51 protein-coding genes and 1 riboswitch (2 of these 52 running past the window's edge) are annotated in these 56,460 nt (G+C 68.8%); of the genes, 32 read left to right on the top strand and 19 right to left on the bottom strand.

Features of this window, described 5'->3' with window-relative positions; genetic code table 11:
• On the bottom strand, window positions 1-1,451 hold the 5' portion of the coding sequence (gene cofG, locus ABD206_RS09545; RefSeq protein WP_344071895.1) for a 7,8-didemethyl-8-hydroxy-5-deazariboflavin synthase CofG. It extends 871 nt beyond the left edge of the window; only the first 1,451 of its 2,322 coding nucleotides appear in the window; the start codon lies at window positions 1,449-1,451; its stop codon lies off the left edge, out of view.
• A gap of 116 nt (window positions 1,452-1,567) precedes the next feature.
• Here cofG and ABD206_RS09540 point away from each other — a divergent pair, with 116 nt between their 5' ends.
• Window positions 1,568-1,957: a hypothetical protein gene (locus ABD206_RS09540; protein WP_344071893.1), complete on the top strand. Its 390-nt coding sequence runs from the start codon at window positions 1,568-1,570 to the stop codon at window positions 1,955-1,957.
• On the opposite strand, the gene ABD206_RS09535 is transcribed toward ABD206_RS09540, so the two are convergent.
• Together ABD206_RS09535 and ABD206_RS09530 are read right to left on the bottom strand one after the other, a co-directional pair.
• Window positions 1,950-2,765: an ABC-2 transporter permease gene (locus ABD206_RS09535; RefSeq protein ID WP_344071891.1), complete on the bottom strand. Its 816-nt coding sequence runs from the start codon at window positions 2,763-2,765 to the stop codon at window positions 1,950-1,952. The genes ABD206_RS09540 and ABD206_RS09535 overlap by 8 nt on opposite strands.
• Window positions 2,762-3,739 (bottom strand): ABC transporter ATP-binding protein, encoded by a 978-nt coding sequence (locus ABD206_RS09530; RefSeq protein WP_344071889.1) that lies wholly within the window; start codon window positions 3,737-3,739, stop codon window positions 2,762-2,764. The genes ABD206_RS09535 and ABD206_RS09530 overlap by 4 nt, the downstream gene beginning before the upstream one ends.
• 103 nt (window positions 3,740-3,842) lie before the next feature.
• On the opposite strand from ABD206_RS09530, the gene ABD206_RS09525 reads away from it, so the two are divergent.
• Window positions 3,843-4,892 (top strand): enoyl-CoA hydratase/isomerase family protein, encoded by a 1,050-nt coding sequence (locus tag ABD206_RS09525; protein ID WP_344071887.1) that lies wholly within the window; start codon window positions 3,843-3,845, stop codon window positions 4,890-4,892.
• A 132-nt stretch (window positions 4,893-5,024) separates the two neighbouring features.
• Here ABD206_RS09525 and ABD206_RS09520 read toward each other — a convergent pair whose 3' ends face one another.
• Window positions 5,025-6,443: a D-alanyl-D-alanine carboxypeptidase family protein gene (locus tag ABD206_RS09520; protein ID WP_344071884.1), complete on the bottom strand. Its 1,419-nt coding sequence runs from the start codon at window positions 6,441-6,443 to the stop codon at window positions 5,025-5,027.
• A 38-nt stretch (window positions 6,444-6,481) separates the two neighbouring features.
• Window positions 6,482-6,591: riboswitch (TPP riboswitch) on the top strand.
• Here ABD206_RS09520 and ABD206_RS09515 point away from each other — a divergent pair.
• The 4 genes from ABD206_RS09515 to ABD206_RS09500 all read left to right on the top strand — a co-directional run bounded on the left by ABD206_RS09515 (window position 6,585) and on the right by ABD206_RS09500 (window position 10,286).
• Complete coding sequence (locus ABD206_RS09515; protein ID WP_344071882.1) at window positions 6,585-7,202, top strand: ECF transporter S component; 618 nt, start codon at window positions 6,585-6,587, stop codon at window positions 7,200-7,202. (Overlaps the previous riboswitch by 7 nt.)
• Window positions 7,162-8,676 carry an ABC transporter ATP-binding protein gene (locus ABD206_RS09510; RefSeq protein ID WP_344071880.1) on the top strand — a complete coding sequence of 505 codons (1,515 nt, stop codon included), beginning with the start codon at window positions 7,162-7,164 and terminating at the stop codon, window positions 8,674-8,676. Before ABD206_RS09515 ends, ABD206_RS09510 begins: the two co-directional genes overlap by 41 nt.
• 5 nt (window positions 8,677-8,681) lie before the next feature.
• Window positions 8,682-9,470: an energy-coupling factor transporter transmembrane component T family protein gene (locus ABD206_RS09505; protein WP_344073526.1), complete on the top strand. Its 789-nt coding sequence runs from the start codon at window positions 8,682-8,684 to the stop codon at window positions 9,468-9,470.
• A 51-nt stretch (window positions 9,471-9,521) separates the two neighbouring features.
• Window positions 9,522-10,286, top strand: a complete 765-nt coding sequence (locus tag ABD206_RS09500; RefSeq protein ID WP_344071876.1) for an SDR family NAD(P)-dependent oxidoreductase — start codon at window positions 9,522-9,524, stop codon at window positions 10,284-10,286.
• Between the two features lie 15 nt (window positions 10,287-10,301).
• On the opposite strand, the gene ABD206_RS09495 is transcribed toward ABD206_RS09500, so the two are convergent.
• Both ABD206_RS09495 and ABD206_RS09490 read right to left on the bottom strand, forming a co-directional pair.
• Complete coding sequence (locus tag ABD206_RS09495; protein WP_344071872.1) at window positions 10,302-10,820, bottom strand: hypothetical protein; 519 nt, start codon at window positions 10,818-10,820, stop codon at window positions 10,302-10,304.
• Entirely contained in the window at window positions 10,817-11,662 is an 846-nt protein-coding gene (locus tag ABD206_RS09490) for an LssY C-terminal domain-containing protein (RefSeq protein WP_344071870.1), read from the bottom strand. The genes ABD206_RS09495 and ABD206_RS09490 overlap by 4 nt, the downstream gene beginning before the upstream one ends.
• A 179-nt stretch (window positions 11,663-11,841) precedes the next feature.
• Between ABD206_RS09490 and ABD206_RS09485 the strand changes: the two genes are divergently transcribed.
• A complete protein-coding gene (locus ABD206_RS09485) occupies window positions 11,842-12,630 on the top strand; it encodes an enoyl-CoA hydratase/isomerase family protein (RefSeq protein ID WP_344071867.1) in 789 nt (262 codons plus the stop codon).
• Window positions 12,627-13,466 (top strand): SDR family oxidoreductase, encoded by an 840-nt coding sequence (locus tag ABD206_RS09480; RefSeq protein WP_344071865.1) that lies wholly within the window; start codon window positions 12,627-12,629, stop codon window positions 13,464-13,466. The genes ABD206_RS09485 and ABD206_RS09480 overlap by 4 nt, the downstream gene beginning before the upstream one ends.
• Window position 13,467: 1 nt before the next feature.
• On the opposite strand, the gene ABD206_RS09475 is transcribed toward ABD206_RS09480, so the two are convergent.
• The 4 genes from ABD206_RS09475 to ABD206_RS09460 form a co-directional block, all read right to left on the bottom strand.
• The gene (locus ABD206_RS09475) at window positions 13,468-14,301 is read right to left on the bottom strand and encodes an HAD family hydrolase (RefSeq protein WP_344071863.1); all 834 of its coding nucleotides are present in this window, start codon (window positions 14,299-14,301) and stop codon (window positions 13,468-13,470) included.
• A gap of 90 nt (window positions 14,302-14,391) precedes the next feature.
• Window positions 14,392-15,816, bottom strand: coding sequence for a glycoside hydrolase family 1 protein (locus tag ABD206_RS09470; RefSeq protein WP_344071861.1), 1,425 nt, complete (start codon window positions 15,814-15,816; stop codon window positions 14,392-14,394).
• Window positions 15,817-15,915: 99 nt separating this feature from the next.
• The gene (locus ABD206_RS09465; protein ID WP_344071859.1) at window positions 15,916-17,754 is read right to left on the bottom strand and encodes a beta-glucoside-specific PTS transporter subunit IIABC; all 1,839 of its coding nucleotides are present in this window, start codon (window positions 17,752-17,754) and stop codon (window positions 15,916-15,918) included.
• A gap of 268 nt (window positions 17,755-18,022) precedes the next feature.
• Complete coding sequence (locus tag ABD206_RS09460) at window positions 18,023-18,892, bottom strand: PRD domain-containing protein (RefSeq protein WP_344071857.1); 870 nt, start codon at window positions 18,890-18,892, stop codon at window positions 18,023-18,025.
• A gap of 36 nt (window positions 18,893-18,928) precedes the next feature.
• On the opposite strand from ABD206_RS09460, the gene rlmN reads away from it, so the two are divergent.
• Together rlmN and ABD206_RS09450 are read left to right on the top strand one after the other, a co-directional pair.
• Complete coding sequence (rlmN, locus tag ABD206_RS09455; protein WP_344071856.1) at window positions 18,929-20,245, top strand: dual-specificity RNA methyltransferase RlmN; 1,317 nt, start codon at window positions 18,929-18,931, stop codon at window positions 20,243-20,245.
• 40 nt (window positions 20,246-20,285) lie between these two features.
• The gene (locus ABD206_RS09450; RefSeq protein ID WP_344071855.1) at window positions 20,286-21,302 is read left to right on the top strand and encodes an aldo/keto reductase family protein; all 1,017 of its coding nucleotides are present in this window, start codon (window positions 20,286-20,288) and stop codon (window positions 21,300-21,302) included.
• A gap of 88 nt (window positions 21,303-21,390) precedes the next feature.
• On the opposite strand, the gene ABD206_RS09445 is transcribed toward ABD206_RS09450, so the two are convergent.
• The 3 genes from ABD206_RS09445 to ABD206_RS09435 are packed head-to-tail and all read right to left on the bottom strand — an operon-like array spanning window position 21,391 to window position 26,222.
• Window positions 21,391-22,920, bottom strand: coding sequence for a carboxylesterase/lipase family protein (locus ABD206_RS09445; RefSeq protein WP_344071854.1), 1,530 nt, complete (start codon window positions 22,918-22,920; stop codon window positions 21,391-21,393).
• Window positions 22,921-22,977: 57 nt separating this feature from the next.
• A complete protein-coding gene (gene ppsA, locus ABD206_RS09440) occupies window positions 22,978-25,365 on the bottom strand; it encodes a phosphoenolpyruvate synthase (protein WP_344071852.1) in 2,388 nt (795 codons plus the stop codon).
• Between the two features lie 20 nt (window positions 25,366-25,385).
• Window positions 25,386-26,222, bottom strand: a complete 837-nt coding sequence (locus ABD206_RS09435) for a pyruvate, water dikinase regulatory protein (RefSeq protein WP_344071850.1) — start codon at window positions 26,220-26,222, stop codon at window positions 25,386-25,388.
• A 203-nt stretch (window positions 26,223-26,425) separates the two neighbouring features.
• On the opposite strand from ABD206_RS09435, the gene ABD206_RS09430 reads away from it, so the two are divergent.
• The 13 genes from ABD206_RS09430 to ABD206_RS09370 all read left to right on the top strand — a co-directional run bounded on the left by ABD206_RS09430 (window position 26,426) and on the right by ABD206_RS09370 (window position 39,368).
• Entirely contained in the window at window positions 26,426-27,076 is a 651-nt protein-coding gene (locus ABD206_RS09430; RefSeq protein ID WP_344071848.1) for a GntR family transcriptional regulator, read from the top strand.
• On the top strand, window positions 27,073-28,599 hold the full coding sequence (locus tag ABD206_RS09425) for an MmgE/PrpD family protein (protein WP_344071846.1): 1,527 nt from the start codon (window positions 27,073-27,075) through the stop codon (window positions 28,597-28,599). Before ABD206_RS09430 ends, ABD206_RS09425 begins: the two co-directional genes overlap by 4 nt.
• The gene (gene prpB, locus ABD206_RS09420) at window positions 28,599-29,498 is read left to right on the top strand and encodes a methylisocitrate lyase (RefSeq protein ID WP_344071844.1); all 900 of its coding nucleotides are present in this window, start codon (window positions 28,599-28,601) and stop codon (window positions 29,496-29,498) included. Before ABD206_RS09425 ends, prpB begins: the two co-directional genes overlap by 1 nt.
• Before the next feature lie 37 nt (window positions 29,499-29,535).
• Window positions 29,536-30,723, top strand: a complete 1,188-nt coding sequence (locus ABD206_RS09415; RefSeq protein ID WP_344071842.1) for a bifunctional 2-methylcitrate synthase/citrate synthase — start codon at window positions 29,536-29,538, stop codon at window positions 30,721-30,723.
• 280 nt (window positions 30,724-31,003) lie between these two features.
• The gene (locus tag ABD206_RS09410; RefSeq protein ID WP_344071840.1) at window positions 31,004-32,203 is read left to right on the top strand and encodes a TetR/AcrR family transcriptional regulator; all 1,200 of its coding nucleotides are present in this window, start codon (window positions 31,004-31,006) and stop codon (window positions 32,201-32,203) included.
• Between the two features lie 65 nt (window positions 32,204-32,268).
• On the top strand, window positions 32,269-32,445 hold the full coding sequence (locus tag ABD206_RS09405; RefSeq protein ID WP_344071838.1) for a hypothetical protein: 177 nt from the start codon (window positions 32,269-32,271) through the stop codon (window positions 32,443-32,445).
• Window positions 32,446-32,479: 34 nt separating this feature from the next.
• A complete protein-coding gene (locus tag ABD206_RS09400; protein ID WP_344071836.1) occupies window positions 32,480-33,256 on the top strand; it encodes an enoyl-CoA hydratase-related protein in 777 nt (258 codons plus the stop codon).
• 39 nt (window positions 33,257-33,295) lie between these two features.
• Complete coding sequence (locus ABD206_RS09395) at window positions 33,296-34,072, top strand: electron transfer flavoprotein subunit beta/FixA family protein (protein ID WP_344071834.1); 777 nt, start codon at window positions 33,296-33,298, stop codon at window positions 34,070-34,072.
• An 8-nt stretch (window positions 34,073-34,080) separates the two neighbouring features.
• Window positions 34,081-35,061: an electron transfer flavoprotein subunit alpha/FixB family protein gene (locus ABD206_RS09390; protein ID WP_344071832.1), complete on the top strand. Its 981-nt coding sequence runs from the start codon at window positions 34,081-34,083 to the stop codon at window positions 35,059-35,061.
• Window positions 35,062-35,064: 3 nt separating this feature from the next.
• Window positions 35,065-36,504, top strand: a complete 1,440-nt coding sequence (locus ABD206_RS09385; RefSeq protein WP_344071830.1) for a cytochrome b/b6 domain-containing protein — start codon at window positions 35,065-35,067, stop codon at window positions 36,502-36,504.
• A gap of 85 nt (window positions 36,505-36,589) precedes the next feature.
• Entirely contained in the window at window positions 36,590-37,870 is a 1,281-nt protein-coding gene (locus tag ABD206_RS09380; protein ID WP_344071828.1) for a sensor histidine kinase, read from the top strand.
• Entirely contained in the window at window positions 37,858-38,526 is a 669-nt protein-coding gene (locus ABD206_RS09375) for a response regulator transcription factor (protein WP_344071826.1), read from the top strand. The genes ABD206_RS09380 and ABD206_RS09375 overlap by 13 nt, the downstream gene beginning before the upstream one ends.
• A complete protein-coding gene (locus ABD206_RS09370; protein ID WP_344071824.1) occupies window positions 38,523-39,368 on the top strand; it encodes a hypothetical protein in 846 nt (281 codons plus the stop codon). Before ABD206_RS09375 ends, ABD206_RS09370 begins: the two co-directional genes overlap by 4 nt.
• Here ABD206_RS09370 and cofE read toward each other — a convergent pair.
• Window positions 39,349-40,122: a coenzyme F420-0:L-glutamate ligase gene (gene cofE, locus ABD206_RS09365; RefSeq protein ID WP_344071822.1), complete on the bottom strand. Its 774-nt coding sequence runs from the start codon at window positions 40,120-40,122 to the stop codon at window positions 39,349-39,351. The genes ABD206_RS09370 and cofE overlap by 20 nt on opposite strands.
• Window positions 40,119-40,625, bottom strand: coding sequence for a GNAT family N-acetyltransferase (locus ABD206_RS09360; protein ID WP_344071820.1), 507 nt, complete (start codon window positions 40,623-40,625; stop codon window positions 40,119-40,121). The genes cofE and ABD206_RS09360 overlap by 4 nt, the downstream gene beginning before the upstream one ends.
• Before the next feature lie 108 nt (window positions 40,626-40,733).
• Here ABD206_RS09360 and ABD206_RS09355 point away from each other — a divergent pair, with 108 nt between their 5' ends.
• From ABD206_RS09355 to rocD, 4 genes are all read left to right on the top strand, one after another.
• Window positions 40,734-41,294 carry an acyl-CoA thioesterase gene (locus tag ABD206_RS09355; protein ID WP_344071818.1) on the top strand — a complete coding sequence of 187 codons (561 nt, stop codon included), beginning with the start codon at window positions 40,734-40,736 and terminating at the stop codon, window positions 41,292-41,294.
• Window positions 41,295-41,349: 55 nt separating this feature from the next.
• Window positions 41,350-45,039, top strand: a complete 3,690-nt coding sequence (locus ABD206_RS09350) for a proline dehydrogenase family protein (protein WP_344071816.1) — start codon at window positions 41,350-41,352, stop codon at window positions 45,037-45,039.
• A 175-nt stretch (window positions 45,040-45,214) separates the two neighbouring features.
• Window positions 45,215-46,087: a dimethylargininase gene (gene ddaH / locus ABD206_RS09345; RefSeq protein WP_344071814.1), complete on the top strand. Its 873-nt coding sequence runs from the start codon at window positions 45,215-45,217 to the stop codon at window positions 46,085-46,087.
• Window positions 46,084-47,322, top strand: a complete 1,239-nt coding sequence (gene rocD / locus ABD206_RS09340; protein ID WP_344071812.1) for an ornithine--oxo-acid transaminase — start codon at window positions 46,084-46,086, stop codon at window positions 47,320-47,322. Before ddaH ends, rocD begins: the two co-directional genes overlap by 4 nt.
• An 8-nt stretch (window positions 47,323-47,330) precedes the next feature.
• On the opposite strand, the gene ABD206_RS09335 is transcribed toward rocD, so the two are convergent.
• The gene (locus ABD206_RS09335; RefSeq protein ID WP_425561198.1) at window positions 47,331-48,863 is read right to left on the bottom strand and encodes a molybdopterin-dependent oxidoreductase; all 1,533 of its coding nucleotides are present in this window, start codon (window positions 48,861-48,863) and stop codon (window positions 47,331-47,333) included.
• Between the two features lie 178 nt (window positions 48,864-49,041).
• Between ABD206_RS09335 and ABD206_RS09330 the strand changes: the two genes are divergently transcribed.
• Genes ABD206_RS09330 through ABD206_RS09320 form a run of 3 tightly spaced genes read left to right on the top strand, consistent with a single transcriptional unit; the run spans window position 49,042 to window position 52,492 of the window.
• Window positions 49,042-50,724: a circularly permuted type 2 ATP-grasp protein gene (locus ABD206_RS09330; protein WP_344071808.1), complete on the top strand. Its 1,683-nt coding sequence runs from the start codon at window positions 49,042-49,044 to the stop codon at window positions 50,722-50,724.
• Window positions 50,718-51,650, top strand: a complete 933-nt coding sequence (locus tag ABD206_RS09325) for an alpha-E domain-containing protein (protein ID WP_344071806.1) — start codon at window positions 50,718-50,720, stop codon at window positions 51,648-51,650. Before ABD206_RS09330 ends, ABD206_RS09325 begins: the two co-directional genes overlap by 7 nt.
• A complete protein-coding gene (locus ABD206_RS09320) occupies window positions 51,647-52,492 on the top strand; it encodes a transglutaminase family protein (RefSeq protein WP_344071804.1) in 846 nt (281 codons plus the stop codon). Before ABD206_RS09325 ends, ABD206_RS09320 begins: the two co-directional genes overlap by 4 nt.
• On the opposite strand, the gene budA is transcribed toward ABD206_RS09320, so the two are convergent.
• Together budA and ABD206_RS09310 are read right to left on the bottom strand one after the other, a co-directional pair.
• Window positions 52,476-53,213 (bottom strand): acetolactate decarboxylase, encoded by a 738-nt coding sequence (gene budA, locus ABD206_RS09315; protein ID WP_344071802.1) that lies wholly within the window; start codon window positions 53,211-53,213, stop codon window positions 52,476-52,478. The genes ABD206_RS09320 and budA overlap by 17 nt on opposite strands.
• Window positions 53,214-53,266: 53 nt before the next feature.
• The gene (locus ABD206_RS09310; protein ID WP_344071800.1) at window positions 53,267-54,760 is read right to left on the bottom strand and encodes an MFS transporter; all 1,494 of its coding nucleotides are present in this window, start codon (window positions 54,758-54,760) and stop codon (window positions 53,267-53,269) included.
• Between the two features lie 89 nt (window positions 54,761-54,849).
• Between ABD206_RS09310 and ABD206_RS09305 the strand changes: the two genes are divergently transcribed.
• Both ABD206_RS09305 and ABD206_RS09300 read left to right on the top strand, forming a co-directional pair.
• Window positions 54,850-55,497, top strand: a complete 648-nt coding sequence (locus ABD206_RS09305) for a TetR/AcrR family transcriptional regulator (protein WP_344071798.1) — start codon at window positions 54,850-54,852, stop codon at window positions 55,495-55,497.
• Between the two features lie 126 nt (window positions 55,498-55,623).
• Complete coding sequence (locus ABD206_RS09300) at window positions 55,624-56,250, top strand: OsmC family protein (RefSeq protein ID WP_344071796.1); 627 nt, start codon at window positions 55,624-55,626, stop codon at window positions 56,248-56,250.
• A 41-nt stretch (window positions 56,251-56,291) separates the two neighbouring features.
• Here the strand turns inward: ABD206_RS09300 and ABD206_RS09295 are convergent, their stop codons facing one another.
• Window positions 56,292-56,460 carry the end of an MFS transporter gene (locus tag ABD206_RS09295; protein WP_344071794.1) on the bottom strand. 1,121 nt of this gene lie beyond the right edge of the window, so 169 of the gene's 1,290 nt are visible here — the last part of the coding sequence; its start codon lies off the right edge, out of view — the gene reads right to left on this strand; its stop codon occupies window positions 56,292-56,294.

Genomic DNA, 56,460 nt, shown 5'->3' with positions numbered 1-56,460 from the left:
TTGCGATTGGCCACGACGCTGATCGCCTCGCCGACCGTGTATCGGCGCACATCGTCCGCGGCATCCGTCAGCGCATCGAGGTCGGCGCCGGTCACCGACAGGAGCCGGATCCACTCGTCGTCCGCGATCCCCGCGGGATCACGCATCGCGTCATCCAGAAGTGACGCGAACGCCTCGCGGGTCGTGCGTCGGGGGGGTGCCGGAGCGGTGGGTCCGGCCGCCGCGAGTCCCGTGCGCGCATCGACGAGAGCGGCGACCGGTGCGTGCAGCTGCGGATCGATCCAGAGCGCAGCGTCGGTCACGTACTCCGGGTGTGCCGTGAGTCGCTCGGTGAGGGTGTAGCCGGCGCGTGAGGTGAGGGCTGCGAGATCATCGAGGTGCGGCCAGGGGCGCTCCGGGTTGACGTGGTCGGCGGTGACGGGCGAGACGCCCCCCCAGTCGTCGACGCCGGCGCGCACGAGCAGGGCGAACTCATCGGGGTCGGAGAGGTTCGGCGGCACTTGGATGCGGGCCTCGGCCCCCATCGTCAGGCGTGCGGCGGCCACCGCGGCGACGTATTCCCACAGCTCGGCATCTGGTGCGGTGCGCATCGCAGTGCCGGGCTTGGCGCGGAAGTTCTGGACGATCACCTCTTGGACGTGCCCGTGGCGCTCGTGACTGTCGCGGATGGCCAGGAGGGAGTCAGCGCGGTCCTCCACCGTCTCGCCGATCCCGATCAGCACACCGGTGGTGAACGGGATGCGCGCCTTCCCCGCATCTTCGATCACGCGCAGGCGCACTGCCGGGTCTTTGTCGGGGGAGCCGTAGTGCACCTGGCCCTGCAGCTCGAACAGGCGGCGCGAGGTCGTCTCGAGCATCATCCCCATCGATGGCGATACGGCGCGCATCGCTCGCAACTCGTCCGCGCTCATGACACCGGGATTCGCGTGGGCGAGCATGCCGGTCTCAGCGGTGACCAGCCGCGCGATGTGCGCGACATACTCCAGCGTCGAGGCGAACCCGTTCTCGTCGAGCCACGCGCGGGCCTCGGGCCAGCGATCCTCGGGGCGGTCGCCCAGGGTGAGGAGGACCTCCTTGCAGCCCTGCTCCCGGCCGCGGCGGACGACGGCCAGCACCTGCTCGGGACTCATGAAGACCGGCTTGTGCTTCGCGCGCAGCTGGGCGGGGGTGTCGACGAAGACGCAGTAGTGGCAGCGATCGCGACACAGCGTCGTGAGCGGGACGAAGACCTTGCGCGAGTAGGTGATGATCCCTGGCCGCCCGGCCGTCTCGAGACCCCGATCCCGCAGGTGTGAGGCGAGGTCGAGGGCCGCGTCGAGGTCGTCGCCGCGCGCGTTCAGTACGGCGACGATGTCGCGATGGGACAGGGGCAAGCCGGCCTCCGCACGGCTCAGGGCGGTGGCGAGGCTCGCATCTCCCACGACGAGGAGAGAGGGGTCGAGCGAACGCACCAGTTCAGTGTCTCACCATCGTCACGCACCGGGACCGCCGTGACATATGCCGATTGTTGCGGGCTTGTAAGAAATTCGTGCACGGGGTGCCCCGCGAGCGCTGGCAGACTATGGGCATGGTCACCCTCCTGCTGGATTCCGCGCACCTCCAGGTCGCGCTGTCCGGGTCGGAGAGGCTGATGTCGTTCCGCCGCTCCCACATCGACATCCCGCGGGAGACGATCGCGAAAGTCCAGCTCTCGGACGATGTGTGGACCTGGCTGCGCGGTGTGGCGAGCCCCGGCACCCACGTGCGCCGCGTCCTCGCCATGGGAACCTGGAAAGCCGCCGGCAGCGAGGACTTCGTGATCGTGCGCCGCCGCAAGCCGGGGGTGGTGATCGACCTGGACGGGCACGAGGAGTTCCAGCGAGTCGTCCTCACCACCCGGCACGGTCTCGCGCTTGTCCAGGCGCTTCAGCAGGACGTCGAGGGACCCGCCGAGGACGTCGCCGATATCGTCAGCTGACGTCGCGGCGCCAGCTCGTGGCGTACCCGAGCACCAGGAAGACGACGGCGTAGGCGGTCAGCACCAGCCCGCCCGCCCACCATTCCAGACCGCTCTCCGCGGCGCCTCCCGCCAGGGCGAAGACGCTCGAGCCCACGAGGGCATCGGACGCGGCGCCGGGGAGGTAGGCCGTCACGGCGTCGAGACCGTCGACGAAGGCGCCCGCGGTGCGGGCGATCGGCTCAAGGAACTGCGTGAACACGAGCACGCCGACCACGGCCGCCACCTGATTGCGCACGAGCGCCCCCACACCGATGCCGACCAACACCCAGATCGCGAAGGCGAGCACCACCCGTGCCAGCAGGGCCCAGGTCTCACGCGAGTCCAGGTCTGTGGGGAGGCCGAACGCGGCGAGGATGCCCGCGGAAGGAAGCGCCGCGGCGAGGGTACCGACGATGCCGAAGCCGACGCCGATGATCGCGCCGGCCACGATCTTCGCCCACAGCACCGTGCTGCGCCGCGGCGTCGTGAGGAACGTCGCCGTCAGGGTTTGGTGACGGAACTCGCCGGTGACCATGAGCGTCCCGACGATCAGCGGCACGACGTAGCCGACGGTCGCGGCCAGGCCGTACAGCACGGGCGCAATGCCCTCGGTGGGAACGGGGGCTCCCTGGCCCGGCAGGACTCCGGCATCCACCCCGCCGAACACGAACGCCAGCGCACCGGCGGTGAAGGCGACGTAGGCGACGAGGATGATCGTGAGCAGCCACCACATCGATGTGGAGAATTGCTTGGTGAACTCGGCGCGGGTCGCCGTTGCGACGGTCATGCGCTCGCTCCCTGCGTGGGCACCGCGGCCGCCGGGTCGTCCGCGGTGGGCGGCTCGCCGTCCGGCGCGCGGAAGGGGGGATGCGCACCGCTCGCGTATTCGAGGAAGACCTCTTCGAGAGAGAGACTCTTGTCGTTGAGGGCCGAGAGGGCGACTCCGGCACCCGCCGCGATGCCGCCGATCCGCGCCGCGGGCACGCCGTCGATGCGCAGCCCGGAGCGCATCGTCGTGAACGTCGTGCCGGACGCCTCGAGGGCCCGCGCCAGCGCCGCGCGGTCGGGCGCATCGACGACGGTCGCCGGCTCTTGCTGCAGGGCGAGGTCCTCGAGCGTGCCGGAGAACACCAGCGACCCGTGGGAGAGGATGAGGACGGCATCGACGGTCTGCTGCACTTCGGCGAGAAGGTGTGAGGAGACGAGCACCGTTCGTCCCTCGGCGGCGAGGGTGCGAAGGAAGCTCCGCACCCAGCGGATGCCCTCGGGGTCCAGGCCGTTGGTCGGCTCGTCGAGCACGAGTACACCGGGGTCGCCGAGCAGGGCGAAGGCCAGTCCCAGGCGCTGGCGCATACCGAGCGAATACCCGCCGACCTTCCGTCCCGCCGTGTCGCTCAGTCCCACAAGCCCCAGCACCTCGTCGACCCGAGCGCCGGGGAGGCCGGCCGCCTGCGCGTAGATCGTCAGATGGGCAGCTCCCGAGCGCCCCGGGTGGAAACCGGTCGCTTCGAGCACCGCGCCCACGGTGCGTAGCGGGTCGGAGAGCTCGTGGTAGGCCAGACCGCCGATCGTCGCCGTGCCCGAGGAGGGGCGGACCAGTCCCAACAGCGCGCGCATCGTCGTCGTCTTGCCGGCACCGTTCGCGCCGAGGAACCCGGTCACGAGTCCCGGTTCGATCCGGCACGTCACATCCGAGACCGCGGTGACCGCGCCGAAGCGCTTGGTGAGCCCCGAGAACTCGAGCACCTCTCCTGCGGGCATGCACCCCTCCTCGCCAGTGTTGTGCCCCATCTTGTCGGACCGCTGTGGTTCAGGCGAGGATCCCACGCGGGGTGCGCGCGGCGCCGCGGGGTACCGTGGCGGGGTGAGCACCACGACTTCACGCGTCCTCATCGACCGCCGCGGCGACATCGGCGTCGTCACTCTGAACCGACCCGAAGCCCTCAATGCGCTGGACCTCGAGATGATCGACGCCATCACCGGTGCGCTCGCCGCCTGGGAAGAGGATGCCGACATCCGCGCCGTCGTCCTGCGCGGTGCGGGCGAGCGCGGTCTGTGCGCGGGCGGCGACGTCCGCGGGCTGTACTACCAGCTGCGCGCCGGCGACACCTCCGGGCCCGAGCGGTTCTTCCGCTCGGAGTACGCGTTGAACGCCCGGATCGCGGAGTATCGGCATCCGATCGTCGCCGTCGCCGACGGGATCACGATGGGTGGCGGAATCGGCCTGGCCGGTCACGCGGCCGTACGCGTCGCGACCGAGCGCTCCGCGTTCGCCATGCCCGAGACGCGCATCGGTTTCACGCCCGATGTCGGGGGCACCTGGCTGCTCGGGCGCGCGCCCGGCCGGCTCGGGGAGTATCTCGGCCTCACGGGCGCGACCATGAGCGGGCCCGATGCCGTCATGGCGGGATTCGCCGACGTGATCGTCGCTTCGTCGCAGATCGACGCACTTCTTGGGGCGCTCGTTGCCGGCGGCGATCTCGACGAGGTCATCGCGCGGTTCGCGGAGCCTGTTCCCGCGGCGCCGCTCGCCACGGTGCGCGAGTGGGTAGATGAGGCGTTCGCCGCGGCATCCGTACCGGCGATCATCGCTGCATTGCGCTCCCGGCCCGAGCCCGCAGCACAGGCCGTGGCGGATCAGCTGGCGACGGCCGCACCCACGGCGCTCGCCGTGACCCTCGAGGCCGTTCGCCGCGCACGTTCACTGTCCGGGGTTCGTGAGGCCCTGGCGCAGGAGTTCGGCCTCATCATGTGGTTCGGCGCGACCCAGCCCGACATGATCGAAGGCATTCGCGCACAGCTGGTCGACAAGGACCGCACCCCGACGTGGCAGCCGCCGACGCTCGCCGATCTTGCTCCCTCGACCGTCACCGATGCCTTCGCGTTCGCGCCGTCCCCGCCCCTCTGGGCCTGAGCCTCGCCCCCGGCGTGACCCTCGCGGCAGGCGTGACTCTCGCACCGACGCATCCCGATGTCGTCGAGGCATCCCGCTATGCGGGCCAGCTCGGTGAGAACTGGATGCTTCGATGAATGTGGGCGCGGGCGATCAGCGGACGAGGCCCCAGAGCTCGAGCGGGTGAGTGAGGCGCCACCAGGGTGAGGGGCCCTCGATCGTCGTCGTGACCACGGCGTCCACCGTCATGGTGTCGAGGGGGCCGGAGAGCGTGAACGTGCCGGCGGGCGCGTCGGCATCGGTGCCGGCGTCGAGATCGAGCGATGTCGTGGACGTCGAGGACGCACCGTTCCAGAGGATGACCGAGGCGTCCGCCGTCGTGCGGATGGGGGAGGTCTCGTCCCAGGCCGTCTCGACCGTTCCCACGAGCGTGCCCGCCGGGACGATGTAGGGCGTCGCCAGCTCCGTCTCCAACTGTGCGAGCAGGGCGCGTCCTGCCTCGGCGCGGCGTTCATCGGAGGGCTCGCCCAGCACCGTCGCGTAGCCGCGGATGACCGTGTCACCGACGGTGAAATCCCGCGCGACGACCAGGTCGTTGATCTCGCGGCCGGAGACCGCCAGTGTTCCGGTCTTGACGCCCACGACGCCGGGGTCTGCGATCAGGTCGTTCGTGCTGGTGACGACGCCGACGCCGGGAAGATCGACGGCGGGCTGTGCCACGATCTGGGCGATCACGGGATTTTCCATCGCCTTCTCGGCGAGCGCGATGACCCCTGTCGGTGTCGCCGTGTTGTTCTCGTCGATCCCGGTCGGTTCCACCACCGTCACGCCGGAGATGCCATGCGTCGCCAGCCACGAGCGGGCGGCGCTGGCGAACACCGCGTCTGTCGGCCAGAACTGGTCGGCCATCCGCTGCGCGTAGTTGTTCGCCGAGCCCACCAGAACCGCCTCGAGCATCTGATACTCGCTCAGCGATTGGCCGACAGGAACCGGCAGTGCCGACTCGCCGCGCGCAAGCGCGTTGTAGTACGCGTAGCTGTCCGAGGACGTGAACCAGTAGTCCGGTCCGGACTCGCCGACGGCGAGCGGGAGTCGATCGAGCACCATGAGCGCGGTGACCAGCTTGGTGATGCTCGCGATCGGCGAGGCCTCACCCGTGGAGGAGACGGTGCCGTTCTCTCCCGTCGACTCGAACCCCGTGACGGCGACGGCGGCGCTGCCGTCGGAGGGCCACGCGGGCGCAGCGGCCGCGGCCGTGAGGGGTGCGACCTCGACGGATGCCGTTGTCGGCATGACGGAGGTGAGGGGCCAGAACAGCGTCACTCCGGCGTAGATCGCCACGGCCGCGAGCACCATCAGTGTCGGGAAGATCGCGGCACGTACCCAAGATGCCTTGCGAGGCATGTCATCGAGTAGGCCGACGATGTGGCGCGGCTCGGCGTAGACGACGGCGGTGCGGGCACCGGCCCAGCGGAGAGCGATGTCGGTGCCGGGGGTGGTGTCCGCGGGCTCGGGCACGAGCGCGTCCGAGTCCGTCCCCGTCGGGGCCGCGGGCGCTTCGGTGTCCGTCATCTCGCCCAGGTTAGCTCGAACTGCGTCCTATACTCGTCAGCGTCAACCACGGGAGTCCGGAGAGACCGGGCTGAGAGGAAGCGTTCCCGCTTCGACCGTCGAACCTGATCTGGGTCATGCCAGCGCAGGAAGGAGAGAACAATGTCTGTTGCGTCGTCCCCGAAAACCGGAGCCCGCACGTTCCGCTGGAGGATCGTCGACATCGTCGTCGCCAGCGTCGTCGGCGTGGCATCCGGCCTGATATTCCTGGCGTGGAACGTCGGATATGTCGGCCCGAGCACCGTGCTCGAGCCGCTGCTGCCGGGCCTTCAGGGGCTGCTCGACGGCCCCTGGCTGTTCGCCGGCGTGCTGGGCGCACTCATCATCCGAAAGCCCGGTGCCGCGATCTACACCGAGGTGCTCGCCGCCGTCGTCTCCGCGCTTGTCGGTAATCAGTGGGGTGGGTTCCTCACGCTCGAGGCGGGGTTCGTCCAGGGGCTGGGAGCCGAGATCGTCTTCCTGATCTTCGCTTACCGCGTCTGGTCGCTGCCGGTTGCGATGCTGGCAGGTGCGGGAGCGGCGCTCGCCGGCGGTATCAACAACCTCGTGCTCTGGTACGTGGGCGCCGACGTCACCTTCACGATCGTCTACATGGTCAGCACAGTGGTCTCGGGTGCGGTGATCGCGGGTCTGCTGTCGTGGCTTCTCATGCGGGCGCTCGCGGCAACGGGCGCCTTGGATGCCTTCCCCGCGGGTCGTCAGACCCGTCAGCGCGTCTGACGTGAGCACCGCACCTGCCTCCCCACCCGTTGCGGTCGTCGCGAACGGGTGGGGATGGCGGCACGGCAGCCGACATGCGTGGGCGCTGCGCGGGCTGGATCTGCGCATCGACCCCGGGGAGCGGGTGCTGCTGCTGGGCGCCTCCGGATCGGGCAAGTCCACCCTCGCGAAGGGGCTTGCCGGCGTGCTGGGCGGGGACGAGGGCGAGAGCGAGGGCGCCCTGTTGCTCAATGGTGCCGCGGCCGCGAACGCGCGCGGCCGCGCGGGGCTCGTGTTGCAGGATCCCGACTCCCAGGTCGTCCTCGCTCGGGTCGGCGACGAGGTCGCGTTCGGCTGCGAGAACCTTGGCGTGCCGCGTGAGGAGATCTGGTCACGTGTGCGCGAGGCGTTGCACGTCGTGGGGCTCGACGTGCCCCTGGCGCACTCCACGTCTGCGTTGTCCGGAGGACAGAAGCAGCGGCTCGCGCTCGCGGCGGTCGTCGCGATGCGGCCGGGCCTGGTCATCCTCGACGAACCGACCGCGAACCTCGATCCCGATGGCGTGAGGCAGGTGCGCGACGCCGTCACACGGGTGCTGGATGCCACGGGCGCGACGCTCGTGGTCGTCGAGCACCGCGTCGATGCCTGGGTGCCGTTGGTCGACCGGGTCGTCGTGCTCGATCAGGGCGCGGTCATCGCCGACGGCCCACCCGAGACGGTGTTGCGTGAGCGTGGTGCGGACCTCGCCGCGGCGGGCGTATGGGTGCCCGGGCACCGTGCGACGTGGCCCCGGCGCGCCACGACCGCGCCGGGAGAGGTGCTGCTGTCGGGGCGCGGGATATCGGTGGAGCGGGTGCGCGGCACCACGGTCGCACAGGTACCGAGGGTGCAGGTACGCGCGGGTGCGGCGTTGGCGATCACCGGGCCCAACGGCGCGGGCAAGTCCACCCTCGGGCTGACGGTCGCGGGTCTCATCCCTCCGGGATCCGGCGTGATCGAGGCATCCGCTGCCCTGGCCGCGGGCCAGACCGGGGTGCCGCACACCTGGCCCTCGCGTGCGTTGCTGACGCGTCTGGGAATGGTGTTCCAAGACCCGGAGCATCAGCTGCTCGCGAAGACCGTGCGCGCGGAGCTCGACGTCGGCCCGAGGGCACTCGGGCTGAGCGAGGGGGAGATCCAGGCTCGCATCGACGAGCTGCTGCACCGCCTTCGGCTGGAGCGGCTTGCCGAGGCAAACCCCTACACGCTGTCGGGAGGAGAAAAGCGGCGCCTGACGGTCGCGGCGGCTCTCGCGACCCGACCGCGCGTGCTCGTGCTCGATGAGCCGACCTTCGGTCAGGATGCCCGCACGTGGGCCGAGCTCGTCGCACTCCTGGCCCGCGTGCGCGACGAGGGTTCGGCCGTGGTCGCGATCACCCACGATCTCGATGTCGCGGAGGCACTGGGTGCCGAACGCCTCGTCCTTCAGAAGACTCCGCGGGAGAAGGCGTCGTGATCGAGATGCAGACGCCGCCGCCCCCCGCGCTCGGGACCCGCGTGGCGCGCCTGAATGCGGTCGCGAAGCTCCTTGCGATCGTGGTGCTCACCGTTCCGCTCATCCTGACTCTGGATGTGGTGTCCGCCGGTGTCGCGCTGGCGCTCGAATTGGCGCTGTTTCCCTTCGCCGGCCTCGGTTGGGGTGCGTTCTGGCGCCGCACATGGATCGTGTGGCTGCTCGCGCCCCTCACGGGCCTCACGATCGCCCTGTACGGCGAGACGAGCGGGCAGATCTACGCCGAGTGGTTCGTGGTGCGCATCAGCGAGGGATCGCTTGCCCTTGCCCTGGCCACGATGCTGCGCGTGCTCGCCATCGCGCTGCCGTCGGTCGTGCTCTTTGCCACCGTCGACCCCACGGACCTTGCCGACGGTCTCGCGCAGGTACTGCGACTTCCCGCCCGCTTCGTGCTCGGTGCGCTCGCCGGGCTGCGGATGGTCGGCCTGTTCATGGACGACTGGCGGGCGCTCGAGCTCGCGCGCCGCTCGCGCGGCGTGGCCGACCGGGGCCGCATCCGGCGCTTTCTCGGCATGGCCTTCGCTCTGCTGGTGCTCTCCATCCGCCGCGGCACCAAACTCGCTGTGGCGATGGAGGCGCGGGGCTTCGGAGCGCCCGGTCCGCGCAGCTGGGCGCGCGAGTCGCGCTTCGGTGTGGCCGAGTGGCTGTTCGTGGCGCTCGGAGCCGCCGTGGCGGCCGTCGCCGTGGCATCCGCGAGTCTGCTCGGAACGTGGAACTTCATCCTCGGCCCCGGGTGAGTACCACCACCGGATACGCTGTCCGAACAGGTGGTTCGAAGGAGAATGCGCATGAACATATCGGGAGCTGCAGCCCTGGTCACGGGTGGGGCGAGTGGGCTGGGGCTGGCCACCGCGACGGCGCTGGCCGCGCGCGGAGCGACGGTCACGATCGTCGACCTGCCGGGCTCGGCGGGAGTCGAGGTCGCCGAGCGCCTCGGCGGTACGTTCGCCGCGGCCGACGTCACCGATGCCGCGCAGGTGCGCGCCGCGGTGGCGCAGGCGTCGGCATCCGGGCTGTTGCGGGTCGTCGTCAACTGCGCGGGTATCGCTCCGCCGGCAAAGGTCCTGGACCGGGAGGGCAACCCCAACCCCGTCGCGGCCTTCGAGAAGATCGTGAAGATCAACCTCGTCGGCACGTACACCGTGATCTCTGAGGCCAGTGCCGCCATGGCACGCACCGAGCCGGACGGCGAGTCCCGCGACCGCGGGGTGATCGTCAATACCGCCAGCGTGGCCGCCTTCGACGGGCAGATCGGCCAGCCGGCCTACTCGGCGAGCAAGGGCGGCGTCCACGCGATGACCCTTCCGATCGCGCGCGAGCTGGCGCGCTATGGCATCCGCGTGTGCACGATCGCCCCCGGGATCATGGAGACCCCGATGCTGCGCTCGCTGCCCCCAGAGGCGCAGGATTCTCTCGGGGCGCAGGTGCCGTACCCCTCGCGACTGGGTCGCCCCGAGGAGTACGCCGAGCTCGTGCTGTCGATCGTCGGCAACGGCTACCTCAACGGCGAGACGATCCGACTGGATGGCGCGATCCGGATGGCGCCGCGGTGATGCGGCGCGTCCATGTCAGGGTCGGTCGTTGCGCCGGGAGTACGCGGCTGCGCTCCGACTGGAGAGGGCCAGCAGAGTCAGCACGTCGAGGCCGATCGCGAACAGGGTCGTCTGCAGGGTGATCTCCTGCTCGCGCAGGAACCACGTCACGAATGCGACGGAGATCGACACGACGGCGAGCGCCATGATGAGCACGCGCGCCCAGTTGTGCCCCCGCCAGACCGCATAGACGACCGTCAGCTGGATGAGCAGCGCCACCACGATCAGGGTGATGTAGGTCCACAGCGCGATCTGTTCGTCCGCAGCAGAGAGCGATGAGCCGATCGTGTCTTCGAACTCGTCGATGAGATCGGGCCAGTCCAGCCACACGGCGGCGATGAGGGCCGTGCCCGCAAGAACCCGCAGGAGGATGATGAGGGTTCCGGCCATGATCGACACGGGTCGCGGCATGTCCGGATCGTGCGCGACCGGGCGCAGGAGGGAGACGGGCGGCTCGTATGCGGCGCGCTTGTGCGGGCTGGACTGCGGGGTCATCGCGTCACCGCCGTTCCCTCGGCCGCGGTGGTCGCGACCTGACGCACATCGATGATCGGCAGGTCGCCGTCGGTGCGGATCGAATCCCCACCGCCGTTGCGCGCGTGGTAACTGGTCGCGAAGTCCTTCAGGATCTCGACCGTGATCGCGGTGTCCGCGCCGGTGAGGGTCTGCACGATGTGGTCGCGCTCGACATCGGTGTCGGCATCGATGCGGTGGGTGACCTGCAGCGTGAACAGCGACAGCCCCACGCTCGTGTCGAAGGTGCCGGCCGCGAGCCAATCGACGCGACGACCGCCCGGCAGGGGCCAGTCGTCGGGGCACCTCCAAAACCTGACGTGGTGGCGTTGGGCAGGATTGCCGGCGACCTCCTGCTGGTAGGCGAAGTCCTGCTGACGGCCGAAGAGGAACAGCGGACTGACCGGGGCCTCGTCGTAGCTGCGGCGGGTAATGGTCGATGTCACGATGCGCACGGACGACGCGAGCGTCACGGGGTCGGCGGGGGTCCAGCCCGCGGCGCGCATCGCGGTGTGGATCTGAGCGGCGGTGCCCATCAGCGCCAGGTTGACGGGGTCGCCGAGCAGGCCGTCGCTGGTGCGGGTGCGGCCGATGAAATAGTCCGGGACGTAGATCGTCGTGAGGATGCGGTGGATGCGGGGGAGTACGAGGTAGGCCAGCAGCACCCAGAAGCCGATGGCGATGAGGATGCCCCACCACCCCGTGCGAAACGACTCCGTCAGGCTCAGGTAGGCCAGCCAGAGGGCGGCAAGGCCCGCGAACACGAAGAAGAACCAGTCAAGTGCGACTCCGATGGAGTAGCCGCGACGTCGTCTCGCGCTCATGGGGTCAGACTATCCCGGTGGGTGCGCAGAGGGCGGGGAAGTGAGGCGGATCGTGCGACGCGGTCCCGTGTCGTGCGAGACGCCGTCTCGCGGGTAGAGTGACGACGGGCATCGACGAGGAGCCCTCACGCCGACTCCTCGCATAGGCCCCGTCGCAGAGGCGCTGTCGCGGAGGACATATGAGCGATTCGATCCTGCTCGAGATCGAGAACGGTCTTGCACACATCACCCTCAATCGCCCTGCGCGGTTGAACGCGGTGGACTTCGAGATGGGTGCACGGTGGCGCGACGTCGCGGCCGTGACGACCTCCGACCCTGCGGTCACGGCGATCCTGCTGGATGCCGCGGGCCCGGCGTTCTGCGCGGGAGGCGACGTCGTGGCGATGTCGGCGCAGGCCGAGGCAGGAGCCGAAGCGATCACCGGGATGGCAAGAGTCATCAACGAGGGCATTCTGAGTTTCGTGCACTCTTCGGTGCCGATCGTCGCCGCCGTCCAGGGAGCTGTCGCCGGCGGCGGGCTCGGGCTCATGCTGTGCGCCGACTACATCGTGGCCGCCGACAGCGCGCGCTTCGTGAGCAAGTACGCCAATATCGGCCTCACCCCCGACCTGGGCGTCTCCACTCTGCTTCCCGCTGCCATCGGGCAGCGCCGCGCGATGACGATGCTGCTGCAGGACCGCAGCCTGGATGCCGCGGAGGCCGCGGACTGGGGCCTGGTCAACGAGATCGTGCCGAAGGCCGAGGTCGCCGCCCGGGCACGCGAGGTCGCGACGTTCTGGCACGCGGGCGCCACGACGGCGTTCGGCCAGGCGAAGCGGCTTGTCCGCTCGGGTATCGGGCGCTCGTTCGCGCAGAACCTCGATGATGAGGCCGTCAGCATCGGGGAGCGATTCGCGACAGACGAGGCGCAGGTGCGCATCCAGGCATTCGCCGCGGCAGCCGCCCGGCAGGGGAAGGACAACTCATGACCGAGAAGGCTCTCGCCGGAAAGACGGTGCTGATGTCGGGCGGGAGCCGCGGAATCGGGCTCGCGATCGCGCTGCGCGCCGCCGCCGACGGCGCGAACATCGCGCTGCTGGCCAAGACCGATTCGCCGCATCCCAAGCTCGAAGGGACGGTGCACACCGCGGCCGCCGCGATCGAGGCCGCGGGCGGACATGCGCTCCCGATCGTCGGCGACGTGCGCAACGACGACGACATCGCCGAGGCGGTCCTGAAGACCCAGGGAGCTTTCGGTGGCATCGACATCGTGATCAACAACGCGAGCGTCATCGACCTGTCGGGGTCGGTGGATCTGTCGGCCAAGAAATATGACCTCATGCAGGAGGTCAACGTCCGGGGCACCTTCATGCTGTCGCGCGCGGCGATCCCGCACCTCACGCACTCGACCAACCCGCACATCCTGTCGTTGTCGCCGCCGCTGAACCTGTCGCCGCGCTGGCTCGGCGCGCACACCGGGTACACGATGGCCAAGTACGGCATGACGATGGCGACGCTCGGCATGGCATCCGAGTTCGCCGGCGCGGGGATCGCCGCGAACACGCTGTGGCCCCGCACGACGATCGCGACCGCGGCGGTGCAGTACTCCCTCGGCGGCGACCGGATGATGGCCGTCAGCCGCACGCCCGAGATCTACGCGGATGCCGCGTACGAGGTGATCACGAAGCCCGCGCGGGAGTACACGGGGCAGACGCTCATCGTGGAGGACGTGCTCGAGGCCGCGGGGATCACCGACTTCGCCCGCTACGCCGCCGTTCCCGGTACCCCCGACGCCGCGCTGTTCCCGGACGTGTTCCTGGACTGAGTCAGATCAGGCCGTGTGTGGCGAAGGCGTTGGCCACACCGTGGTCGCTGACGCTCGTGGTGACGTCGTCGGCGAGGGCCTTGAGTTCCTCGTCCGCGTTGCCCATGGCGATGCCGACCCCGCACACCTCGAACATCTCGACGTCGTTCCAGCTGTCGCCGATGCCGATCGCGTCCTCCGCAGAGCGGCCGAGGTGGGCCAGGAGCGTTTCGATCGCCGCGCCCTTGGTCGTTCCCCGGATGCCGATCTCGCCGTTCGTGCCGCCGGGAAGCGGCATGCTGCCGGGGACGACATGGAAGCGATCCCCGAGCGCGTCGGTCGCGCGGGCGACCGCGTCGCGATCGTTGCTGACGAACACGGCCTTGGCCACGGCATCCCTGTCGATGTCCGCGAGATCCCGGAAGCGGGGAGGCCCCTGCGGAGCGGTCTGCGGCTCGTCGGGGGCGATGCGCGACTGCCACTGCCTGACGAAGTCGGCGACCATCGCCCGCACCTCGGCCGAGGCGTAGACGCCGTCGTTGGTCTGTAGGAAGTAGGGGATGCCCGCCTCGGCGAACCACTCCTGCAGCCGCTCGACGGCATCGCGCGGCATCGGATCCGACACCACCAGATCATCGCCGCTGGTCGCATACGCCCCGCCGTTGGTGATCGCGCCGTCGAACCCGATCGCGGCGACGTCGGGGTGGATGTCACCGGCCGAGCGTCCCGTGCTGAGGTACACGAGGTGACCCGCCGCGCGTGCGGCACGGACGGCCTCGACCGTGGATGACTGCACGGTGCGGCCGTGGTCGAGGATCGTGCCGTCGACGTCGAGAAAGGCGATGCGGGGGCGCATGTGACTCCAAACAGTTCGTCTCCGGGATGCGCGCGGCACCCCGGAGACGAACGTAGCCCGTTCAGGTGAACGCGGCTCTCAGCAGCGGGCTCAGCGGGTCAGGGCCGCACCGTTGGTGCGGATGACCTCCGCGTACCAGCCGAAGGACTTCTTCTTGTAGCGCGCGAGCGAACCGGTCCCGTCGTCGTTGCGGTCGACGTAGATGAAGCCGTACCGCTTGCTCAGCTGTGCGGTCGAGGCGCTGACGATGTCGATGCAGCCCCAGCTCGTGTAGCCGAGAACGTTCACACCGTCCGCGATCGCCTCGCCGACCTGCACGAGGTGGTCGTTGAGGTACGCGATGCGATAGTCGTCCTCGACGGTCGTGACGCCGTCGACCTCGACGAGCTGGTCCTTGGCGCCCAGTCCGTTCTCCACGACGAACAGCGGCTTCTGCCACCGGTCCCAGAACTGGTTCAGGACGAGGCGAAGGCCCACGGGGTCGATCTGCCAGCCCCACTCGGATGCCTCGAGCGTCGGGTTCGGCACGCCGCCCATGATGTTGCCTTCGCCTTCGACCTTCTTCGAGGGGTCCGCGGTCATCGCGACCGACATGTAGTAGCTGAACGAGACGAAATCGACGGTGTTGGTGAGGTCCTCGCGGTCCTCCGAAGTGATGTCGAGTTCGATGCCCTTCTCGCGCAGGGTCCGCAGGAAGTACCCAGGGTACTCGCCGCGCGTGTGCACGTCGCCGTAGACGAGGTTCGAGTGGTCGAAGTCCATGACGGCGACGGCGTCGGTCGGAGCCGGCGACAGCGGGTAGACCGGCATCGACAGCACCATGCACCCGATCTGCGCGTTCGGTGCGACCTCGCGGGCGATGCGGGTGGCCCGCGCGGATGCCACGAGCTCGTGGTGCATCGCCTGGTAGAGCTCCTGGTCGGTCAGCTCCTCCTTGGGGGTGCTGATTCCGCCGGACATGAAGGGGGCGTGCAGCAGCGAGTTGATCTCGTTGAAGGTCAGCCAGTACTTCACTCGCGCTCCGTAGCGCTCGAACAGGGTGCGGGCGTAGCGCTCATAGAACCCGATGAGTTCGCGGCTCTTCCAGCCGTCGAAGCGCTCGGCGAGGGCCAGCGGGGTCTCGTAGTGCGAGATCGTGACCAGCGGCTCGATGCCGTGTCTCTCGAGCTCGTCGAGCACACGGTCATAGAAGGCGAGGCCCTCTTCGTTGGGTTCGGCGTCATCACCGTTCGGGAAGATGCGGCTCCAGGCGATCGAGAAGCGGTAGACGCCGAACCCCATCTCCGCGAACAGGGCGATGTCCTCGGCGTAGCGGTGGTAGAAGTCGATCGCCTCGAGCTTGAGGTTGTCGGGGGTGGGCTCCGCGGTGCGCGGAGCAACGATGCCCTGGGGCATCACGTCCTGCACGGACAGACCCTTGCCGCCCTCGTTGTAGGCGCCCTCGATCTGGTTCGCGGCGGTGGCGCCGCCCCAAAGGAAGCTCGCGGGGAACGGCGTGTCGGCGGTGGTGCTCATGGTTCTCTCTCTTGTTTCGATCGGATGCTGCTTCGGTGTCGGTCGGGGGTGTGGATGCCGCGGGTGGCGACATCCACACCCTGTTGCCTGACGCGCGCCTCAGGCGGTGGCGGCGGGCATGACCTCGACGACGAAGAACAGCGGGTCGCCGGTGTCCACGGCGCCGGCGACCCGTTCGCCGACGATCGCGTGGTCGTCGCCGTTGGTGACGATCACCGGGGTGATCGTGTCGTAGCCCGCGGCGGTGATGGCCGCGGCATCGAATTCGACGAGGACCTCGCCGGCCGTGACGGCCTGCCCCTGATCGACCTTTAGCGAGAAGCCCTTCCCACCGAGCTCGACGGTGTTGATGCCGAGGTGGATGAGCACCTCGGTGCCGTCGGCGGCGCGAAGGCCCACGGCGTGACCGGTGGGGAATGCGGCGGCGACGACTCCGTCGAAGGGGGCGACGACCACGTTGCCGGTCGGCCGGATGGCCACGCCGTCACCGAGCAGACCCTCGGCGAAGGTGGCGTCGGGAACCTCCGACAGCGGAACGACGGTTCCCGCGAGCGGGCTGCGCACATCGGTGTCCTTCGCCTCGGCGACAACGGGCTCGTCCTCCTTGGGCTCGGTGAAGCCGACGAGGATGACGAGCAGGAACGGGATCAGGATCGCCGCAGCGAGACCGATGGCGAGCAGCGCCATGTTGCCGTTGCCGAACAGGGCGGGGAGGGCGAGGCCACCGGGAACCACGAACGAGGTCGAGAACACACCACCGATGGCGATGATCGCGCCACCGATCGCACCGCCGGCGATGCCGAACGCGAAGGGGGTCTTCAGCGGCAGGTTGACGCCGTAGATCGCCGGCTCGGTGATGCCGGCCAGGAACCCGGAGAGGGTGGCGGGGGCGGCCAGCGACTTGAGGTTCTTGTTCTTGGCGCGCACCCACACGCCGGCGACGGCGGCGGCCTGCGCGAGGACCGCGGCGAACACGGGGCCAATGAGCAGCATCTGGCCGGTGGTCTGGAACTCGATCTGGAAGACCGGGACGAGGCCCCAGTGCAGGCCGAAGATGACGAAGACCTGCCAGAGGCCGCCCATGATCGCGCCACCGAGCCACGGGACGACCTCGAACACCCAGCCGATCGCTCCGCCGAGCCAGCCGCCGAGGAGGTCGGAGATCGGACCGATCACCAGGAACACGATCGGCACGGCGAGCAGGATCACGATCATCGGGGTGACGAAGCGTCGGATCGAGGCGTGGAGCTTCGCGTAGAGGAAGCGTTCCGCGTGGCTCTGCAGCCACACGATCACGATGATCGGGATGACGCTCGAGACGTAGCTGACCATGACGAACGGGATGCCGAAGAACGTCAGTCCTTCGGCGCCGACGGCCGCTGTGATCGTCGGGTAGAGCATCGCGGCCGCAATGGCGAAGGAGGTGAACTCGGATGCCTTGAAGTAACGCGCCGCCGAGATCGCCAGCGCCAGCGGCAGGAAGTTGATGAACGCATCCGAGAGGGCGTTGAGCACCATGTAGGTCGAGGTGGCCGTGTCGATCCATCCGAAGGTCACGGCTGCCGCGAGGAAGGCCTTGAGCAGACCGGTGCCGGCCAAGGCCCACAGGATCGGCGTGAAGATCGACGAGATCATCTTGATGAACCGGTTGAAAAGGTTGCCCTTGGGCTCATCGGTTGCCGAGGTTCCCGACTCCGTCGCGGTGGTGATCTTCGAGATCTTGCCGATGGCGGTGAGCACCTCTCCGACCTCATCGCCGATGACGACCTGGTATTGGCCGCCCGACTGCTGCACCGTGACGACCCCGGGGACCTTCTTCACGGCGGCGGTATCGGCCTGGGACTCGTCGCGCAGCGTGAACCGCAAACGGGTCATGCAGCTCGTGAGGTGCGCAACGTTGCTTTCGCCTCCGACGCCCTTCAGGACGTCTTCAGCCACTTTCTTGTGATCCACGTGGATTCACTTCCCTTCGCCGCTTCAGGGCGGCGTCCATGCTGTTTTTCTGTTCCCTCGGCCTGTTTCTGGCAACAAAAAAACCTGAGCTGCGAACAACGCGGTGAAGCGTTGATCAGCTCAGGTTTTGCCTGCGTGCGCAGTAACAATCCGAAGACTGGTCGGGTTTTGGGCCCGTGCCGGTCACGTTAGCACAGGGGACGAATCCGAGAGAAGGACGATGGTCCCGCCCGATCCGATCCGCTGAGAGCGCTCAGCCCACTCCGACGCGCTTGGTCAGCCGCTCGATGTGGACGATGATGTACAGCCGTTCTTCGGCGGTGAGCTCGCTCTCGGTGGCGGCCTGGATGTAGGCGGCCACCCGATCGGCGCACTCGGCGGCGCGGGGATAGCTGTTGCGGGCGAAGTCGTAGAACGAGGTGTCGCCGCTTTCGAGCATCGTCTTGCTCACCAGGCGCTGCAGCAGGAACTTCACGTGCAGAATGAAACGGGCGTAGTCGGGGCTCGAGACATCCAACGTGATGCCGTAGAAGTGCTCGACCGTTCCGACGATGTGCTGCAGGCGACGCAGCAGCAGCGACGCGGTGCCGTTGGGCTCGTCGCGGGTGGCGTTGAGCAGATGCATCGTCAGGAAGATCTGCTCTTCCGCGGGCAGTTCTTCGCCGAGGTCCCTCGACAGTCGCGCGGCCATCGCCCCGGCGGCGGCGAACTCGTCCGGGTAGAGGACGCCGAGTTCGGGAAGCGGCGCGGCGGGGATGCGGATGCCACCCGCCAGGCGTTCCAGGACATACCCCACGTGGTCGATCACCGCGATCGGCAGACTCCTGCCGAGGTCCCGCCCGAGCATCTTCTGCGCGTCGCCGATCGCAGCGGCGACGGCCATCGCGAGCTCGATCGGCGCATTCGCGAGGGTGGCCTCGGCCTGGGCCGGATCGCCCTCCAGGAGGAAGGTCTTCTCGATCTTGCTCACCTCGACCCGGTCCCCGGGCTTCGTCTGGAATCCGAGTCCGCGCCCCATCAGCACGACCTCGGCGCCCGCGGCGTCTTCGCTGACGACGACGTTGTTGTTGAGCACCTTGTGCACGACTCCCGCGCCGAGCGGCGTTTCGGGTGGGCCGTTCATGCCCGTCATCCTAGGGCCATCGCCTACCCTGGAGGCATGGCCACCGCGCTTCCTCCGTCGTCTTCTGGTGCACCGCAGGTGCGCCCGCAGACGGCGCCCGCGGCCTCTGGTGCACCTCAGGTGCGTCCGCAGACAGCGCCCGCGGCCTCTGGTGCACCGCAGGTGCGCCCGCAGACAGAGGGCTGGACGCAGAAGAAGGACGCCGAGGGGCGTCCCCTCCTGCAGTTCGCCAGCCCCAAGCGCGGCAAGCCGCCGGCACACCTCGCCGACCTGACGCCCGCCGAGCGCGTCGCCAAGGCGAAAGAACTCGGACTGCCGGGATTCCGCGCCAAGCAGCTCGAGAAGCACTACTTCACCCACTGGACCACCGATCCCGCCGACATGACGGATCTGCCGGCAGCGGGTCGCGAAGAGCTCGTGGCGGGCCTGCTGCCACCGCTGTTGACAGAGGTACGGCGCCTCGACACCGACCGGGGCGACACGATCAAGTTCCTCTGGAAGCTGCACGACGGGGCCCTCGTGGAGTCGGTCCTCATGCGGTACCCGGGTCGGATCACCCTGTGCGTCTCCTCCCAGGCCGGCTGCGGCATGAACTGCCCGTTCTGCGCGACCGGTCAGGCAGGCCTCACGCGCAACATGTCGGCCGCCGAGATCATCGACCAGGTCGTGCGTGCGAACCAGGTCATCGCCCGGGGAGAACTGGGTGGCAAGCGCGTCGGAGACAACTCCGCGGAGCGCGTTTCGAACATCGTCTTCATGGGCATGGGGGAGCCGCTCGCCAACTACGCGAGGGTCATGCAGGCCGTCCGCGTGATGACCGACAAGGACCACGGCATGGGCATGAGCGCCCGCGGGATCACGGTCTCGACGGTCGGGCTGGTCCCTGCGATTCGCAAGCTCGCCGATGAAGACGTCCCGGTGACCTTCGCGCTCTCGCTGCATGCCCCCGATGACGAGCTGCGCGACGAGCTGATCCCGGTCAACTCGCGCTGGAAGGTCGACGAGGCCCTCGACGCTGCGCGTGCCTACTTCGACAAGACCGGGCGGCGCGTGTCGATCGAATACGCCCTGATCAAGGACATGAACGACCACGCCTGGCGTGCGGACCTGCTCGCCGAGAAGCTCAACGCGCGTGGCCGCGGTTGGGTGCACGTGAACCCGATCCCACTGAACCCGACGCCGGGGTCGATCTGGACGTCCTCTGAGACCTCGGTGCAGAGCGAGTTCGTGCGCCGGCTGAACGCCGCGGGCGTTCCCACCACCCTGCGCGATACCCGCGGCAAGGAGATCGACGGCGCGTGCGGACAGCTGGTTGCGACATCCGATGACGAACAGGCCGCGGCGACCGTCTGAGACCCGCCCGACCCGTCTCGCGCGCGGCTAGCGTGGAGGCATGGTCACCTATCGCTACCTCGGCAACAGTGGATTCAAAGTCTCCGAGATCACCTACGGCAACTGGATCACGCACGCCTCCCAGGTCGAGAACGACGCCGCCGTCGCCACCGTGCACAAGGCGCTGGACCTCGGCATCACGACCTTCGACACCGCGGACGTGTACGCCAACACCGCCGCCGAAGTCGTCCTCGCGCAGGCTCTCAAGGGGCAGCGCCGCGAGGGGCTGGAGATCTTCACGAAGGTGTACTTCCCCATCGGCCCCAAGGGACCCAATGACACCGGGCTGTCGCGCAAGCACATCTTCGACGGCATCCACGGATCTCTGAAGCGCCTGGACGTCGACTACGTCGATCTGTACCAGGCGCATCGCTATGACTACGAGACGCCGCTGGAAGAGACGATGCAGGCCTTCGCCGACATCGTGCGGCAGGGCAAAGCTCTCTACATCGGCGTGAGCGAGTGGACGGCGGAGCAGCTGCGGGCAGGCCACGCCTTGGCCACGGAGCTCGGGTTCCAGCTGATCTCCAACCAACCGCAGTACTCCGCGCTGTGGCGGGTCATCGAGGGCGCGGTCGTGCCCACCTCTGCGGAGCTCGGGATCTCGCAGATCGTCTGGTCGCCGATGGCGCAGGGGGTGCTGTCCGGCAAGTACCTGCCCGGTCAGCCCGCGCCCGCGGGCTCGCGGGCCACGGATGAGAAAGCCGGCGCGTTCTTCATCCAGCGCTTCATGAACGATGACGTGCTCGCAGCGGTGCAGCAGCTGAAGCCCATCGCCGCCGAGGCGGGGCTCACGATGCCGCAGCTGGCGATCGCGTGGGTGCTGCAGAACCCCAACGTCGCCGCCGCCCTCGTGGGGGCATCCCGACCGGAGCAGCTGGAGGACTCGGTGAAGGCCTCTGGGGTCGTGCTGGATGCCGATGTGATGACGGCCATCGACGCGGCTCTGGGGCCGGTGGCCGAGACCGACCCTGCCAAGACCGAGGAGTCTTCTCCGAGAGCGCGTGTCACCGGCTGAGCGCGCTCTGCCACGCAGCCCGATGTCATCGCCGGGGCCCGCTGTGCGAGATGTCTCGGGGGAGGGTGGATGCGTCTGTGGCGCGGGGTCAGGGGAAGGCCAGCGGGCTGTCGCCCCACCCCGTGCGCAGCGCGGCATCGAGGTCGTTCACCGCGGTGTCGGTGTCGTCGATGACCAGGGCGGCGCGGGTGTCGGTGTCGAAGGCGGGCCAGGATGTCGCACCGGCTGCATCGGGAGCGCCGCCCTTCGCGAAGGCGACCCAGCGCTGCTGCATCCGCTCCGAGAGGCGGTCCGCGCTCTTGCGCCCACCCAATCGGAAGGTGATGTCGTGTTCCCGGACGCCCAGGGTTCCCCAGACATACGGGAGTTCGCTCGCGTGTGTGGCGCCGATGCCGAGCAAGCGCAGCATGAGCGGTGCATGGTCGAAGCGATAGAGCCACACCGGCGTGTGTCGCGAGTGCCCCTCCGCCGCCCACAGCGTCGGCATGCGGAAGCCGATGTCGCGGGCGATCCCCATCCCGATCATGCGGTGGCGGACCCTCTCGTAGGCCGAGAGGATCTGCTGCTTGGCGGGAAGATCCAGGTCCGGACGCTCGCGGCCGAGGTCTTCCAACATCTGGTCGATGTCGTCTTCGTGGATCGGCATGAGCGGCGACTTCATGAGTCGGAACAGTGATGCCTCGTCCTTGTTCGTGCCGATCAGCAGCGGAATGCGCAGGCCGCGGCCGTCGGCGAGCACGGCGAGCGGTGCCTCGGGGATGAGGTCGCCGTCGATCACAGGCCCGAACGCGATGGTGCCCGGCGCGCGCGTCGGTACGTCGTTGAACACCGTGATGCCGGCCTCGACCACCGTCTGGAGCTCCATGCTCCGCAGCGCGACGGGCGTCGGATCGCCGACGATCTCAAGGAACGCCCGGGTCACGCCCGCGGCGCGATCGGCGTCGTAGACGCTGGAGACGGGGGAGGACTCGGCGATGGCGCGGCTGAACAGTCCCTCGGCGCTCGGGGTCGCCAGCAGCGTCGTGACCATGCCCGCGCCGGCGGATTCGCCGAACACGGTCACCTGCCCGGGGTCGCCGCCGAAGTCGCCGATGTTGCGCTGCACCCAGGCGAGGGCCAGCAGCACATCGCGGAGGGCCAGGTTGCCGTCGAAGGGATCGGTCGAGGTGGACAGGCCGGTGAGATCCAGGAAGCCGAGCGAGCCGATGCGGTAGTTGATCGTGACGACGACGACACCGCGCCGGGCCAGGGAAGCCCCGTTGTAGACCGGTTGGCTGCTCGCGCCGAATGTATAGGCGCCGCCGTGGATCCACACCATCACGGGCATCGATCCGTGGGCGACCTCGGGCGCCCACACGTTCAGGAACAGGCAATCCTCAGACATGACGGCATCCGGCCCGAGCTGGATGGCCGGGTTCGTCGGTTGCGGCGCCACGGCACCGAACGCCGTGGCATCCACGACGCCGTCGACATCGGGCGCCGCCCGCGGCGCCCGCCATCTGAGGTTTCCGGTCGGCGGCAGGGCATATCGGATGCCGCGCCACACGCGCGTGTCGTGGTCGTCGGGTTCGCCGCGAAACGCCCCGGCGGGCGTGTTCGCCACAAGATCGTCGCTCATTCCCGCCCCTGTCTGCCGCCGCGTCTCGTCCGCCAGCCTAGGGCGGCCGTGCGCGGGTCAGGCCGAGCGGGCGCCGTGACTCTCGGAGAGCGAGAGCCAGGTCTCCACGACCGTGTCGGGGTTGAGGGAGACCGAGTCGATGCCCTGAGCCACGAGCCATGCGGCCAGGTCCGGGTGATCCGAGGGCCCCTGTCCGCAGATGCCGACGTACTTGTCGGCCGTGCGGCACGCCGCGATGGCCAGTGACAGCATGTGCAGCACGGCAGGATCCCGCTCGTCGAAGGTCTGCGAGACCAGCGAGCTGTCGCGGTCCAGACCCAGCGTCAGCTGGGTCATGTCGTTCGACCCGATCGAGAAGCCGTCGAAGAACTCCAGGAAGTCATCCGCCAGCACGGCGTTGCTCGGCAGCTCGCACATCATGATCACCTCGAGGCCGTTCGCCCCCCGACGTAGCCCGTTCTCGGCGAGCAGCTCGACGACCGCGTGGCCCTCGCCGACCGTGCGCACGAACGGCACCATGAGTTTGACGTTGGTCAGGCCCATCTCGTCGCGGACGAAGCGCATCGCCTCGCACTCCATCTCGAAGCAGGCGCGGAAGTCGGGGGAGATGTACCGCGAGGCACCGCGGTAGCCGAGCATCGGGTTCTCCTCGTGCGGTTCGTACAGCTCGCCGCCGATGAGGTTCGCGTATTCATTGGACTTGAAGTCCGAGAGGCGCACGATCACCGGTTCGGGCGCGAAGGCGGCGGCGATCATCGAGACGCCCTCGATCACGCGCTTGACGAAGTAGTCCCGCGGCGACTCGTACGCCGCGATACGGGTCGCGATGTCGGCCTTGAGATCGGCGGGGAGCGTGTCGAACTCGAGCAGAGCGCGCGGATGGATGCCGATCTGCCGGTTGATGATGAACTCCAACCGCGCGAGCCCCACACCGGCGTTCGGCAGACGTGAGAACGAGAACGCCTGGTCGGGGGTGCCGACGTTCATCATGATCTTGACCGGCGGCTCTGGCATCCGGTCCAGGTGGGTCTGCTCCTCTTCGAAGCTCAGGATGTTGCGGTAGACGAATCCGGTGTCACCCTCGGCGCACGAGACGGTGACCTCTTGTCCGTCGACAAGGGTCGTCGTGGCATCCCCGGTGCCGACGATCGCCGGGATGCCGAGCTCTCGCGCGATGATCGCGGCGTGGCACGTGCGACCACCGCGGTTGGTGACGATGGCGCTGGCGCGCTTCATGATCGGCTCCCAGTCCGGGTCCGTCATGTCGGCCACGAGCACGTCGCCGGGCGTGAAGGAGGCCATCTCCGAGACATCCCGCAGCACCCGCACCGGCCCCGCGCCGATGCGCTGACCGATCGCTCGGCCGGCGACGATGACCTCACCCTTCTCATGCAGCACGAAGCGGCGGATGATGCCGGCATCGGCGCGCGAGACGACGGTCTCGGGTCGGGCCTGCAGGATGTAGAGCTTGCCGTCGATGCCGTCCTTGCCCCACTCGATGTCCATCGGGCGGCCGTAGTGCGCCTCGATGAGCATCGCGGTGCGCGCGAGCTCTTCGACCTCGGTATCCGTGATCGAGAAGCGCACGCGGTCGGCGCGCTCGACATCCACGAAGGCGGTGCTCGCGCCCACCGTGCGCTCGCCGGTGTAGCGCATGGCGATGGCCTTCTCGCCGACCGAGCGCTTGAGGACAGCGGGGCGACCCGCGGCCAGCGCGGGCTTGGACACGTAGAACTCGTCGGGATTGACCGCACCCTGCACGACGGCTTCGCCCAGGCCGTACGAGCTCGTCACGAACACGGCGCCGTCGAAGCCCGACTCGGTGTCGACCGTGAACATGACGCCCGACGCCCCGACATCCGAGCGCACCATGCGCTGGATTCCGGCCGAGAGCGCGACCTCCGAGTGGGTGAACCCGTGGTGCACACGGTAGGCGATCGCGCGGTCGTTGTAGAGGGAGGCGAACACCGAGCGCACCGCCTGCAGGACATTCTCGATCCCGGCGATGTTGAGGAACGTCTCCTGCTGGCCGGCGAAGGACGCCTCGGGAAGGTCCTCCGCGGTCGCGCTGGAGCGCACCGCCCAGCTGACGTTCTCGGGGTCGGCGTCGGCGGCGACCAGGCGCTCGTAGGCCGTGCGGATCGCCTCCTCGAGAGCCGGCGGAAAGGGCTGCGCCTCGATCCAGGCGCGTACCGTGGAGCCGACGCGCGCGAGCTCGCCGACATCCTCGGGGTCGAGCGCGCTCACCGCCTCGTCGATGCGCTGCTCCAGCCCGTCGTGCGCGAGGAAGAAGCGGTAGGCGTCCGCGGTCGTCGCAAACCCTCGCGGGACGGATACTCCCGCGGCGGCGAGGTGGGAGACCATCTCGCCGAGGGAGGCATTCTTGCCGCCGACGATCGGGACGTCATCCATTCCGAGTTCTTCGAACCAGGCGATGTGGGACATGGTGGGGCCCTTCGGTTGTGTCATCCGGGCAGCTTCATGGTCTGCATGATGACGGCGGACATCTCCTCCACGCTTTTCGTGGCGGAGTTGACGAACGGCACGCGCGTGCGCCGGAACAGGTCTTCGGCCCGGCGCAGCTCGAGCGTGCATTGGGCGAGGCTCGCGTACTGCGAGTTCGGGCGGCGCTCATGGCGCACCTGGCTCAGGCGCAGCGGCGTCGTGGTGAGTCCGAAGCAGCGGCTCGCATAGGGAGCCACCATCGGGGGGAGGCTGTCGGTGGGGAAATCGTCGTCGGTGAGCGGGTAGTTGGCGACGAGCAGCCCGTGGTGGAGGGCCAGATACATCGTCGTGGGCGTCTTGCCACAGCGAGAGGGGGCCACGATGATCGCGTCCGCGATGTCGAGTGCGCGCTTGCTCTGGCCGTCATCGTGCTCGATCGCGTACTCGACGGCGCGCATGCGGGAGAAGTAGCGTTCGGCATTGACGAGGCCGTGGTACTGGCCGAGCTGCTCGTCGGCGGTGACGCCGAGGGCTTCCTCGAGTTCGGTGAGGTGGCCGCTGAGCAGATCCAGTGTCGTCCCGGGCGCGGCGAGGAACTCCGCCTGCACGGACGGCGTCTTCACTGTGGTGAAGACGATGGGCTCTTGGCCGGCTTCGGCGGCCGCACGGATGTCGCGCACGACACGCCGAGCGCCCTCGACGGTCTCGACGAACGGGACGGTCTGCCTCTGGAAACGCATTCCCGGGAAGTTCGCCAGCAGGGCGCTGCCGAGCGTCTCCGCGGTGATCCCCGTGCTGTCCGAGACGAAGAAGACCGCTCGCCGCGGCGCGGCTGGAGCACCCTGCGCACACATCATGTGGCGACGCTATGTGAAGAATCAGCCTCTGCCTCGCCAGATCAGGGCGAAAGAAGTGCAACATTTGCCGATCTGCAATATTTGACTGCAGTCAGTTCACGCTCTCCCCGCTCGGTATACGTAAACGGGTCACATCGGACTCTCTTGCCGCTCATATCGACATTGTGTATACAATGATCACGACCGGCGCTGAGGAGGTTGCGGTGAAAGCGAGCGATCGCGCATATGCAGCGCTGCTGTCCGACATCCAGAACGGTGCCCTCGCGCCGGGGACCGTTCTCGGCGAGACCGAGCAGGCCGCGCGACTGGGCGTCAGCCGAACTCCGCTTCGCGAGGCACTGGCGCGGCTGGCCGCCGATGGTCTGGTGGTCCAGCAGTCGCCGCGCGTCACCGTTGTCACCGATGTCGATGCCGACGACATCCGCCAGTTGTTCGAGTTCCGTGAGGCGCTCGAGATCGCCGCTGCGCGCCTTGCGGCCGTGCGCGCGCCGCGCGCGGTGTTCGCGGCGTTGGCCGAGGAGTTCGACCAGACCACCCTCGTCGGAGCGGGCCGCCCCGCGTACTACGACCTCATCGCCCGTTTCGATGTCGAGCTCGACGCGGTCATCGACAATTCCTACCTCGCCTCGGCGCTGCGCACCGTCCGCACCCACCTTGTGCGGGTGCGACGGCTGTCTCGAGACAACCCGACTCGGCTGGCGGCATCCGTCAGCGAACACCGCCTGATCGCGAGCGCGATCGCCGCGGGAGACGCGGACCTTGCCGCCCACGCCACCCATGTGCACCTGCACAACGCTCTGACCACCATCCTCGCCTCGCTCGACGGGGCCATCCACGAATCGGGAGCAGCATGACCACCGACTACCACGTGCGCGTCCACCGCAGTGACGAAGACCTTCCCCGCGAGCAGCAGCTCGCCTGGCGCCTGGCCGAGGTCGCCGTCGACCCCGTCGAGGTCGAGCCCGAGGTCGTCGAGATGATCATCAACCGGATCATCGACAATGCGTCTGTCGCTGCGGCATCCCTCACCCGCACGCCGGTGAGCGCGGCGCGTCAGCAGGCGCTCGACCACGCGGTCTCCGTCAGCGGCGACGGTGCGACCGTGTTCGGCTGCCCGAACGAGCGTCGCACGAGCCCGGAGTGGGCGGCATGGGCGAACGGTGTGGCGGTGCGTGAGCTCGACTACCACGACACGTTCCTTGCCGCCGAGTACTCGCACCCCGGAGACAACATCCCGCCGATCCTCGCCGTCGCCCAGCACACCGGTCGAGATGGCGCCGCGCTCGTGCGGGGCCTCGCCACCGGATATGAGATCCAGATCGACCTGGTGCGCGCCATCTCGCTGCACAAGCACAAGATCGACCACGTCGCCCACCTCGGGCCCTCGGCCGCCGCCGGAATCGGCACGATGCTCGGGCTCTCCACCGAGACGATCTACCAGGCGATCGGGCAGGCCCTGCACACGACGACCGCGACCCGGCAATCCCGCAAGGGCGAGATCTCGACCTGGAAGGCGCACGCCCCGGCCTTCGCGGGGAAGATGGCGGTCGAGGCCGTCGACCGCGCGATGCGCGGAGAGACCTCCCCGAGCCCCATCTACGAGGGTGAGGACGGTGTGATCGCCTGGCTCCTGGACGGCAAGAAGGGCGCGTACGATGTGCCGCTCCCCTCTCCCGGCGAAGCCAAGCGCGGCATCCTCGACTCGTACACCAAGGAGCACTCGGCCGAGTACCAGGCGCAGGCCTGGATCGACCTGGCGCGCAAGCTCGGCACCCAGAAGCCGGAGCTGCGCGACCCCGCGAACATCGAGAGCATCGTGCTGCACACGAGCCACCACACGCACTACGTGATCGGCTCGGGGGCGAACGACCCGCAGAAGTACGACCCGAACGCCTCGCGTGAGACCCTCGACCACTCGATTCCGTACATCTTCGCCGTCGCCTTGCAGGATGGCGCATGGCACCACGTCGATTCGTACCTGCCTTCGCGCGCGGCACGCCCCGACACCGTCGAGCTGTGGCACAAGATCACGACGGCCGAGGATGCCGAGTGGACGCGTCGCTACCACTCCGAGGACCCGAACGAGAAGGCCTTCGGCGGCCGTGTCGAGATCACGCTGACCGACGGCTCGACCGTGGTCGATGAGATCGCCGTCGCCGACGCGCATCCGCTCGGCGCCCGTCCTTTCGCGCGCGAGGACTACATCCGCAAGTTCCGGATGCTGGCCGAGCCCGTCCTCGAGCCGGAGGAGATCGAGCGCTTCCTCGAGCTGGTCCAGCGTCTGCCCGAGCTCACGGCCGCCGAGGTGGGGTGCCTGAACATCGTCGCCGCCTTCGGAGTGCTGGCATCCGCCCCCGCCCCGAAGGGCCTGTTCTGATGCTCTACGCACAGGTGTCGGCGGCCGAGAAGCGTCGGGTCTTCCGCGAGCGGCTCGCATCCGGGGAGCTGCTGCGCGTCCCCGGTGCGTTCAACCCGCTCTCTGCCCGCCTCATCGAGCGGAAGGGATTCGAGGGCGTGTACATCTCCGGCGCCGTCCTCTCGGCCGATCTCGGTCTTCCCGACATCGGTCTCACGACGGCCACCGAGGTCGCATCCCGCGGCGCGCAGATCGCACAGATGACGAACCTCCCGACCCTGATCGATGCCGACACCGGGTTCGGCGAGCCGATGAACGTGGCCCGCACGATCCAGTCGCTCGAAGATGCCGGGATCTCGGGCGCCCACATCGAGGACCAGATCAACCCGAAGCGCTGCGGACACCTCGACGGCAAGTCGGTCGTCGACGCTGACACCGCCGTCAAACGCATCCGCGCCGCGGCGGAGGGGCGCCGTGACCCGAACTTCCTGATCATGGCCCGAACCGACATCCGCGCCGTCGAGGGTCTCCCCGCGGCGATCGACCGCGCGAAGGCGCTGGTGGATGCCGGGGCGGACGCGATCTTCCCCGAGGCGATGCGTGACCTGGGTGAATTCGAGGCGATGCGCGCGGCGATCGACGTGCCGCTGCTGGCCAACATGACTGAATTCGGCAAGAGCGAGCTGTTCACGGTCGACCAGCTGCGGGACGTCGGCATGAACATCGTGATCTGGCCGGTGTCGCTGCTGCGGATGGCCATGGGAGCCGCCGAGCGGGCGCTCGACACCCTGATCGGGGAGGGCAACCTCGCCTCGCAGCTGGATGCCATGCAGCATCGCGCCGACCTCTACGACCTGATCGACTACGAGGACTACAACAGCTTCGACCAGAACGTGTACACCTTCACCGTCGAGCGCTGAGTGCTGCCGGCTGACCAACCACCGCAAAGGAGCGAACATGAGTGACGACATCCGGAAGGGTCTGGTGGGCGTGGTCGCCGACCAGACCGCCATCAGCAAGGTCAACCCCGAGACGAACAGCCTCCTCTACCGCGGGTATCCGGTGCAGGAGCTGGCCGCGACCCAGCCGTTCGAGGCCGTCGCATACCTCTTGTGGAACGGTGAGCTGCCGACCCCCGAGCAGGCGGCGACGCAGGCTGCCGAAGGTCGCCGGTACCGCGCCCTCGCCCCCGAGGTGAAGGCCGCCATCGATCAGCTACCGCTCGATGGGCATCCAATGGACGAGGTGCGCACGGCCGTCAGCGTCATCGGCTCGCTGGACCTTGCGGGCGAGACATCCGTTCTCGAGGCGGTCGGCACCGTCGAGCAGAACAAGGCCCGGAGCCTCCGCCTGTTCGCGGCGCTTCCCGCGATCGTCGCCTACGGGCAGCGGCGCCGCCGCGGGCTGGATGCCGTGCCGCCGCGAGAGGATCTCGGATACTCTGCCAACTTCTTGTGGATGACCTTCGGGGAAGAGGCGCCGGATGTCGTCGTCGACGCCTTCAACCGGTCGATGATCCTTTACGCCGAGCACTCGTTCAACGCCTCCACTTTCACCGCCCGTGTCATCACCTCGACCCTCAGTGACCTGTACTCGGCTGTCGTCGGGGCCATCGGTGCGCTCAAGGGGCCGCTGCACGGCGGTGCGAACGAAGCGGTGCTTCACATCTTCGATGAGATCGGCACCGCCGAGAACGTCGTGCCGTGGCTGGATCAGGCGCTTGCCGAGAAACGCAAGATCATGGGATTCGGCCACCGGGTCTACAAGCGTGGCGACTCGCGCGTGCCGACCATGAAGGCGGCGCTGGACACCCTCATCGAGTACTACGACCGGCCGGATGTCGCCGCTCTCTACGACACGCTCGAGGCGCAGTTCGTCGCGCGCAAGGGCATCTACCCGAACCTGGACTACCCCTCGGGCCCGGCCTACAACCTGCTGGGCTTTGACACCCTCACCTTCACGCCGCTGTTCGTGGCGTCGCGCGTGACGGGCTGGACCGCGCACATCCTCGAGCAGCAGGCATCCAACGCGCTCATCCGTCCGCTGTCGGCCTACAACGGCGTCGCCGAGCGCCACATCGACGGCTACGTCGCCGACACGGCGGCGATCAACGTCGCCGAGCGTGCCGAAGAGGCCGCCGACTGACGCATCGCCAGACGTCGGCGCGGGAGGCGGCGCACCAGGGGCTCGAAGCCGGTACGCGCCGGCCCCACCAGGCCGTAGGGCTTGCTCGTGCGTACACCAGTTCTGTGGGCGACTGGGGCCTGCGGCACGCTCAGGTTGCCGCGGCGATGATCACGAGCGCAACCTCCTGCATGAGCTGGCCCGCGCCGGCAGCGATGAAGCTGCCCTCCACGTGTTCACATGCGGTGTTCGGGCCAAGTGAGTGTTTCCTCACATCGATTCGGAGCGATAGGTTGCCCCCATGTCCAGCGCGACAGCTTCACACCCCGCGCCGCGTCGACGCCCGCGTGATCGTAAGCGCCTCATCGAAGAGGCGGCGGCGAGCGCTTTCGCCGAGCGCGGCTACCACGGCGTGAGCATGCAGGACATCGCCACAGCCGTCGGCATCTCGGCACCGGCTCTCTACCGCCACTTCCCGAACAAGTACGCGCTGTTCACCCAGACCGTTTTCGCGCTGGCGCACAGCCTCGTCGAGGCGACGGACGACGTGGCCGACGATCCGCAGACGCCGGAAGACGCGCGCGCGGTGCTCGAGTCCCTCTTGGACGTCGTCATCGCGACGACCATCGACCTGCGCGCCACCGGCGGGATCTATCGCTGGGAGGGCCGCTATCTCGAACGTGACGACCGTGATCGCCTGACCGCGGAGTTCCGCATCCTCCGGGGACGGTTCGAGCGCGCGCACGCGATCTATCGCCCTGAGCTGTCGGAGGTAGACCGATCCACGGTCGTGCTGGGCGCCCTCAGTGCCGTCGCCTCGGTCACGGCGCATCGCACGACCGTCGCCGTGCGGACCCTGCGCACCCAGCTCGCCGGTGCTGCCTGGCGGGCGCTGGATGCGAGCATCGCGCCCGACGACGACGACACCCTGCTGCCGACCGTGGTGCGTGACACATCGCATCGGCGTGACCTTCTGCTGGAGGCCGCGATCGATCAGTTCGCGGTGCACGGCTACAACGACGCCACGATCGAGGACATCGCGGCGGCCGCCGACCTCACCCCCTCGGGCGTGTATCGCCACTTCGAGGGGAAGGGTGAGATGTTGCTGGCGGTCAGCGAGCGTGCCGCCCTCGAGTTGGAACGTGCCACACGCGACGCGCGGACCGGTGCGGCGTCGCCGCGGGAGGCCATGCAACGGCTGTGTGTCGCCTACGTCGCGCACACCTTCGGCAACCTCCCGCTGATGCGTGTGTACTTCGCCGATCTCGCGAATCTGCCGCCCGACCAGCAGCGACGCCTGCGGGCGATGCAGCGGGCGCACATCGCCGCCTGGGTATCGCTTCTCCAAGGCGCGCGGCCCGAGCTCGGTCAGCGGGAGGCGGCCGTCCTCGTGCACGCCGGTCTCAGCGTCGTCGCCGACCAGGCGCCGTTGGTGATGCCGACGCGATCGGTCGTGCGTCGCCTTGCCGGACTGGTCGAGGCTGTGCTCGGAGTCGCCTGACGGGAGCAGGGTGGGATCGCACGGTCCCCGACCGTCGCCAGCGCCTTCGGCCCGCGAGGTGCGCCGTGAGGCGAGAGCGTTACGCCGAGGCGCTCGCGCTGTGGAAGGCGGCGGTGTTCTGTGAGGCGCTCTACACGCGCTGGCTGCGCGGCGAGCGCCCGGGCGATACGTTCGGTCCGACACTCGAAACAGGCGTTCCCGCTCTCTTGGATGCCGCGCAGGAGAGGATCGACAATCGATGAGGATCGCCGGCAGCCGACATGGAACGATGAACGCATGACCGAATACAGCACGATTCTGGTCGAGACCCGAGGACGGGTCGGCTGGATCACCCTGAATCGTCCGGATGCGCTCAACGCGCTGAACTCCACCCTCGCCACCGAGCTCGGTGATGCCGTCGCAGCGTTCGACGCGGATGAGGAGATCGGCTGCATCGTCCTCATCGGCTCCGAGCGGGCGTTCGCTGCGGGGGCGGACATCAAGGAGATGGCCGACAAGTCCGTACGGGACATGACGGTCGCCAATCCCTTCGCGGGTTTCGCCGCCGTCGCCCGCGCACGCACGCCGTTGGTGGCAGCCGTCTCGGGCTACGCGCTCGGCGGTGGGTGCGAACTCGCGATGATGTGCGATGTCATCCTCGCCGCCGACAACGCGAAGTTCGGTCAGCCGGAGATCAATCTCGGCGTCATCCCGGGACTGGGCGGCACACAGCGACTCACGCGCGCGGTCGGCACGTACAAGGCCGCGGAACTCATCCTCACCGGACGCATGATGGACGCAGACGAAGCGGAGCGTGCAGGCCTCGTCTCGCGGATCGTCCCGGTCTCAGACCTCGCCGATGAGGCGCTGAAGACCGCCGAGACCATCGCATCCAAATCCCTGCCGGTTGCCTACGCCGCCAAGGATGCGCTCCAGGCGGCACTGGAGTCCGGGCTGGCGGAGGGACTGCGGTTCGAGAGCCGTACCTTCGCCTCGCTGTTCGCCCTGGATGACCAGAAAGAGGGGATGGCGGCCTTCCGAGAGAAGCGCAGCCCCCACTTCATGGGCCGTTGAGCCTGTCCCACCTGAAATGCGACGAAAGAGCGACATTCGATGAAGATCATCGTCCTGGTCAAAGAGGTCCCCGACACCTACGGGGACCGCGTGCTGAATCTTGAGACCGGTCTTGCCGACCGCGAGGCGGGGGATGCCGTGATCGATGAGATCGGCGAGCGTGCGATGGAGGTCGCGCTCTCGTATGCCGACAAGAACCCGGGCACCGAGGTGGTCGCCGTGTCGATGTCACGCGAGGCGGCGACGTCCTCGGTGCGGAAGGCCCTCGCGATGGGTGCAGCCTCAGCGGTGCATGTCGTCGATGACGCGCTGGTCGGTGCGGACCTCGGCCTCACGGCCGAAGTGCTGGCGGCGGCGATCAGCCGGACCGGGTTCGACCTGGTGATCGCGGGCAACCAGTCCACCGACGGTTCGGGTGGGGTGATGTCGTCGATGCTGGCGGAGCTGCTGGATGTCCCGGGTATGTCCCAGCTGAACTCCGTGGATCTCGCTGAGGGCTCCGTGTCGGGTGAGCGGTCGATCGACGGCGGCACGATGACGGTGTCGGCAGACCTTCCCGCGGTGATCTCGATCACCGAGGCACTGCCGGATGCCCGCTTCCCGAACTTCAAAGGTGTGATGGCGGCGAAGAAGAAGCCGCTGGAGGTGCTCTCGCTCGCCGATCTCGGCGTCGTGGCCGAGGACCCCACCGCGTCCCGCGCCATCATGACCGCGATCGCGGAGAAGCCGCCACGTGCTGCCGGGGTGAAGATCGTCGATGAGGGCGATGCCGGGACCCAGCTTGCCGACTTCCTCATCCAGAACCGTCTCGCGTAGGGGATGCCATGACCGATTTCGCCGCAGATTCGATCCTCGTCCTCCTCGACATCACCCCGGGTGGTGCGCTCGCTTCCAGCTCCGCAGGTCTGCTGGGCGCTGCCGCCTCGGTGGGGACTCCCGTGGCGCTCCTGGTGGGTCCGTCCGCCGAGGCCCTTGCGCCGCAGGCCGCGGAGCTGGGCGCCGCCGTCATCCTGACCGCCGACCCTGCGGGCTTCGGGACGTCGCTCGGCGTGCCCGCAGCCGACACGCTGGCGGCCGCGGCAGCACTTGTGCAGCCGGACGCCGTGCTTCTGGCGCACTCGGTCGAGGGGCGAGAGAGCGCGGCGCGTTTCGCGGCACGCACCCGCTCCGCGCTGTGCGTGGACGCCGTCGGCGTGGAGCGCGATGACCTCGGCGTGCTCGCGCACCACTCGGTGTACGGCGGTGCCTACAACGTCACCGCCTCATCGACCTTCGGCGCCCCGGTCATCACGATCCGCCAGGGCGCGATCGACGCGCGCGCGACCGCGCAGCCGCTCGTGACAGAGGCGCTCGAGGTGCCGGCATCCGGACGGAAGGCAGCCACGATCGGTGAGGTGACCGAGGTGACGGTCGCCTCCGCGCGCCCGGAACTGCGCGGGGCTGCGAAGGTCGTCTCGGGTGGTCGCGGACTCGGGTCCGAGGAGAAGTTCGAGCTGGTCGAGCGGCTCGCCGACGCGTTGGGAGCCGCGGTCGGAGCGTCCCGGGCCGCAGTGGATGCCGGCTATATCGCCCAGACCGCGCAGGTGGGGCAGACCGGTGTGTCGGTGTCGCCGCAGCTGTATGTCGCTCTCGGTATCTCCGGTGCGATCCAGCACCGTGCCGGCATGCAGACGGCGAAGACGATCGTCGCGATCAACAAGGATGCCGATGCACCGATCTTCTCGATCGCCGATTTCGGTGTGGTGGGTGACCTGTTCACGGTCGTGCCGCAGCTGATCGCCGCCCTCGAGTCGCGGAAGGCCTGAGGCATGGCGACCTTCACGGGCAGCATCCGCCGCGGCCTGCCGCGCACCCCCGGTGGGGAGCCCTGGCCGGTCGCTGCGCACGACGTGCCCGCCGAGTCTCCGGCCGTTCCTGAACTGTCACCAACGGTGAGCGCGACGGCAGACACGCCGAACCTGACACCGCAGGGGATGGCTGCGACCGAGGCGGCACCTGCACCTGCAACTGCTGTGGGTTCGGCTGCACCTGCACCAGCACCTGCACCTGCACCTGCTGGGGCTGCGGGGGCGGTGCGGCGTGGCCTGCCGCGCACGCCGGGCGGGGAGCCGTGGCCCCCGGCATCCTTCGTGCCCGCTGCGGCGCCAGCCGCGGTGACTATCGCGGAGATCAGCACTCCTGCGGATGCTTCGGCTGAATCCGTGCGCACGACGGCAGATCCCCGTGAGGATGCCACGGCAGTGGCCCCGCGTCAGACCGACCTCACCACGCCGCTGCCGTTCACGCAGACGGTGTTCCCCGGAAAGTATGCGTTCGTCCATGCCGCTCCGGCGCCCGAGCCTGCGCGAATCGGACCCTTCACGAAGGGCCAGTGGGCGGGAGCGGTCATCGTCGGCGGGCTTGGCCTGCTGTTCGCCGCGGGGATGGCGGTGCTGCTCGTGCGGTGGCTGCTGTCGCTCAGCGGAATGCAGGACTTCCTGCAGGCCTTTCCGGGCGAGTACCACCTGCCCGAGGGAGCCCCGGTCGGATTCCCCGCCTGGCTCGGCTGGCAGCACTTCTTCAATGTGTTCCTCATGGTGCTGATCATCCGCACCGGCCTCACGGTGCGCACCGAGAAGCGGCCTACCGTGTTCTGGGCACCCAAGGCGAAACCCAAGGGCAAGATCAGCCTGACGCTGTGGTTCCACCAGGCGCTGGACCTGTTGTGGATCATCAACGGCGCCGTGTTCATCGTGCTGCTGTTCGTGACCGGGCAGTGGATGCGGATCGTCCCGACCAGCTGGGAGGTCTTCCCCAACGCGCTGTCGGCGGCCCTGCAGTACATCTCACTGGACTGGCCGACCGAGAACGGCTGGGTCAACTACAACTCCCTCCAGCAGCTGGCGTATTTCACGACGGTGTTCGTCGCGGCGCCTCTGGCCATCGTCACCGGGTTCCGGATGAGCAAACTCTGGCCGGCGAAGGCGAAGGGGCTGAGCAAGGCGTACCCGGTCGAGCTCGCGCGTGCCGTCCATTTCCCCGTGATGCTCTACTTCGTCGTGTTCATCGCGGTGCACGTGATCCTGGTGTTCGCCACCGGGGCGCTGCGCAACCTGAACCACATGTACGCCGGGACCGATGTGGAGAACTGGGTCGGCTTCTGGCTGTTCGTTCTCTCGCTCGTGGTCATCGCCGGGGCGTGGGTGGCCGCCCGACCGCTCGTGCTTGCCCCGATCGCACGTCTGTTCGGAAACGTCAGCGGCCGGTAGCCCGCACGGGGTGGGGGATATCCCACCCCGAATGCTCCGGGCACCGGGGACGCGGTGAGAGTATGCCGACTCCTACCGTGGAGGCATGACGACCACGTCCTCTTCCCCTCCCTCTGCCTCGCCGCGGCGCATCGCGACCCCCGGGCGCCTCCTGGGCGCGATCGCGCAGTTGGCGGCGCTCGGCGCGCTTGGCCCCGCCGTCCTCACCGTCCTCGCGACGATGCTCGGCGTGGGGATCGGTCTGATCCCCATCCTCGGGGTCGGCCTGCTGATCCTCACGGGGCTGGTCTACGCCCTGTTCGGCCTCAGCTGGGTGGAGACGGCGCGCATCGACGGTCTCTACTCCTTCGATCTTCCGCTGCGTCGCCCCCGCCGCAGCCCGAAGTCCGGGTTCGCCGGCGTCGTCCACACCATCTGGCTGCAGGCGATCGATCCCGGGATGTGGCGGGGGATCGCGAACGGCGTGATCGCAACAATCCTCGGCTGGATCGTGCTCGCCTTCGTCGGGGTCTTCGTCTCGGGAATCGCCGTCGCCCTCTCGCCGCTGTACGCGGGGGACGGCACGGGGGTGCGACTGGGTGACACCGGCATCGACGTGGCGATCGGACTGGCGGTCCCCGTCGGCATCCTCGCCGCCGTCATCGGACTCGCCGCCATCATCGGCCTCGCCATCCTCCACGGCGTCCTCGCGCGCGCGATCATGATCCCCTCGCAGGAGGCGCTGTTGGCCGAGCAGGCCCGCCAGTCGCAGGCCCAGCGCGCCGGGGCGGTGCGGGCGGCCGACGTCGAGCGCACCCGGATCGAGCGGGATCTGCACGACGGGGTCCAGCCGCGGCTCGTGTCGGTCGGGATGACCCTCGGGCTCGCGCAGCAGAAGATCGACACCGACCCGGATGCCGCGAAGGAGCTCATCGCCGAGGCGCACACCTCCACCAAGGCGGCCATCACCGAACTGCGCCAGCTCGCCCGCGGTATCCACACGGCCGTGTTGGATGACCGGGGACTGGATGCCGCGCTCTCCGCCCTCGCGGCCCGCTCGCCCGTCCCGGTCCAGCTGGATGTGCGCACCACCCAGCGGTGCTCGCGCACCGCGGAGACCGCCGCGTACTTCGTCATCGCCGAGGCTCTCACCAACGCCGCCAAGCACGCCCGTGCCACCGAATGCCGAGTCTTGATCCGCGAGCGCGAGGGCGCCACCCTGTGGGTGAGGGTCGAGGACAACGGGGTGGGGGGAGCGCGAGTCGTGCCCGGCGGTGGCCTCGATGGCATCTCGAACCGCGCGCTCGGCGTCGGCGGGAGCTTCGATCTCACCAGCCCCGCCGGAGGCCCGACCACCGTGGAGGTGACCATCCCATGCGCATCGTGATCTGTGAGGACTCGGTCCTCCTCCGCGAGGGCCTGGTCCGTCTGCTCGAGGATGCCGGACACGAAGTCGTCGCCGCGCTCGGAGACACCACCGGGCTCGACGACGCGGTCACCACACTCGACCCTGACCTGGTCATCCTGGATGTCAGACTCCCTCCCACCCGCACGGATGAAGGGATCCGCGCTGCCGTCGCGCTCCGCGTCGCGCGCCCCGCGTTGCCGCTGCTGGTCCTCTCCCAATACGTCGAGGAGCGGTATGCCACCGAGTTGATCTCCGGTGCCGGAGGGGGCCTGGGCTACCTGCTGAAGGACCGCGTCGCCGACGTCACGGAGTTCGTGGTGACCCTTTCGGAAATCGGCGCGGGTGGCACGGTCTTCGACCCCGAAGTCGTCGCGCAGCTGCTCGGCCGTCGGGCTCGTGACGCGCGGATGCAACGGCTCACCGATCGGGAGGCGACTGTGCTCGCGCTCATCGCCGAGGGAAAGTCCAACCAGGCGATCGCCCAGACGCTGTTCATCAGCGAGGGCAGCGTCGAAAAGCACATCACGTCGGTGTTCCAGAAGCTCGAGCTCGAACAGGACGACTCCGGTAACCGCCGCGTCCAGGCCGCGCTCGCCCACATCGCCCACAGCCCCCAATCAGGAGGTCTCTCATGACCACGATCCAGCCTCCGGCGCCTGCCGCTCCGGCGCCGACATCGGTCCCGCCGACACCTCCCACGCGCGGATCGTCGCGGGTCATCGCGATCCTGCTGATCGTTCTCGGGTCATTCGTGATCCTGGGCACCGTCTTCGGAACGGTGCTTTCGACGGTGCGCTCCGGCTCGGTGTCGACATCCGCATCGACCCTCGCCGTCTCCGGAGTGCAGGATCTGAGCGTCGAGCTTCGTGCCGGTGCCCTCACGATCGAATACGCGGATGTCCGCGAGGCTGAGCTGACCGTCACGTCCGGTCGCCCCGGCGCCTGGACGTTCGAGACCCGGGGTACCGAACTCGTGGTCGCCTCGCCGGTCGTGGACTGGGGCTTCCCGTGGGTGTTCGCCGGTCCTGATCGCGCGACGCTCACGTTGCCGGAGTCGCTCGAGGGGATTGATGCAGCTCTCGGAATGTCCGCGGGCGGGATGGAGATCGTCGGTGATTTCGGGGACGTCGTCCTCCGCGTCGGAGCCGGCAGCATCGAGCTCGCGGGTTCTGCGGATGCCGTCGAGCTGGACCTCGCCGCCGGCAAGGCGACCATCGACCTGGCCGATGTGTCGCAGGCGGTCGTGGGGGTCAGCGCCGGCTCGGCGGACGTCGATCTCACCGGCACGGCACCGCGCGACATCCAGATCGCCGTCAGCGCGGGTTCGGCGAACGTGAGCGTTCCGGACGTCGCCTATGACGTGACATCCGAGGTGTCGGCGGGCGACTTCCGCAACAGCCTCGGCACCGATTCCGGCGCCTCGCGCACGATCGCGGTCGAGATCTCGGCGGGCGAGGTCATTCTGCGGTCGAACTGAGTGCGGCACCGGCAGCGTAGCCGGCGGTGTAGGACTCCGCGGCACCGAGATGGAACATGTCCTTCTCGGCGGGTCGCACGATCGACCGGGCGCCGGGGAGATCGAGGTCTCCGACGAGATCGGCGCGGCCTCGCACGACGGCGACGGGTCGGCGCGAGGCCTTTCCCTTGACGAGATCGGCCGCCGCCGCCAGCTCATCGGCGACGCAGGGCTGGGTGACCACGAGGGGGCGACCCTCGGCATCCACCCCGCCGCGCAGGTCTTCGAAGACATGGATGCCGCCCGCACCGATCGCGGAGTCCGTCTGCCCCTCGCGCCAGGCCCGGCCGAGAGTGTCGCTGACGATGACGCCCACGTGCGCGCCGGTGGCCTCGCGCAGCCCCGCTGCGAGCGCGCGCGCCGAGGCGTCGGGGTCGACCGGCAGCAGCAGCACCGTCCCGACCGGGGTATTTGAGGCATCCACGCCGGCTGCTGCCGCGATGATGCCCAAGCGATTCTCGACGATGCGGGTGGTGTGGCCGGTGGCCGAGGTGCGCGATGCCACGACCCGCACGGTTTCGGCGGTGATGGCATCCTCGCGGTCGTCGGCCTGCACGAAGCGGCCCTCGGCCTTCGAGACGATCTTCGAGGTCACCACAAGCACATCGCCGTCGACGAGGGTGTCGCCCGCGGCATCAGCGATGAGCGCGACGAGGTCGGCGCCCGCCGTGATCTCGGGGATCCCGTCGAGCGCCCAGACCCGCAGACCGGTCAACGGACGAAGCGCACCTCGGTGAGCGATTCACCGAGGAAGGCCTCGTCGTGCGTTTCGCCGTCGAGGGTGAAGCCGTTGCGCGTGTAGAACCGGTGCGCGCGGGGGTTGTCCTCGGCGACCCAGAGGTACAGCGGCTCGTCCTCGTCGACGGCGGCGTCGAAGAGCTGCTGGCCGATGCCGGTTCCGTGGAACTGGTCGAGCAGATAGATGAAGTACAGCTCGCGCTCGCGCGGAGCATCCTGATCGCGCGAGGGACCGGAGCCGACGAACCCGACGATGTCGCCATCGACGAGTGCGACGCTCATGCGGTACTCGGGGCCCTGCGCAGCCCAGTGGGTCCACAGCTCGGCCATGCGCTTGTGGGAGACGTTCTCAAGAGCGGCTTTGCTGATGAGGTGGTCATAGGTCTCGTGCCAGCAGGTCGCATGGACCCGGCCGAGTTCTTGGGCGTCGACATCCCGGACGGGGCGGACGATGACATCCGTCGTGAGTTCGGCGTTCATGGCCAGACTCTACGCGCGCGCACCCGGCGGACGAAATTGGGGACGGGACATGTCGATCCCCCACAAACGAGTGCCGCGGAGTATGCGCCCACCGCTAGCATCCCGCTCGTGAACGTGATGTGGCGCACCTTCCTCGTGATGTTCCTGGCCCGGCGGCGACTCCGCCGGGAAGGACTGCTCTCGCCGACCGCCGTGGGTCGGATCACCCTGACGACTCTGCCGACCGACATCGACATCCTCGGGCACATGAACAACGGCAGATACCTGTCGCTGTTCGACCTGGGCCGCTGGGACATGATGCTGCGAAGCGGGATGTTCCAGGCGATGAACGCTCGCGGCTGGTACCCGGTCGTCTCGAGCGAGACGATCACCTTCCGCAAGTCGCTGAACCTGTGGCAGCGGTTCGTCCTGGAGACCCGGTTCCTCGGGCACGACGATCGAGCCGTGTACCTCGAGCATCGCGCGGTCGTGAACGGCGAGGTCTACACCCGGGCGATCATCCGGGCGCGTTTCCTGAAGAAGAGCGGCGGCATCGTGACGCACGAGGAGCTGTTCGGGGCTCTCGGCTATCCCGACGACCTGCCCGACGTCGACCCCTGGGTGCACGACTGGGCCGAGGCATCCAAGCTCCCCTCGACGAAGTCCGAAGCACCCAGCGTCTGGAACTGACGCGCTCGCGTTGGCGACGGCGGTTTCGCGGGGGTCGCGGACTTAGGCTGAGCGCATGGACGAGATGCCCTCGGGGGAGACGCTGGCAGAGCGCGCGATCGCGCTCGCCTCACGGTGGATCGCCGAGGCGGCGGACGAGCCCGTAGACGCCGCGGCCCAACGCCTCGCCGACGTGCTGAAAGACCCGAACGGGCTTCCCTTCACCCTCGGGTTCGTCGACGGCGTCGTCCGTCCCGAGAGTCTGACGGCGGCGGCATCCAACCTCGCCCGCGTTGCCCCGCTCGCGCCGAGCTTCCTGCCCTGGTACCTGCGCGGCGCGGTGCGCGTGGGCGGCGCGGTCGCCCCGGTGCTGCCCTCACCCGTGGTGCCGATCGCTCGGCGGGCGCTGCGTGACATGGTCGGCCACCTCATCGTGGATGCGCGGCCCGACAAGCTCGGCTCGGCGATCACCGCGTTGCGGGAGCGGGGTGCGCGCCTCAACCTCAATCTGCTGGGGGAGGCCGTGCTCGGTGAGCACGAGGCGCAGCGGCGGCTGGAGGGCATCCACGAGCTCGTGGGGCGACCCGATGTGGACTACGTCTCGGTCAAGGTGTCCGCGATCTCGTCCCACATCTCGATGTGGGCTTTCGACGAGACGGTCGACGCCGTCGTCGAGCGTCTCATGCCGCTGTATCTGACCGCGTCCGAGACCGGCACTTTCATCAACCTCGACATGGAGGAGTACCGCGACCTCGACCTCACGATCGCGGTGTTCACGCGCATCCTCGAGGATCCGCGCCTGAACGGACTGGAGGCGGGGATCGTGCTGCAGGCCTACCTGCCCGACGCCCTGCCGGCTCTGCAGCAGATCACGGCGTGGGCGCGCGAGCGCATGGCTACGGGCGGAGCGCGCATCAAGGTGCGCCTGGTCAAGGGCGCGAACCTGCCCATGGAGCGCGTGGACGCGATCATGCACGGCTGGGCGCTGGCCACCTACGACCGCAAGGTCGATTCCGACGCGAACTACCTCCGCTGCCTGGGCGAGGCACTGCGCCCGGAGAACACGGCCGCCGTGCGGGTGGGGGTGGCCGGGCACAACCTCTTCGACGTCGCCTACGCGTGGCTGCTCGCCGGTGAGCGCGGGGTGCAGGCGGATGTCGAGATCGAGATGCTCCTCGGCATGGCCCAGGCTCAGGTCGCCGCCGTCTCGCGCGAGGTCGGCCCCGTGCTCCTGTATGTCCCCGTCGTCCATCCCCACGAGTTCGATGTCGCGATCAGCTACCTCGTGCGCCGCTTGGACGAGAGCGCGTCGAGTGAGAACTTCCTTTCGGCGGCGTTCGACCTGGCGGAGGACGAATCCCTCTTCGCACGTGAGCGCGACAGGTTTCTTTCCTCGCTCGATCGCGCCGCAGACCCGGGGCTTCGGGCCGCTCCCCACCGCACGCAGGACCGCACCGCCGAGGCCGAGCTGGGGCTCCGGCAGCAGGAGCGATTGTTGCGTGATGCCGCGCCGGTGGAGGGCGGTCTCACTCAGGCCGTCCTCGGGATCGCGGCCGCCACCGACGACACCGCGGCGGGCCTGTTCCGTTTCGGCGGGGTCGAATACGTCGAGACCGCGGTCTACGCCGAGACCGAGGACCGCGACATCGCCCCGGGAGCTCCCGGATTCCGCAATGCCGCCGACTCGGATCCGGCGCTGCCCGTGAACCGGGAGTGGGCGCGCGAGGTCCTGGCCCGCGTGGCGGTGTCGGCGGCCGGCGACGCCGTGATCGACGCGGCCCGGGTGGGAGAGTCCGACCAGCTCGATGGCATCCTCGAGCGAGTGCGCACAGCTGCCGCCTCCTGGGGAGCGATGCCCGCGGCCGATCGCGCGGCCATCCTTCAGCAGGCCGCCCGCGTGCTCGAGTCCCGCCGTGGAGAGCTGATCGAGGTCGCGGCCTCCGAGACCGGAAAAGTCTTCGCCGAGGCGGATGTCGAGGTCAGTGAGGCCGTCGACTTCGCGAACTACTATGCCGCGACGGCCCGCGAGCTCGACCGTGTTCCGGGCGCCGTCTTCGTGCCCGCCCGGGTCACGGTCGTCGCGCCGCCCTGGAACTTCCCCCTCGCGATCCCCGCGGGAGGGGTCCTCGCCGCGCTCGCCGCCGGGTCCGGTGTCGTCTTCAAGCCCGCCCCTCCCGCCCGGCGGTGCGCCGCCGTCGTCGCCCAGGCGCTCTGGGATGCCGGCGTTCCGCGCGAGGTCCTCGCTCTCGTCGACATCGATGAAGGCCACCTCGGTCAGCACCTGATCACCCACGACATGGTCGATCGGGTGATCCTGACCGGCTCGTGGGACACCGCGGCCCTCTTCCGCTCCTGGCGCCCCGATCTGCCGCTGTTGGCGGAGACCAGTGGCAAGAACGCGATGATCATCACGCCCTCGGCAGACCTTGACCTCGCCGCGGGTGACCTCATCAAGAGTGCGTTCGGTCACGCCGGGCAGAAGTGCTCGGCCGCTTCCCTCGCGATTCTGGTCGGGCCGGTCGGGCGTTCGAAGCGCTTCGCGCGGCAGCTCGTGGATGCTGCGTCGTCGCTGCGCGTCGGCCTGCCGAGTGATCCGCTGAGCGAGGTGGGTCCCGTCATCGAGCCGCCGCGGGGCAAGCTCGACTGGGCGTTGACGACGCTGGCGGACGATGAGCAGTGGCTGCTCCCCCCCGGGCTCGTCGATGCAGGACCTGAGTATGCGGGGCGCCTGTGGACCCCCGGCATCCGCGTGGGCGTCCAGCCCGGCTCGCGTATGCACCACGAGGAGTTCTTCGGCCCGGTCCTGGGGATCATGCATGCGAACACCCTGAGCCACGCGATCGAGCTGCAAAACGCCGTCGCCTATGGGCTCACCGCGGGTCTGTACACGCAGAGTCCCGAAGACCTCGCCCACTGGTTGCGGGATGTCGAGGCGGGCAACCTCTACGTCAACCGGGGGATCACCGGCGCCATCGTGCAGCGCCAGCCCTTCGGCGGGTGGAAGCGTTCGGCGGTCGGTCCCGGCGCCAAGGCCGGCGGGCCGAACTACCTCGCGCGCCTCGGCCGCTGGCGGGGGACGGATGCGGGTGCGCTGTCGTCGACCCTGCACCTGAAGGGTCTGGACTCGCGCATCACGACCGTGATCGAGGCCGCCCAGCCCTCGCTCGACTACCGCGAGTTCGAGTGGCTGCGTCGGGGCGCGCTCTCGGATGCGGTGGCCTGGGATGAGGAGTTCGGACGGGTGAAGGATGTCTCGCGCCTGGTCGTCGAGCGCAACCTTTTCCGCTACCGCCCGGTCGGTGTCGCCATCCGCGCCACGGCGGACGCGTCACTTCAGGAGGTGTTGCGCGTCATCATCGCCGGCATCCGCACCGGTTCGCCCATGTCGCTCAGCAGTGCGGTGGGTCTCCCGGCCCCCGTGCGTCGCGCACTCAGCGACCAGGGGCTGGACGTGTTCGTCGAGACCGAGGCACAGTGGCTCGACCGGGTCGCCTCACCGGCGCAGGATGTCGCGTCCGCCGTCGCCGGTGAACCCCCGGTATCCCGCCCCGAACGGGTACGCCTCGTGGGCAAGCCAGACGCGGTCGCCGCTGCGCACCGTGCCATGGCCGACGCTGTCGGGGGCGACCCGGATGTCGCGGTGTACGACGACGAGGTGACCACGGCCGGGCGCCTGGAGCTGCTGCCGTTCCTCCATGAGCAGTCGATCACCATCACCGCCCATCGCTTCGGCAACCCCGATCCCTGGACCGCCACCGTCATCTGACGCGCGAGGGGGACATGCCCCGGCAGAGAGCGGGCGATCCGGATGCTGACGTCGAGCATCCCGCATGAGATGATGGCCTCGGCGTGCTCGATTCGCCGGCATCTTCACTGCATCCTGTGTTTTGCTCCGTCGGGCCCCTGGACAGCGTCCGCCGCACTTCCCCTCAAGGAGAATGATGCACACGAACGCATCCGAGAACCGCACCGCCCACCGTCGCCGCTATCTGATGTGCCGACCTGAACACTTCACGGTCCGCTACACGATCAACCCGTGGATGCAGCCGGCCAAGCCCACGGACACCGCCAAGGCCCTCGCCCAGTGGCAGGTGCTCCACGACACCTATCTCGCACTCGGCCACGAGGTCGAGCTCATCGACCCGGCGGATGGCCTTCCCGACATGGTCTACACGGCCAACGGCGGATTCGTCGTGGACGGGATCGCCTACGCGCCGAAGTTCCGCTTCGAGCAGCGCGCGGGTGAGGAGCAGCACTTCATCGACTGGTTCCAGGGCCACGGTTTCGAGACCGTCGTGCCGCGCGAGGTGAATGAGGGTGAGGGCGACTTCCTGCTGGTAGGCGACGTGATCCTCGCCGGAACCGGCTTCCGCTCGACCGGCGACAGCCACCGCGAGGTGGGCGAGGTCTTCGGTCGCGAGGTCGTCTCGCTCACCCTCACCGACCCGCGCTTCTACCACCTCGACACCGCCGTGTCGGTGCTCGATCCCGTCGTCGGTACCGAGCGCGGCGGACCGGCTGCCGCGAACATCGCATACCTTCCCGGGGCCTTCGACGAGCGCAGCCAGGCGATCCTCGCCGAGCGCTTCCCGCACGCCATCCGCGTCTCCGACGCCGACGGCGCCGTCTTCGGGCTGAACTCCGCGAGCGATGGCAAGAACGTGTTCATCTCGCCCCGCGCAACCGGTTTCGAGGCGCAGCTGAAGGAGCGGGGCTACACTCCCGTTCTCATCGACCTGTCAGAGCTCCTGCTCGGCGGTGGCGGCATCAAGTGCTGCACGCTCGAGCTGCGACCGAAGGGAAACCCGGCATGACCGCCGCACGCTCACTGGACATGCCCTCGCTCGATACCGCGACGATCGGGATCATCCGTGCCGAAGACGAGCACGTCGCCCACAACTACCACCCGCTGCCGGTCGTGATCACGCGCGGCGAGGGCGTCTGGGTGACGGATGTCGAAGGCAAGCGCTACCTGGACCTGCTGTCGGCCTACTCTGCGGTGAACTTCGGGCACAGCCATCCGGCGCTGCTCGCCGTCGCGCAGGAGCAGCTGCAGCGACTGACGCTCACCAGCCGCGCGTTCCACAACGACAAGCTCGGACTGTTCGCCACGGCCCTGGCGGACCTCGCCGGCAAGGAACTCGTGCTGCCCATGAACACGGGCGCCGAGGCGGTCGAGACCGGCATCAAGGTCGCCCGCGCCTGGGGATACCGCGTCAAGCGCATCGCCCCGGATGCCGCCACGATCGTCGTCGCCAACGGCAACTTCCACGGCCGCACCACGACGATCGTCGGTTTCAGCGACGACCCGAGCGCGCACGACGACTTCGGGCCCTACGCGCCCGGATTCGTCTCGGTGCCCTTCGGCGATATCGCTGCGATCGAGGCGGCGATCGACGAGAACACCGCGGCGGTGCTGATCGAGCCGATCCAGGGCGAGGCGGGCATCATCATCCCGCCCGAGGGATATCTGCGCGCGGTGCGCGAGATCTGCACGAAGCATGGTGTTCTGTTCATCGCCGACGAGATCCAGGCGGGCCTCGGCCGGACCGGTGAGACGTTCGCCTGCGATCTGGAGGGCGTCGTCCCCGACATGTACCTCCTCGGCAAGGCGCTGGGTGGCGGCATCCTGCCACTGTCGGCCGTCGTCGCCGACCGCGACGTGCTGGGTGTCATCCGTCCGGGTGAGCACGGTTCGACGTTCGGTGGCAACCCGCTTGCCGCGGCCGTCGGCGAGCGGGTCGTGGCGATGCTCTCGACCGGAGAGATCCAGGAGCGCACGAGGCTCCTCGGCGAGCATCTCGCAGCCCGGCTCGAGGGCCTCATCGGTCAGGGGGTCACCGCGGTGCGCTGCGTCGGGCTCTGGGCCGGCGTGGACATCGACCCCGCTGTGGGAACCGGGCGCGAGGTCGCCGAGCGCCTCGTCGCCCGCGGCGTTCTCGTCAAGGACACCCACGGCCAGACGATCCGCATCGCGCCGCCCCTTGTCATCCGGGCCACCGAGATCGACTGGGCGATCGAGCAACTCCAGGTCGTGCTTGCGGGCTAGGGTTCGGGCTACGACACGTTGGTGATGATCGAGTCCCAGCCGGTGGCGCCGTCGGGTGCGGGGGAGGCCCGCTCCTCTGTCTGGGTCTCACCGTCGGCGTTTGTGGCGCGGCAGCGGATCGTGTGGGTTCCGGAGGTCGCTGACCACGGGATGCTCCATTGCACCCACGTGTCATCCGAGACGGTGGATGCCAGCTGTGCCTGCTGCCACGGACCGTCATCGACCTGCACCTCGACGGCCGACACCCCGACATGCTGCTGCCAGGCGACGCCCGCGATGACCGTCTCGCCCGCCGGAACCACGACTCCCTGGCGGGGCACGTCGATGCGTGACTCGAGCTTGATCGGCCCGAGCGCCGACCAGCCTCGCGGTGTCCAGTAGCCCTGCGCCTGGTCGAAGCGTGTGACCTCCAGATCCACGACCCACTTCGTCGCCGACGCGTAGCCGTAGAGTCCCGGCACGACCATGCGCACGGGGAAGCCGTGCTCGGCGGGGAGGGGCTCGCCGTTCATGCCGACGGCGAGGATCGCGTTGCGGTCGTCGGTCAGCGCTTCGATCGGCGTTCCGGCGGTGAATCCGTCGATCGAGGTGGAGAGCACCATGTCGGCATCCGCCTGCGGCACTGCCCGCGCCAGCAGCTCGCGGATCGGATATCCCAGCCAGACGGCATTGCCGATGAGGTCACCACCCACCTGATTGGACACGCAGGTGAGGGTCGTGACGCTCTCCTCGAGGGGGAGCGCCAGCAGCTCGTCCCAGGTCAAGACCACCGGGTTCTCGACGAGACCGTGGATGCGCAGACGCCAGTCGGCGGGATCGATCTGCGGCACCACGAGGGCGGTGTCGATGCGGTAGAACTCCGCGTTCGGGGTCACATACGTCGCCAGCCCGAGGATGTCGAGCTCCGCGCTCGCGGGGATCGCTGGGCCGGCGACGGCGGGAGCCGGGAGGCGCACGAGGTCGCGGACGACCGTCACCGCTCTGGCGCCCGCGCGGGCGATGTTCCCGGCCGTGGCCGCGGCCACACCGGCAACGGCGACGACGCCCATCCAGACGAGGGCCTGTCGGCGGTTGGGTGTGTCGGTGTCGGTGTCGGTGTCGGTGTCGGTGTCGGTGTCGGTGTCGGTGTCGGTGTCGGGCTTCGGGCGCAGCAGTCGGACGAGCAGTCCGAGAGCGATGGCCGACACGCCTCCGGCCACCACCGCGGGCAGCCAGGCGACTGCCGTCGCGTCGGCTCGCGTCTGCGCGACGATCGCACCGACCACCCCGATCGCTCCGAGCGTCACGCGACCCCAGGGTGGCACTCGGCGCTCGAGGACTCCGGCGGCCGCCGCGATCAGTACGAGCACGATCGCGATTCCGGTCAGCAGGGCGATCTTGTCGTTCGTGCCGAACAGGGCGATCGCGAGGTCTTTGCCCCAGGGCGGTGCGGCGTCGATGATGGCGCCGCCGATCGCGGCGAACGGGCTGGATGCCGGTGCGACGATCGCCGCGGTGAGCTCGCCGATACCCGCGCCGAGAACCGCCGCAGCCGCGCCCATGAGCCCGGCGACGACGTCATCCCGTCGGCGTGGCGCGTCACCCACCCTTCCGAGGCTAGCGAGGAGGGGGCCGGTTGTCTCTGGGAATACGGTGAGCCGCGACAACGGCCGCCGAGCTGTCACGCGCCCGCCGCCGGGAGTAACACCCGCGCAACATCCTCCGGACTAGGCTCATGTCATGGGCGACCTGTTCGACGGATACGGCTCAATGGCGGCGCCACGAAAGACCGCCTCGGGGATGCCGGCTTTCGATGAGATGTTCGCGGAAGTCACCGGTGGCAAGGCCCCCGCGCAGTCTCGCGAGGCCTATCGCGAGCTCTATCAGGCGCTCGCGAAGATGACGCAGGAGGAGCTGCGCGGCCGTACCGAGTCGCTGGCAAGCTCCTATCTCGCGCAGGGCGTCACCTTCGATTTCGCCGGGGAGGAGCGTCCCTTCCCGCTGGACGCGGTGCCCCGCGTCATCCAGTACGACGAGTGGTCGCGCGTTGAAGCCGGAGTCTCCCAGCGGGTGCGCGCGCTCGAGGCTTTCCTCGATGACGCCTATGGTCGCCAGCACTGTGTGCGCGACGGCGTGCTGCCCGCAGCTCTCATCGCCTCGTCTCAGTATTTCTACCGGCAAGCGGCCGGCATCCATTCGGCCAACGGCGTGCGCATCCAGGTCGCCGGCATCGACCTGATCCGCGATGAGCACGGCGAGATGCGCGTGCTCGAAGACAACGTGCGCGTTCCCTCGGGCGTGAGCTACGTCATCTCCAACCGGCGGGTGATGGCACAGACGCTGCCGGAGCTGTTCGTGTCCATGCACGTGCGCCCGGTCGGCGACTATCCCTACAAGCTGCTCGGCGCGCTGCGCGCCGCGGCCCCGCCCGGCATCGAGGACCCGACGGTCGTCGTCCTCACCCCCGGTGTCTACAACTCGGCGTATTTCGAGCACACCCTGCTCGCCCGGCTCATGGGCGTCGAGCTGGTCGAGGGGCGGGATCTGCTGTGCATGGGCGGCAAGGTCTTCATGCGCACGACGCGGGGCCCTCAGCGGGTCGACGTCATCTACCGCAGGCTCGATGACGACTTCCTCGATCCGCTGCAGTTCCGTGCGGACTCGATGCTCGGCGCACCTGGCCTGATGCTGGCGGCACGGCTGGGCAACGTCACGATCGCCAATGCCGTGGGCAACGGTGTCGCCGACGACAAGCTGCTCTATACCTACGTGCCCGATCTCATCCGGTACTACCTGTCCGAGGAGCCGATCCTCAAGAACGTCGACACCTGGCGGCTCGAAGACCCGGGTGCCCTCGAAGAGGTGCTCGACCGGCTCGACGAGCTCGTCGTCAAGCCCGTCGACGGCTCGGGCGGCAAGGGACTCGTGGTCGGGCCGGATGCCTCCCCGGCCGAGCTCGAGAAGCTGCGGAAGCGCCTCATCGCCGACCCGCGCGGCTGGATCGCGCAGCCGGTCGTCATGCTCTCGACCATCCCGACGCTCGTGGAGGACGGCGTCCGTCCCCGGCACGCCGACCTCCGCCCGTTCGCCGTCAACAACGGTGACGAGGTCTGGGTCCTGCCGGGTGGACTGACGCGTGTGGCGCTCCCCGAGGGGCAGCTCGTGGTCAACTCCAGCCAGGGAGGTGGCTCGAAGGACACGTGGATCGTCGGCGGCGAGGCACCCGGTCACGTCGAGTACGGGCAGGGCCAGGGACTCGCGGGGCTGGTCGCCGACCAGGCTGCCGTCACCGAGGCGATCCCGATCATCTACGACGGTCAGCCCGAGACCCCGCACAAGGGACGTGACGTGCCGTCCGCGCAGCACGAGCAGCAGCAACAGGGCGCGGATGACGCGACGGCGCAGGGCGGTGCATCATGCTGAGCCGCATCGCCGAGAGCCTGTTCTGGATCGGGCGCTACATCGAACGCGCCGACGGCACCGCGCGGATCCTGGACGTCCACCTGCAGTTGCTGCTGGAGGACCCGTGGATCGATGAGGACACCGCCTGCCGCTCCCTGCTGAGCGTCATGGGCTCGGCCCCGAGCGACGGGCTGGCGACGGTGCGCCGCGAGGACGTGCTGCAACAGCTGGCCGTCGATCGGATGCATCCCTCGAGCATCGCGTATTCGATCACCGCCGCCCGTGAGAATGCGCGGCGGGCGCGGGAGATCGTCTCCACCGAGTTGTGGGAGTCGCTCAACGCCACCAACTCGCGCATGCCGCGGCGTCTGCAGACCGACAAGGTGCACGACTTCTTCGGGTGGGTGCGCGAGCGCGCCGCGCTCGCCGTCGGCGTCGTGGACTCCTCGACCAGCCGCGACGAGTATTGGCACTTCTTCACGCTCGGTCGCAGCATCGAGCGGGCCGACATGACCGCGCGGCTCCTGGCGACCAGATCGCTCACCGAGGCATCCGGTCCGTCATGGACCACGATCCTGCGCTCGTGCGGCGCCTATGAGGCGTATCTGCGGACCTATCGCGGCATGCCGAGCGCGCGCAACGCCGCCGAATTCCTCCTGCTCGACCGGCTCTTTCCACGTTCGATCATCTACGCCATCCAACAGGCGGAGGAGTGCATGTCGGGCATCGATCCGCGCGCCGATCGCGTCGGGCACTCCAACAGTGTGTTGCGGGCGCTCGGCAAGATCCGCGCCGAGCTCGAGTACAAGCCGATCGCCGACATCCTGCGGGAGCTCACCGACGAGATGGAACGCGTGCAGGTCGTCACCCGGGAAGCCTCCGAGGCCATCCGACTGCGCTTCTTCCCGACCCAGGCCGAACCCAGTTGGATCGGAGAGATCTCATGAAGCGCCTCCGGATCGAGCACCAGACCTCGTTCGCGTATCAGGGTGATGTGTCGGCCTCGTACAACGAAGCGCGGATGCTGCCGGGATCGACCGACAGCCAGTTCGTGTTGAGTGCGTCGCTGGACATCGAGCCGTCCACGTCGGTCAATCAGTATGTCGACTACTTCGGCACCCGGGTGACGTCGTTCGACACTCTCTCGCCCCACGACTCCCTCACCCTCACCGCGCGCTCGCTCGTCGAGGTGCGCCCGCGCCCGATCGAGCCGATCGATCTGACCTGGGAGCAGCTGGAGCGCGAGGCTGCACGATCGGTGGAGATCGTCGAGCAGATGACCCAGACCCCGCGCACGAAGCCCCACAAGGAAGTCGCGGCGATCGCCCGCTCGATCACCGCCCAGCACGAGCATCCCGGCGATGCCGCACGCGCGATCGCCGAGGCCCTCGGTGACGCGGTGGAGTACACGCACGGCATCACGGGCGTCCACTCGACCGCGTCGGAGGCCTGGGAGGCACGCAAGGGCGTGTGTCAGGACATCGCGCACATCGTCCTCGGTGCGCTCCGCGAGGTCGGCATCCCCGCGCGTTATGTATCGGGGTACCTTCACCCGCGTGCCAACGCGGAGGTCGGTGTCGCCGTCGAGGGCGAGTCCCACGCGTGGGTGGAGTGGTACGCCGGGGCGTGGCAGGGCTTCGACCCGACCAACGGCTCCGAGATCGGCGACAGGCACGTGCTCATCGGCCGTGGCCGCGACTACAACGATGTTCCGCCGGTGCGCGGCGTCTACGCCGGCCCGTTCAAGAGCGAGTTGTCGGTGAAGGTGACGATCACTCGCGAGGCGTAGGCGGCGCGTTCTCCGCCCGGGTGACCTGTTCGCGCAGGTCATCGGGATCGAGGTGTGCCTGCGCGAACGGTGCGGACTGTGGCAGCTCGAGGTGCAGGTCGGTGCCGACGCAGAGGCTCACCGTGCCGTGACGCAGCTCGTGGTCGAGGACGTGACCGCCCGAGCGTCGATCGGTCGTGAGGAAGTGTGCGTGATAGCCGGGGACGGCCAGACCCTCCTCGAATGCCGGGCTGCGAAAGCCGACGATCGTGCCCTCGACGTCGGTGAGCTCGGTCACGGTCTCCTCGTCGGTGGCCGCCACCAGCGGGCGGTACGGGCGTTGCTGGACGTGGACGGCGCGCACGCGCATCGATGAGAAGACTCCGTCGACGCGCACGGCGTACATGTAGTTCGCGGAGGCGATCGCGGTATCGATGCGCTGCAGCAGCGCGGCACGTGGGGTGGGTGCGTCGATGTCGAACCCGGTGTGCGGCGCGAACGTGGTCACGACCGCATAGGGCGTCAGGTCGGACGGTGCCGCGACCGCCGCGGACCCGTCGTCGCGCAGTCGGTAGCAGACACCGTCGAGGATGACCATCTCGCCATCCAGCCCGTCGAAGGTCCCGATCCCGAAGTCGCCGCGCGACAACAGGGTGCTGACGGTCGTCTCGCCGTCGTAGACCCCGTCCAGGAGGGCCGCCATGACGCCCGTCTGGTAGATCGTGTGTCGGGATGCTTTCACGGGCGCCATGCTAGCGAGGACCGTGCGCGCGGATGAGGACGCGCGGATGAGGATCAGTGCGCCACCACCGGCTCGGCGTCGGCGGATGCCGCGTGCAGCGCGCTCGCGACTGAGAACCGCTTGCGACGGAACAACAATGCGGCGATGACGGCGCCCCCGGCGAAGAACGCTGCGCTCCACCAGTACGCGACGGTGTAGCTGTGCACGGCGGCCTCGGCGGCGACCGCATCGGTCGCGGGCTGGTGACCGGCGATGTAGTCGGTCAGTGCGGTCGCTGCGAGCGTGTTCAGCAGTGCCGTGCCGATCGAGCCGCCGACCTGCTGGCTCGTGTTGACCATCGCGGAAGACACCCCGGCGTAGCGACGGTCGATGCCCAGCGTCGCGGTCTGGATGGATGCCGGCATGATCGTCCCCATGCCGAGCCCCAGTGTGAGCAGCGGGGCGAGCGCCTGAAGATACGTGCTGTCGGCATCCAGTCGGGTGAACAGCACCATGGCGGTCGCTGCCAGGAGCATGCCAGCCGGCACGAGGATCTTCGGGCCCAACCTGGGAAGCAGCACGTTGGTGCTCAGCTGGGCCGCGATCACGAGCATCACGATCATCGGGAGGAAGCCGACGCCGGTCTCCATCGGCGAATAGCCGAGCGTCAGCTGGAAGTAGTACGTCACGAACAGGAACACCCCGAACATGCCGGCGCCGGTGATGAGCACGGAGATGAACGCCGCTCCGCGGTTGCGATCGACCACGACGGGAAGCGGCAGGAGGGGGTGCCTGGCGGCGTGCTGCCAGAAGACGAACGCGACCAGGAGGGCACCGGCGGCCACGAGCGAGCCCCAGGCCCAGGGGGAGTCCCACCCGTCGGTCTCGGCGCGGGAGAAGCCGAACACGAGACCGAAGAGTCCTGCCGAAGCGAGGAGTGTGCCCGGGATGTCAAGCTGCGGGCGAGGACCGGTCCGGCTGATCGAGGGGACGAAGAGCAGCGCAAGGACGAAGGCCGCGGCAGCGAAGAAGACGTTGATCGTGAGGTTCCAGCGCCAGTCGAACTGCTCGGTGAGGTAGCCGCCCAGGAGGAGACCGACCGCGCCGCCGGCGCCGGCGATCGCGCCGAAGACGCCGAACGCGCGTGAGCGCTCTCGCGGAATCGTGAAGGTGGTCGTCAGCACCGCCAGCGCAGTGGGTGCGAGCAGCGCGGCGAACACGCCCTGGAGTGCGCGGGCGGCGACGAGCATCTCGAACGAGGGCGCGAGACCTCCCATGAGGGACGCCGCTGCGAAGCCGATCAGTCCGATGAGGAAGGCGAGCTTGCGGCCGATGAGGTCGGACAGTCGTCCTCCCAACAGCAGCAGGCTGCCGAAGGCGAGTGAGTAGGCGGTGACGACCCACTGGCGGTCGCCGTCGGAGAAGCCGAGGTCTGCCTGTGCCGCGGGGAGCGCGATGTTCACGACGGTGGCGTCGAGCACGACCATCAGCTGCGCGATGGCCACGGTGCCCAGGGTCCACCAGCGGCGGGTGGAGAGGGCAGGGGAGGTGTCTGCGGATGTCGTCACAGCGCCAGAGTATACGAAACCGAGGAGTATCGGAAATGAACGGTTTCTGAAGTACGATAGATGTCACGCACCCGCGTGAGGAGAAGAGCATGACAGTCGAGGCACCGTCGCCGGACGCGGTCGCTCCCGCGCGCCTGGGACGTCCGCGCGACGCATCGCGCGATGCCGACATCCTGGAGGCCACGCTCGAAGTCCTCGCCGAGCACGGCTACGACGGCATGACCATCGACATGGTCGCCGCGCACGCGGGTGCCGGCAAGGCGACCGTCTACCGACGCTGGCCGTCGAAGGCCGATCTCGTGATCGACGCGGTCGCCTGCATGAAGATGCGCGACATCGACCTGGAGAATCTTCCCGACACCGGGTCGCTGCGCGGCGACCTGGTGGCACTCGTGCGAGCACCTGAGCTTCCCGAGGCGGAACGCAAGATGCGGGTCATGGGCGGGGTGATCTCGCTCATGTCGCGCGAGCCCGAGCTGGCCCAGGCCGTCTATTCGGCGATCCTCGCGCCGCGCATCACGATCAACCGTGCGCTGCTGCAGCGCGCGAAGGAGCGTGGCGAGATCCGCCAGGATGCCGACGTCGACAAGCTCGCCGCACTCGCGCCCGCGATGACGGCTTTCCGTACCCTCGCCGAGCGCAAGCCTGTCGACCGTGCGTTCCTGCTGTCACTGATCGATGACGTCGTGCTGCCGGCCGCCGGGGTGGCGACGCCCACGGTGCATGACGGCCCGTGACGGTGCGTGACCTCCCGCGACGCTCGATGACCGTGGCGTGACGCTGCGTGACCCACCATGACGTCGAGTGTCCGGGAGTGACGGGCGAGCGTGCGCTGTGCCCGGTCGCGTGACTACGGTCGCGGCATGACTGACACCCTCACGACTGCTTCCACCACTGCTTCCACCACTGCCTCGACCGCCGTCCCCACTGTCGTCCCCACCGCCACGGCCCTCGGTGCGGAGCTCCGCACCATCGAGGGCGCGGAGCGCGCCTCACGCCTGGATGCCGCGGCATCCGCGTGGAACAGCCGCATCGACGCCGACCGTACCGCCGCACACCTCACCTATCGCGTCCGCGGCATCGGGGAGGGGTCCGTCGCGACCCGGATCCGCGCGGGAAACCACGAATTCGTCGTCGATGAGCCGACCGCGCTCGCCGGGGATGACGAGGCCGCCAGCCCGGTGGAGTACGCGCTGGGCGCGATCGCCGCCTGTCAGGTGGTCGTGTTCCGCCTTTACGCCCATGCCCTCGACATCCCGTTCGACGACATCGATGTCGCGGTCGAGGGAGATCTCGATGCCGCCCGACTGTTCGGCAAGGACGAATCCGTGCGCGCCGGCTTCAGCGAGGTGCGCGTGCAGATCTCACTCAGCGGCAGCGCCGCCGAGAGCGACTACGAGCGTCTGCGTGACGTCGTCGACGCGCACTGCCCCGTGCTCGACCTGTTCGCCAACCCGACGGCGGTGACCACGACCGTCCGCAAGGTCTGAGGGTCAGGCGACATGCCGCGGCAAAAAGTGGGACATCCGGCTCAGGGCTCGGGCGTATCCGGGGCGGGGCGCACCGTGGAGAGCGGGCGCGTCTCGTCCAGGGCGAGGCGGAAGCGTGCATCCGGGGTGCGCCGCAGGCGCCCCGATGCCACGAGCCACACGATCGCGATGGCCGAAGCCACGAATGCGGCGATCGCCCCGACCTGGATG

Origin of the sequence: Microbacterium sediminicola (assembly GCF_039531125.1) — a bacterium.
GTDB lineage: Bacteria > Actinomycetota > Actinomycetes > Actinomycetales > Microbacteriaceae > Microbacterium > Microbacterium sediminicola.
This window is presented reverse-complemented; position numbering and strand designations above follow the sequence as displayed.

Bases quoted from the DNA above. Each gene is read 5' to 3' on its own strand.
- ABD206_RS09335 (WP_425561198.1), bottom strand. From the start codon at position 48,863: ATGGGCGCGGCTGCGGCGGTTCTCGGCGCGGGTATCGGCGAGCTCACC.
- ABD206_RS09390 (WP_344071832.1), top strand. From the start codon at position 34,081: ATGACCGATTTCGCCGCAGATTCGATCCTCGTCCTCCTCGACATCACC.
- rlmN (WP_344071856.1), top strand. From the start codon at position 18,929: ATGGCCACCGCGCTTCCTCCGTCGTCTTCTGGTGCACCGCAGGTGCGC.
- ABD206_RS09415 (WP_344071842.1), top strand. From the start codon at position 29,536: ATGAGTGACGACATCCGGAAGGGTCTGGTGGGCGTGGTCGCCGACCAG.
- ABD206_RS09300 (WP_344071796.1), top strand. From the start codon at position 55,624: ATGACTGACACCCTCACGACTGCTTCCACCACTGCTTCCACCACTGCC.
- ABD206_RS09445 (WP_344071854.1), bottom strand. From the start codon at position 22,920: ATGAGCGACGATCTTGTGGCGAACACGCCCGCCGGGGCGTTTCGCGGC.
- ABD206_RS09320 (WP_344071804.1), top strand. From the start codon at position 51,647: ATGAAGCGCCTCCGGATCGAGCACCAGACCTCGTTCGCGTATCAGGGT.
- prpB (WP_344071844.1), top strand. From the start codon at position 28,599: ATGCTCTACGCACAGGTGTCGGCGGCCGAGAAGCGTCGGGTCTTCCGC.
- ABD206_RS09480 (WP_344071865.1), top strand. From the start codon at position 12,627: ATGACCGAGAAGGCTCTCGCCGGAAAGACGGTGCTGATGTCGGGCGGG.
- ABD206_RS09425 (WP_344071846.1), top strand. From the start codon at position 27,073: ATGACCACCGACTACCACGTGCGCGTCCACCGCAGTGACGAAGACCTT.
- ABD206_RS09435 (WP_344071850.1), bottom strand. From the start codon at position 26,222: ATGATGTGTGCGCAGGGTGCTCCAGCCGCGCCGCGGCGAGCGGTCTTC.
- ABD206_RS09515 (WP_344071882.1), top strand. From the start codon at position 6,585: ATGTCTGTTGCGTCGTCCCCGAAAACCGGAGCCCGCACGTTCCGCTGG.
- ABD206_RS09460 (WP_344071857.1), bottom strand. From the start codon at position 18,892: ATGAACGGCCCACCCGAAACGCCGCTCGGCGCGGGAGTCGTGCACAAG.
- ABD206_RS09380 (WP_344071828.1), top strand. From the start codon at position 36,590: ATGACGACCACGTCCTCTTCCCCTCCCTCTGCCTCGCCGCGGCGCATC.
- ABD206_RS09385 (WP_344071830.1), top strand. From the start codon at position 35,065: ATGGCGACCTTCACGGGCAGCATCCGCCGCGGCCTGCCGCGCACCCCC.
- ABD206_RS09540 (WP_344071893.1), top strand. From the start codon at position 1,568: ATGGTCACCCTCCTGCTGGATTCCGCGCACCTCCAGGTCGCGCTGTCC.
- ABD206_RS09450 (WP_344071855.1), top strand. From the start codon at position 20,286: ATGGTCACCTATCGCTACCTCGGCAACAGTGGATTCAAAGTCTCCGAG.
- ABD206_RS09505 (WP_344073526.1), top strand. From the start codon at position 8,682: ATGCAGACGCCGCCGCCCCCCGCGCTCGGGACCCGCGTGGCGCGCCTG.
- ddaH (WP_344071814.1), top strand. From the start codon at position 45,215: ATGCACACGAACGCATCCGAGAACCGCACCGCCCACCGTCGCCGCTAT.
- ABD206_RS09400 (WP_344071836.1), top strand. From the start codon at position 32,480: ATGACCGAATACAGCACGATTCTGGTCGAGACCCGAGGACGGGTCGGC.
- rocD (WP_344071812.1), top strand. From the start codon at position 46,084: ATGACCGCCGCACGCTCACTGGACATGCCCTCGCTCGATACCGCGACG.
- ABD206_RS09325 (WP_344071806.1), top strand. From the start codon at position 50,718: ATGCTGAGCCGCATCGCCGAGAGCCTGTTCTGGATCGGGCGCTACATC.
- ABD206_RS09510 (WP_344071880.1), top strand. From the start codon at position 7,162: ATGCCTTCCCCGCGGGTCGTCAGACCCGTCAGCGCGTCTGACGTGAGC.
- ppsA (WP_344071852.1), bottom strand. From the start codon at position 25,365: ATGTCCCACATCGCCTGGTTCGAAGAACTCGGAATGGATGACGTCCCG.
- ABD206_RS09495 (WP_344071872.1), bottom strand. From the start codon at position 10,820: ATGACCCCGCAGTCCAGCCCGCACAAGCGCGCCGCATACGAGCCGCCC.
- ABD206_RS09500 (WP_344071876.1), top strand. From the start codon at position 9,522: ATGAACATATCGGGAGCTGCAGCCCTGGTCACGGGTGGGGCGAGTGGG.
- ABD206_RS09535 (WP_344071891.1), bottom strand. From the start codon at position 2,765: ATGACCGTCGCAACGGCGACCCGCGCCGAGTTCACCAAGCAATTCTCC.
- ABD206_RS09350 (WP_344071816.1), top strand. From the start codon at position 41,350: ATGGACGAGATGCCCTCGGGGGAGACGCTGGCAGAGCGCGCGATCGCG.
- ABD206_RS09470 (WP_344071861.1), bottom strand. From the start codon at position 15,816: ATGAGCACCACCGCCGACACGCCGTTCCCCGCGAGCTTCCTTTGGGGC.
- ABD206_RS09370 (WP_344071824.1), top strand. From the start codon at position 38,523: ATGACCACGATCCAGCCTCCGGCGCCTGCCGCTCCGGCGCCGACATCG.
- ABD206_RS09410 (WP_344071840.1), top strand. From the start codon at position 31,004: ATGTCCAGCGCGACAGCTTCACACCCCGCGCCGCGTCGACGCCCGCGT.
- ABD206_RS09330 (WP_344071808.1), top strand. From the start codon at position 49,042: ATGGGCGACCTGTTCGACGGATACGGCTCAATGGCGGCGCCACGAAAG.
- ABD206_RS09520 (WP_344071884.1), bottom strand. From the start codon at position 6,443: ATGACGGACACCGAAGCGCCCGCGGCCCCGACGGGGACGGACTCGGAC.
- ABD206_RS09395 (WP_344071834.1), top strand. From the start codon at position 33,296: ATGAAGATCATCGTCCTGGTCAAAGAGGTCCCCGACACCTACGGGGAC.
- ABD206_RS09485 (WP_344071867.1), top strand. From the start codon at position 11,842: ATGAGCGATTCGATCCTGCTCGAGATCGAGAACGGTCTTGCACACATC.
- ABD206_RS09305 (WP_344071798.1), top strand. From the start codon at position 54,850: ATGACAGTCGAGGCACCGTCGCCGGACGCGGTCGCTCCCGCGCGCCTG.
- ABD206_RS09360 (WP_344071820.1), bottom strand. From the start codon at position 40,625: ATGAACGCCGAACTCACGACGGATGTCATCGTCCGCCCCGTCCGGGAT.
- ABD206_RS09530 (WP_344071889.1), bottom strand. From the start codon at position 3,739: ATGCCCGCAGGAGAGGTGCTCGAGTTCTCGGGGCTCACCAAGCGCTTC.
- ABD206_RS09475 (WP_344071863.1), bottom strand. From the start codon at position 14,301: ATGCGCCCCCGCATCGCCTTTCTCGACGTCGACGGCACGATCCTCGAC.
- ABD206_RS09375 (WP_344071826.1), top strand. From the start codon at position 37,858: ATGCGCATCGTGATCTGTGAGGACTCGGTCCTCCTCCGCGAGGGCCTG.
- ABD206_RS09490 (WP_344071870.1), bottom strand. From the start codon at position 11,662: ATGAGCGCGAGACGACGTCGCGGCTACTCCATCGGAGTCGCACTTGAC.